The organism is Asanoa sp. NPDC049573 (genome assembly GCF_040676615.1).
Taxonomy (GTDB): domain Bacteria; phylum Actinomycetota; class Actinomycetes; order Mycobacteriales; family Micromonosporaceae; genus Asanoa.
The window spans coordinates 1-57671 of record NZ_JBFAPI010000026.1; the positions used below are offsets into that span (position 1 = coordinate 1).

The following is a 57671-nucleotide window of genomic DNA, read 5'->3' on the forward strand; positions in this document are numbered from 1 at the left end:
GGCCGGATCCGGTGCGGACATCGCGTGGATGCAGGGTTCGGGTGTGTTCACGTTCGCGGGTGCGGGTTTCCCGACGATCGGGTCCGTCGACGGGCTCGGGACACCGACCTGGGCCGGGGTCGGTGACTACACCCACGACGGCAAGGACGACCTGTTCTGGTACTACGCCGGTGACGGCACCCTGCACACCTGCGACGCCACCGGCACCACCTTCGCGAACTGCACGATGCGCCGCGGCCCCGGGGTCGGGAAACCCGACTGGGCCGGCGTCGGCGACTTCGACGGCGACGGCTACCGCGACGACATCGCCTGGCTGCAGGGCTCGGCCCTGTTCACCTTCTCCGGAACCGGCCTGGCCACCATCGGCTCCGTCGACGGCCTGGGCACACCCACCTGGGCCGGGGTCGGTGACTACACCCACGACGGCAAGGACGACCTGTTCTGGTTCTACCCCGACGGCACCCTGCACACCTGCGAATCGACCGGCACCACCTTCACCAACTGCACGATGCGCCGCGGCCCCGGGATCGGCACACCCGACTGGGCCGGCGTCGGCGACTTCGACGGCGACGGCTACCGCGACGACATCGCCTGGCTGCAAGGCTCGGCCGTGTTCACCTTCTCCGGAACCGCCCTGGCCACCATCGGCTCCGTCGACGGCCTCGGCACACCCACCTGGGCCGGGGTCGGCGACTACAACCGGGACGGCAAAGACGACCTGATCTGGTACTACGGCGCCGACGGCACCCTGCACACCTGCGAATCGACCGGCACCACCTTCACCAACTGCGGGCTGCGCCGCGGACCCGGGATCGGCACACCCACCTGGGCCGCCACCGGCACCTTCCACTAACCCACCCCCGGGATCCTGGGCCCGCCTCGAACCTGAGGCGGGCCCACGGTCTGTGCGAGGATCGGGCGATGATCAATTGGGCTCGACCACTCGACGGCATGAACGCACTGGTCATCGGAGGCGGAGGCGGCGGAATCGGGCGAGCGATCTCCCGGGCGTTCGCGTCGGCCGGTGCGGCGGTCGCCGTCGCCGACATCGATCTGGGCCGGGCCCGCGATGCCGCGGGCGAGTTGACCGGGTCCGGCGCCCGCGCCCTCGCGCTCGCCGGCGACGTGCGCTCGCGCTCGGCCGGCGACGAGTTCGTCGGTGCGACGGTCGCCGAGTTCGGCCGGCTCGACACGCTCGTCACCGTCGTGGGCGGGCAGGTCGCGTTCGTGCCGGCCGTGCGGCTGCACGAGATGAGCGACGACGACTGGGATCTCGCGTACGAGATGAATCTCGGTTATGTGGCCCGCGCCGCCCGGGCGGCGATCCGGGCGTTCCTGGCCCAGGGCCGGGGCGGGTCGATCGTCAGCGTCGGGTCGGTCACCGGTGTGATGGCCGCACCGATGCAGGCCGGCTACGGCGCCGCCAAGGCCGGCCTGGTCAGCCTGGCCAAGACCGTGGCCGCCGAGTACGCGAGCGACGGCATCCGGATGAACGTGGTCGCCTGCGGCGCCATCGCCACCGCGGTCGCGAACACCGACCAGCCCGCCGCCGACGTCCCCGAGATTCCGCTGCGTCGCCTGGGCGTGCCGGACGACGCCGCCGCGGCGGCCGTCTACCTGGCCTCCCCCCTGTCCTCCTACGTGACCGGCCAGAGCCTCGGCGTCGACGGCGGCGTCACCGCGCGGGGCCCGTTCCCCGGATGACCCGCGCCGCCGGAGCAGGCCGCTTCTGATCAGTCGACCGCGTCGGGTCGGGCATCACTCCCACGCGGTGTCGGCGGCCAGGACGACCGGGCCGTGTGACGCCAGGTCGGCCAGCACGTCCGGGGCGCGCTCGCCCGACTGGACGCCGCGGGCCAGGACGCCCGTCACCGTCGCCGCCGCGAAGGAGGTGCCGCTCCAGACCGCCGTGCAGAACTCGTACGCGTCGTCCTTGGCACGCACGTACGGGCCGACGACGCGGACGCCCGGCGCCCACAGTTGGATGCCCGACCAGAAGTTGCTGAACGACGCCCGGGGTGGTTCGCGCAGGTCGGGTGACCAGCGGATCGAGGTGTCGACGGCGCCGACCGCCACCAGGCGGTCACGGTGGCGCAGCAGGTCGCGGTGGAACGCCGCCGGCCACGGTGGCACGCTGGTCCACCGGTTGCCGGCGCTGGTGACCACGACCAGGTCCGGTGCGGCGTCGAGCAGATCGAGCAGGGCGTGGCCGATCCCCTCCGGCGGCTCGGTCTCCGCGCCGTAGAACGACAGGTTCACCACCTGCGGGCGCACCGAAGGGTCGAGCGCGGTGAAGGCCGCGAGGCGGGTCGCCACCATCGTGTCGGCGTCGAAGCCCTCGGCGTCCAGGCCGCGCCGCGACATGATCTGGACGTCGCTGGTCTCCTGCAGGATGCGGCCGATCACGAACGTGCCGTGCCCGTCGGACGGGCCCAGCTCGCCGCCCTTGGGCAGAGTGTCGAGGTTCTCGTCGACGAGCGAGACCCGGTCGAGGCAGGCCGAGATCCGCGGGTGGGGTCCGTCGATGCTCACCACTCCGGCGTCGATCACGCCGACGAGGGCGCGGGCGGTAGCGGACGGGATCAGTGGTTCCAGCGTCCTGTCGATCACCTCGGGCAGGGTGGCGGCGCCTGGGTTGCGCGTCATGCGGATGCTCCTCTTCGGTGACGGTGCCGATCGGATGGAACAGCTACCATTTCGGCATACGGATGCGACGTGCGGCGCGCTGATACACGTTCCGATCCGAAGGGTCGTTCCGGGTGACCGATCAGGCAGTCCGGGCCGCACTGGCGGCGGTCGACGTGGCCTATACCGATCCGATACGGGCCCGCCGGCTCGCCGCGCGCGCGGTGGCCGACGCCGGCGCCGACCCCGAGCCGGTCGCGATAGCCGAGCGGGCACTCGGGATGGCGCGCACGGCCACCGGTGATCTCGACGCCGCCGAGGCGCACTTCCGGGCCGCGATCGCCCACGCCGACCGGGCCGGGCTGCGGTTCCGGGCCGGCGAGGCGCGCGGCTCGATCGCCTACGTGCTGGCCCTGACCGGCCGCTCCGCCGAGGCCCTGCGCGAGATCGACCTGGCCGAACCGGCCCTGCACGGGGTGCCGCACGCCCGGCTGCTCATGCAGCGGGCCCTCGTGCTCACCGAGGCCGGCCGGTTCGCGGCCGCCGCCGACGGGTTCGGCGCGGCGCTGGCCGCCCTCGGTCGGGCCGGCGGCGACCCGGTGCTGGAGGGCGACATCCGCAACAACCGCAGCACGGCCCTGATCCGGCTGCGGGACTGGGCGGGCGCGGAAGAGGATCTGGTCAACGCGGAGGCGGCCTACGACGCGGCCGGCCACCTCGGCAAGACCGCGCCGGTCTACCACAACCGCGGGCTCGCGGCGGCGGCCCGCGGCGACGTGCCGGCGGCGCTCGCGGCGTTCGACGAGGCGGCCGAGCGCTACCGGCGGTCCCATCGCGACCCCAATCAGCTCCCGGTCGACCGGGCCGAGATCCTCCTGTCGGTGCTGCTGGTCTCCGAGGCCCGCCGCGCCGCCGCCGAGGCGGTCGCGCACTACGCCGCCCAGCGCAACGCGATCGACCTGGTGCAGGCCCGCGTGGTGCTGGCCCGGGCGGCGCTGCTGTCCGGCGACCGGAGCACGGCGGTGGCCCAGGCGTCGCTGGCGCGCCGCGCGGCCCGGCGGCAGCAGCGCCCGGCCTGGGCGGCCCTGGCCGGCTACCTGGCCTTCCGGGCGGCACCGGCCACCGAATCCACCGCACACGTGATCCGGTCCGGGCGGCGGGTGGCCGCCGCGCTCGTCGCCGCGGGCTGGCTGGTCGAGGCCGTCGACGCCCGCCTGGTGGTCGCACGGGCCGCCCTCGACCGTGGCCGCACCGCGGTGGCCCGGCGTGAGCTGGCCGCCGTGCGCGGGCTCGCCGCGGGCGTGGCCGGCCGGCACCGCACCGCCGAACTGCGGGCCCGGGTCCACCACGCGCAGGCGTTGCTGCACCTGGCCGAGGGCGACGGGGCCGGTGCCGAGCGGTCGCTGCGCGCCGGGCTCCGGGTGCTCGACGACTTCCGGGCCAACCTCGGCGCGACCGAGTTGCGGGTGCACGCCTCCGGACACGGCGGCGAGTTGGCCGACCTCGGCGTCCGGCTCGCCCTCGGCCGCGGCGACGCCCGCGCGGTGCTGGCGTGGACCGAACGCTTCCGGGCCCGCGCCGCCGTGCTGCCGCCGGTGCGCCCCTCCGACGATCAGGCCTTCGCACACGACCTCGCCGAGTTGCGGCAGGCGGTCGCCGGACACGCCGCCGCCGTCGCGGGCGGCGACGACCCGGCGCCGCTGCTTCGTCGCCAGGCGGCCATGGAGGACGCGGTACGCCGCCGGGCCCGCCGCGCCGGCGGCACGACCTGGGTCGGCACCCACGAGCCGGTCCACCCGGGCGCCCTGCGCGCGGCGCTGGGCCCGGCGGCGCTGGTGGAATATCTCGCCCTCGACGGCGTGCTGCACGCGGCGGTGGTCACCGGCGGCCGGGTCACGCTGCACCGCCTGGCGGAGGTCGCCGAGGCCGAGAACCACCTCGCGGCGCTGCGGCACGGCCTGCGCCGCCTCGCGCACGCCAGCCGCACCGCCGCGGCCGCCGCCACGCTGGCCGAGCACAAGGCCAAGCAGCTCGACGCGCTTCTGCTGCACCCGCTGCGGCTCGACGGTCCGCTGGTCATCGTGCCGACCGGCGCGTTGCACGCACTACCCTGGCCGGCGCTTCCGTCGTTGGCCGGCCGCCCGGTCTGCGTCGCTCCGTCCGCCACCCTCTGGCACCGCGCGGCGACCGCCGGAGCGAGCGAAGCGGCTGGGCGGGCGGTGTTCGTCGCGGGACCCGGCCTGCCGCACGCGACCGCCGAGGTGACCGCGCTGGCCCGGGCCACGCCGGGCGCCCGGCGGTTCACGGGGCGGTCGGCCGACGTGGAGTCGGTGCTCGCCGCGCTCGACGGTGCCGGGCTCGCGCACCTGGCCGCACACGGGTCGTTCCGGGCCGACAATCCCCTGTTCTCGGCGCTGCGGCTGGTCGACGGGCCGCTCACGGTCTACGACCTGGAGCGGCTGCGCCGGCCACCGCGGCACGTGGTGCTCTCCGCGTGCGACTCGGGCCTGCAGGCGATCCGGCCCGGCGACGAGTTGCTCGGCCTGGCCGCGGCGCTGCTCGGGATGGGCGCCACGGCACTGGTCGCGGCCGTCGTGCCGGTCCCCGACGAGGCGACCCGGCCGCTGATGCTGCGGATGCACCGCCACCTGCGGGCGGGAGCCGGGCCGGCCGAGGCTCTCGCGCGGGCCCAGCAGGAACTGCTGCCCAGCGACCCGGCCGCGGCCGGCTTCGTCTGTTACGGCGCCGGCTGAGCCAGGTCTGACGGGCGCAGCCGGAAGACCTGCAGGCGCAGGTCGTAATACTTCTCCGTCTCGCCGACCCACTCCATGCCGATCCGCCGGGCGGTCGCCTGCGCGCGGGTGTTCGCGGGCCGGGCGACCGCGAGCACCTCGTCGTAGCCCTCGTCGAACGCCCAGCGCGCGACCGCTCGGCCCGCTTCGGCCGCGTACCCCTTACCCCACTGGTCGGGGTGCAGCTGCCAGCCCATCTCCAGGTCTTCGCCGCGGGGTGGCAGCGGCAGGAGCACGGCCCCGCCGACCAGCCGGTGGTCGTCGGTCTGCTCGATCGCCCAGCGACCGGCCGGCGACGTCAGCCGCGCGTCCTCGCCGATCCACTGCTGGATGACCAGGCGCATCGCGTCGACGTCGGCGACGGTGTCCATCGCCGGACTCAGCCACCGGGCGACGTTGGACGCGCCGTACACGGGCAGCGCCGCCTCGGCGTCGTCGACCCGCCACGGGCGCAGGGTCAGGCGTTCCGTCTTCAACTCAACAGCCACCCGTCCCACTCTAGACAGTAGGCTGGGCAGGGAAGAAACGTTACGTTCCCTAGAGGCGGGCATGGCAGCGACGACACGGAGACACGGCGAGGCGCTCCTGCGCGCCATCCACGCGGCGGTCCGCGCGGAGGTCGCCGCGCACGGTTATGCCGGCACGACCTACGAGGGCGTCGCGAAGCGGGCCGGCACCAGCAAGCCGGTCCTCTACCGGCGCTGGCCGACCAAGGCGGGCATGGTCCTGGACGCGTTTCTCGAGGCCCGCCCGGGCCTGACCGTTCCGGCCGACACCGGCAGCCTGTCCGGCGACCTGAAGGCGTTCCTGCGCACCGCCCAGTCCATGATGGAGAGGGCCGGCCGGCAGACGTTGCTCGGCCTGCTCGCCGAACTCGACCCGTCGGCCGGCGAGGCGGTCCGCGAACTGCTGTTCGCCCGCGGCGCCGACGTGCTCGGCCCGTTGCTCGACCGGGCCCGCCGGCGCGGCGAACTCGGTGACGCCCCGCTGCCGATCGGCATCGCCGGGCCGGCGCTCGATCTCGTTCGGCACGAGGTGCTCATCGTGGGGTCGCTGACCGACGAGAAGCTCGACGCCATCGTCGACGAGATCGCGGTGCCCCTGTTGACCGCCCGCAGCAGGCTTTCTACTGGGTCGTGACGTCGAAGCGGTCGACCAGCATGTAGGTGCCCGACCGCTTGACGCCACGCAGCGTGTGCGACCCCTGCGGCAGGCCGCGTACGCCGTAGACGACCTGCTGCGGCTGGCGTACCGCGCTGGTGGTGTCCACCGTGGACACCAGGGTGCCGTCCAGGTAGATGTCGACCAGGCCCTGGTCGGAGTAGCGCTCCGACACGTAGTCGATGCCGGTGCCGGTGAACGGGTAGCTGAACGAACCGCCGTTGCTGGTCGTGTAGTGCACGTCGTCGTTGTAGTCACCCAGGCCCCGGCCGCTGCTGACCGACCACCCGGAGCTGTAGGTGGCCACGTTGTCGTTGAACCGCTGCGTCACGCCGGCGGCCGGGTAGAGCTGTGCGCGCGGCACGATCTGGACCGGCGTGTCGGGGCTGTTCCAGATCAGCTTCAGATAGGCCTCGCCGCCCTGCTCGGTGTGTTCGAGCCGGATGTCGTGGCGGCCGGCGGTGAGGGTCACGCTGCCCTGGTCGACGGTCGGGCCGTGCGGCGTCGGGTTGTCGATGACGGGTTGCCCGTCGATCCACAGCCGGACCGTGTCGTCGGAGACCGCGGTGAACGTGTACCGCTCGGAGTAGCGGGCCTCGATCGAGCCGGTCCAGCGGCCGGCGAAGTTGTCGGTGCCGATCGACGCAGCCGGGGAACCGCTGTAGCGCCACGCGTAGTTGACCGTGGAGTCGGTGCGGGTGACCGCGGGCGCGCCGGCGAAGGTGGTGTTGTTCCAGAACTCCGCTTTCAGACCCGTGCCGGTGCCGACCGCCGCGGGCGCGGGGGTGCTGATGTCGGCCTCGATGACGGTGGCGATGGCGTTGGTCGTGCCGCCGCTGGGCAGGAAGTCGTAGCCGTCACCGGCGGCCCGCACCGTCACCGGTGACGTGCTGCCGAGCACCCGGGCGCCGGTGACCGTGAACGGTGACCGCTGGCGCAGGTGCAGCGTGCCGGCCCAGGTGTTGACGACCAGGTAGAGCCTGTTGCCCTTGCGCGTGACCCGGCCCCAGGCCGGCTGGTCGACCAACCCGGTGTAGCCCGCGCCGGAGACGGCGGTGCCGTTGGTCGTCATCCAGGTGCCGACGCCGGTGAGGGCGTTGGACTGGCCGGCGGTGACCGCGCCGGTGTCGGTCGGGCCGATGTTGAGCAGCAGGTTGGCCCCGTTGCTGGTCAACTGGGTCAGGTTGCGCACCAGGTCGGTCGGGGACTTGAAGGCGGTGTCCCAGGCCGCGTACCCCCAGGTGTTGTTGATGGTCATGCACGTTTCCTGCAGTTGCGCGGACGGCGGCGCGTCAGCGAGCGACTGCTCCGGGGTGCCGTAGTCGCCGTCGACGGGGCGACGCTTGCCGATCCGGTTGTTGGTGACGATCTGTGGCGAGATGCCGCGGACGAACCGCTCCAGGTCCTCGCCGTTCTGCGCCGACCAGGGGTTGATCGGGTTGGTCTCGGTCCATTCGCCGTCGAACCAGAGCAGGGCCGGGTCGTAGTTGGTGACCAGTTCCTGGAGTTGGGCCTTCATCTTGGTGACGTAGGCCGGGAAGTTCGCGACGAAGTCCGGGTCGTGCCAGTCCCAGATCGAATAGTAGAAGCCGAGCTTGATGCCGTTGGCGGTCGCGGCGTCCTTGAGCTCGCGGAGCAGGTCACGGGAGAAGCCGGACTGGTCGCGCAGGTTCCACCGGTTGACCTTGGTTGGCCACATCGCGAAGCCGTCGTGGTGCTTGGCGGTGATGACGATGTATTTCTGGCCCGCCTGCTTGGCCAGCCGCACGATCGCGTTCGCGTCGAACGAGGCGGGGTTGAAGGTGGCGGCCCTGCCCTCGTAGTCGCTCCACGGGATGTTGCACTCCCGCTTGATCCACTCGGCGCCGCGACAGGTGCCGTATTGACCGCGGTAGGCGGCGTAGGTGCCGAAATGGATGAACATGCCGAACCGGGCCTCGTCGAACCAGCGGGTGCGCGGGCCGCTCAGGGCGTCGTCGACGGCGTAGTTGTCGCCCTGTGTGGCGGCGACGGGCGCCGGCGGGACGACGGCCGTCGCCGCCAACGCCACGAGCAACGACAGGCCGATCCGGAGTGTTGACCGCATGGTGCTCTCCTCCGCGCGCCGCCAAAGATATCCAAGTGTCTCGATGATTCTGGCGAGACATCGGATGTTCTGTCAATGGCTGGCGGCGAACGGCCGCGGTCGACCTCGACCGGCCATCGTTACGGCCGGCTAGACATGGGATCTAATGACGGCCCTCGAGTTGGCGCATCTGGCTTTCCACGTGCGTCCGCAGCGCCGACTCGTATTGCCGGCCCAACGTGCCGAGATCGGCGATCTGCTGCTCCAGCGCGGTGCGGTTGGCGCTGATGTCGGCCAGCGCGGCCTGGTGGCGCTGGCGGGCGTCGCGTTCCAGCGCCTCGGCACTGGCCAGCGCCTCCTCGGTGATCCGCTGTGCCGTCGTGCGGGCGTCGGCCAGCAGGTCGCCCGCCTCGCGCCGGGCGTCGCCGAGGTGCTTGTCGGCGGTCCGCTCGGCCATCGTCAGCACCCGCGACACCTGCTCGTCGGGCTGCGCCTGGCCGCCGCGCGCGTGCGCCTGCTCCAACCGGCCGCGCATCTCCCGGGCGGCCTGCTCGGCCGCGGCCGTCTCCCGCTGGAGCCGCTCGAGTTGGGCCGTCATCGCGTCCAACTCGGCCGAGCGGCGCCCGGCGGACGGCGGAGGCGGCGGGCCACCGCGCCCGACCTGGCCGCGCAGTCGGTGGTTCTCCTCGATCAGCACGACCAGCGCCTGTTCGACATCGTCGAGGAAGGCGTCGACCTCCTCCTCGTCGTATCCCCGCTTGCCGATCGAGGTCTTCGCGAAGATCATGTTGTGGACGTCGGCGGGAGTGAGCGGCATCGAGACTCCTTGGTCAGTCCGGCCTGCGCGACTGAACCCAGGTCCGGGCGCGACACTACCAAGCCCGCCGCTCGGGCATGCTTGGGCCGCGCACCCCACGACGAAACGCGAACCTGATGAAAACCGGACGAAACCCCCTGTTCGACGAACTCAAGGCCGTGCACGGCATGCTTCGGCGCGATCTCGCGACCGTCCGGAAGCTGGCCGACGCGGCGGCCGCCGGTGCACCCGCCGGCGCCGTCCGGGCCGGCCTGACCAGGGTCAGGTCCAACGGGCCGCTGTTCCAGCTGCGGGTCAACTGCCTCGGCTACTGCCAGGTGGTGCACGGCCACCACCACAACGAGGACGAGGGGCTGTTCCCGGCGGTCGTCCGGGCGGCGCCGCACCTGCGTGGCACGGTGGCCAGGTTGACGGCCGACCATCGGCTCGTGGCCGACCTGCTCGACCAGGTCGAGGGCGCCGCGCGCCAACTCGGCGGCGACGACGTCGCGCCGCGGCGCAAGCTCGTCGAGGCGCTGCGGGCCTTGTCGGATCACCTGCTCGAGCATCTGGCGTACGAGGAGCGCGCCCTCGCCCCGGTCCTGGCGAAATGGAAGACCTGGCCGGGCCGGCGCTGAGATTCTGGGTGAATGGACGCGAAGCAAGTCGTGCTGACCTCGGCCGCGCAACTGTTCGGCGAGCGGGACCCGGCGGCGGTCGACCGCTGGATCTCCCCCACCTACGTGCAGCACAGCAGCATGGCCGCGGACGGCCGCGACGGGATGCGCGACCTGGTCCGGAGCCTGCCCGACGGTTTCCGCTACGACCTGCACCGCGTCATCGCCGACGGCGACCTGGTCGCCCTGCACGGCATCTACACCGGCTGGGGACCCGATCCCCTGGTCGCCTTCGACGTCTTCCGCGTCGTCGACGGCAAGCGGGCCGAACACTGGGACGCCCTGACGCCGCTGGTCCGCACGACGGTCTCGGGCCGTTCACAGACCGACGGGCCGACCGAGGTCACCGACCTCGGCGCCACCGAAGCCAACCGTGACCTGGTCGTCGGGTTCGTCGAGACCGTCTTCAAGGACGGCCGGATGGACGCGGTCGGCCACTTCATCAGCACCGAGCGGTATCTGCAGCACAACCCCGCGATCGGCGACGGCCTCGACGGGCTGACGAGCGCGTTCGCGCGGATGGGCGACACCGTCCGCTACGACAAGGTGCACCTGGTGGTCGCCGAGGGCAACTTCGTGCTGACCGCGGCCGAGGGCACCTTCGGCGGCCGGCCGACCGCGTTCTACGACCTCTACCGGGTGGCGGGCGGCAAGCTCGTCGAGCACTGGGACGTCACGCCGGAGATCCGGGACGACCTGCCGCACGCCAACGGCGCCTTCTGACCGTCAGGGCTTGCGCGCCACCGCGCAGTAGCCGTCGAGCGGGTCGCCCTCGGGCTCGTGCCGCCACCGGGTCGTCGGCACCACGCCGGGTTCTTCCAGCTCGAGGCCTTCGAAATAGTGGGCGATCTGCTCAGGCCGGCGCAGGGCGTAGTTCTGCGCACCGGCGCTGGCGCCTTTGGTGATCTCGTCGCTGCTGTCGGTGCCGTCGTTGATCACCACGAAGCTGCCGGAGGGGACCGCCTCGACGAACCGGGCCACGACCGAGCAGGCATCGTCGTACGACGGGATTTTGCCCAGGATGCCGAGCATGAGGACCGCGATCGGCCGGTCGAAGTCGAGCACCCGGCGGTGAGCACCCGGTCGGTGTCGCGCACGTCGGCGTCGATGTAGTCGGTGATGCCTTCCGGGCTGCTGGTCAGCAGCGCGCGGGCGTGCACCAGCACCAGCGGGTCGTTGTCGACGTAGACGATCCGCGACTCCGGCGCGACCGACTGGGCGATCTCGTGGGTGTTGTCGGCCGTGGGTAGCCCGGTGCCGAGGTCGAGGAACTGCCGCACTCCCCGGTCGGCGGCCAGGTGGCGCACCGCGCGCCGCAGGAACGCGCGCTGCGCGCGGGCGTTGTCGACGATCGCCGGGAACACCGCGCGGACCCGGTCGCCCGCCTCCCGGTCGACGGCGAAGTTGTCCTTGCCACCCAGCCAGTAGTTCCAGACCCGCGCGCGCAGCTTAGCGTTTCCGCGACGTCCTATGTACCCGTCAGTTGGCGCCGGTGCGAAAGACCGGCGTGCACATCGGGGCCGACGTGACAGGCCGGGTCGGTGTGGACGGTCGCCGCGGTCAGCCGCGGCACGTGGTGGGTCAGTTGGTGCTCCGCGTCGGCGGCGACCTCGTGCGCCTGGATCAGGCTCAGGTCGGCGGCCACCACGATGTCGGCCTCGGCGTGCAGGCGGTGACCGATCCAGCGCATCCGGATCCGGCTGACGTCGCGCACCCCGGCGACGCGGCGCAGGCAGGCGTCGGCGGCGTCGATCAGCGCCGGGTCGACCGCGTCCATCAGCCGGCGGTAGATCTCGCGGGCGGCGTCCTTGAGAACGAACAGGATCGCGACCGTGATGGCCAGGCCGACCGCCGGGTCGGCCCACTGCCAGCCGACGAAGGCGCCGGCGGCCGCGACCACCACCGCGAGCGAGGTGAACCCGTCTGTGCGGGCGTGCAGGCCGTCGGCCACCAGCGCCGCCGACCCGATCCGCCGGCCGACGGCGATCCGGTAGCGCGCGACCAGTTCGTTGCCGGCGAAACCGACCACGCCGGCGGCGGCGACCCAGGGAATGTGTGTCATCGGCTGCGGGTCCAGGAGGCGGACGACCGCGGTCCAGCCGGCCAGCGCGGCCGAGGCCGCGATCACCAGGATGATGACGATGCCGGCCAGGTCCTCGGCCCGACCGAAGCCATAGGTGTAGGCCCGGGTCGCCGCCCGCCGGCCGACCAGGAACGCCACGCCGAGCGGCACGGCGGTCAGCGCGTCGGCCACGTTGTGCAGCGTGTCGCCGAGCAGCGCGACCGAGCCGGAGAACAGCACGATCACGACCTGGACGGCGGCGGTGACCCCCAGCACGAGCAGCGAGATCCACAGGGCACGCAGACCCTCGCGGGACGACTCCATCGCGGAGTCGACCTTGCCGGCCGAGTCGTGCGAGTGCGGCGTCAGGGCGTGCTTGAGCCGATGCCAGCCGCCGGGCCGGTGCTGGTGCTCGTGCTCGTGTTCGTGCTCGTGCCCGTCTGCGCTCACCTCAGCAGAATACGTGCTCATGTACGCACGCGACAACGCTGCAACAGCCAACGATGGGCAACAGCCGGTCGGTGGACGCCAGGCTCCGGCCGTCCCGCAGAATCTGTGCACATGTACGCAAGCCACGAACTGCCCAGCGACGCCCAGTTCGAGGCCGCGGTGGTGGCGCTGCGGATGCTCGCCGAGCCGACCCGCCTGCGCCTGCTCTGGTTGCTGCACGACGGTGCCGAGCGCGACGTCGGCTCCCTCGCCGCCGAGGTGCGGGCGGCCCGGCCCGCCGTCTCGCAGCACCTCGGCAAGCTGCTGCTCGCGGGCCTGGTCAGCAGCCGACGCGACGGCCGCCGGGTCCTCTACCGGGCCCGCGGCGGGCACGTCAAGCGACTCGTCGCCGAGGTCCTCTCCGCGGCGGATCATCAGCTCACCAACGCGCCGGAACACGACTGACACCGTGCCGGCCGGGCCGGCGCCGCTTAGCCTGGGCGGATGCCATCCCACCCCGGTCGCAGGTGGACGGTTCGCGCGGCGCTCCTCATCACGCTCCTCGGCGCCGTGACCGCCTGCGGCGTCGACCAACCGCCGCCCGCCGCCCGGCCGGCGCAGGCCCCGGCCCTCGCCCCGCTGGTGGCCGGCTATCTGACCGGCTGGAAGACGGTCGACGACCTCGACCACCACGCCGACCTGCTCACCCACCTGGTGTACGCGTTCGGCGGCGTCGCCGGCGGCCGGTGCACCGCCCCCGCCGGCCACGACCGCGCGATCACCCAACTCCGCGAGGTGAAGACTCGCCACCCCGAGCTGAAGGTGCTCTGGTCGTTCGGCGGCTGGAACGGCTCCGCCGGGTTCACCGCCGCCGCCCGCGATCCCGCCGCGTTCGCCGCCTCGTGCCGCGCCCTGCTCGACGATCCACGTTGGACCGGTGTGTTCGACGGCATCGACATCGACTGGGAATACCCGAACGCGTGCGGTCGCACGTGCGACACCAGCGGGCCGGGCGCGCTGGCCCGGCTCACCGGGGCGCTGCGGGCGGCGTTCGGCCCCGACCGCCTGGTGACGGCGGCGGTCACCGGTGACGCCAGCACGGCCGGGAAGGCCGACTATGCCCGCGCGGTCGCACCGCTGGACTGGGCGATGGTGATGACCTACGACTATTTCGGTACCGGTTCGCCGAAGGGCCCGACCGCGCCGCACTCACCGTTGACCGGTTATCCGGGTATTCCCCGCCCGGATGCGACGGCGTCGGCGGCGATCGGGGCGTACACCTCGCTGGGCATCCCGGCCCGCAAGCTGCTGCTCGGCGTCGGCTTCTACGGCCGCGGCTGGACCGGCGTCTCCGGGGCCGAGCCCGGAGCGACCGCGTCGGGGCTGCCCCGGCCGCGCGACTACCGGGTGCTGCGCGAGACCTGCCCACCCACCGGCAGGGTCGGCGGCACGGCCTACGCGGCCTGCGGCGACGAGTGGTGGTCGTATGACACCCCCGAGACGATCAGCACCAAGATGGCGTACGCCCGGCGCACGGGTCTGGGTGGCGCCTTCGCCTGGGAACTCGCGGGCGACTCGGCCGACGGCGAACTGCTCACCGCGATGGCCGCCGGCCTGAAGTGACCGGCCCGGCGCCGGCCGACCCGGCCCGCGGCGCCAGCCCCAGCTCACCGCCGGCGGCACCCGCGCCGCTCAGTGCATCGCCACCCGGGGACGGTCGTGGTCGGGCTCGTCCGATGTCGTTCGGGCGGGAACGATCACCGCGCTGAGGATGGCGGCTGCCGCCGCCGTGATGGCGGCGAAGGTGAAGGCGTCGGTGAACCCGGCGCCGGTCGTGCCGGCGATGCTGGCCGCGGCGATGCTGGAGACCACGGCGACACCGATCGACGCGCCGAATTCGTGGAAGGTGCTCAGGATCCCGGACGCCACACCGGCTTCGTGGGGTTCCGCCCGGGCCAGCGCGGTGGTGGACGCCGCCACGAAGGTGGCGCCGACGCCCGCGCCGGCGACGCTGATGCCCGCCACCAGGGCCGCCGCTCCGGTCCAGAGGGCCGGAACCGCGGTGCCCACACCGGCCACCGCGAGCCCGGCCACCGCCACCGCCCGCTGGCCGAGGTGCCCCACGAGCTGACCGGCCGTGTGTGCCCCGACGATGGTGGCCACCGCCACCGGCAGGAACAACAGTCCGGTGTGGAGCGCACCGTACCCCCGCAGGTGTTGCAGGTAGAACGAGCCCAGGAAGAAGACGCTGATCATCAGCGCGGTGGCGACCAGGATCATGAATGTCCCGGCGACGACCGGGCGGCGGGTGAGGATCCGCGGATCCATCAGCGGCGCCCGGACGCTTCGCTGCAGCACCGCGAACCCGGCGTAGAGCCCGGCCGCCAAGGCGAACGCACCCAGCGTGCCGGCCGAATCCCAACCCCGGTCTCCGGCGTTGATCAGGGCCCAGATCGCCGATCCGGTGCCGGCGGTGACGAGCAGCGCGCCCGGCACGTCCAGGCGCGGCCGGTCGCGCACCGGCACGTCGGCCGGCAGCGACCGGCTCAGCGCCGCGGCCACCAGCAGCCCGATCGGCACGTTCACGTAGAACACCCACTGCCAGCCCGGCCCGGCCGTCAGCAGGCCGCCGAGCAGCACGCCGATCGCGGCGCCACCACCACCGAGACCCGACCACACCCCGAGCGCCTTGTTGAGTTCCGGGCCCTGGAACAACCTGGTCACCATCGACAGCGCCGCCGGCGACAGCATCGCCGCGCCGATGCCCTGGGCCACCCGGCCGGCCAGCAGCATCGACGCCGACCCGGCCAGGCCGGTGACCAGCGACGCGGCGGTGAACACGAGCAGGCCCGTGAGCACCAGTCGCCGCGCGCCGAACAGGTCCGCCGAGCGGCCGCCCAGCAGCATCAGGCCGCCGAACATCAGCGTGTAGGCGCTGACCACCCAGGTCAGCGTGCCGCGACTCAGGTCAAGATCCTCGCCCATCCGGGGCAGCGCGATCGCCACCACGGTGACGTCGAGGACGAGCATGAACTGGGCCGTGCCGAGCAGCGCGAGCGATCGCCAGCGGCGCGGATCGACGGACATGGACCCTCCATAACCTGAACACTGCTGTACGACTTCACTTCGGCTACAGTAACTCGTACAGCGGTGTTCAACAAGAGAGAAGGTGTCCGGTGCGGGCCGACGCGCAGCGCAACATCGACGCCATCACGGCGGCCGCCGTCGACTGCCTGAGCCGCGACCCCGACGCGAGCGTCAACGAGATCGCCAAAGCCGCCGGCGTCGGCCGGGTCACCCTCTACGGGCACTTCCCGTCGCGGGCCGACCTCGTCGACGCCGCCGCGGTCCGCGCCATCGCCGACGGCGCCGCACTCCTCGACGCGGTCGACCTCGACGGCGAGCCCCGCGCGGCATTGACCCGCCTGGTCGAGGCCAGTTGGCAGTTGGTCAACCGGTTCCGGTCCCTGCTCCTCGCGGCGCAGCAGACCCTGCCCCCCGGTCGCATCCGCAGCCTGCATTCCGAACCGGCCGACCGCATGCTGGGCCTGCTCGAACGCGGCCAGGCCGCCGGGGTCTTCCGCACCGACCTGCCCAACCCGTGGCTGATCAGCGTGATACAGAACGTGATGCACGGCGCCGCCGACGAGATCAACGCCGGCCGCCTCGACGCCACCGACGCGGCCGATCTCATCTCCGCGACGATCCTGGCCGCCCTGACCCCGCCGGGCCGGCGCGTCCCCGCGCCCACTAGGGTGCCCGACGACAGCGCCTAGGGTTCCGGTGCTCGGTCGATGCGGGCCGGGCACGCCTGGTCCGAGCGGCGCCACCGTGTCCCACCAGAGCGGACGCGGTCATCTAACGGGACAAAAGCCTTGAGGATCCCCTACCGGTGCGCCCGCACCGGCGTGAGGTGGTCCCGCACGTGCTCGTCCTTGTCCTCCTCTTCGCTCTCGCCCTGCTGGCCGGCGTGCTCGGCGGCGTCGTGGGCACCGGGTCCTCGATGGTGCTGCTGCCGGCCCTCGTCCTCTGTTACGGCCCACGGGCCGCCGTCCCGGTCATGGCCGTGGCCGCGGTCATGGGCAACGTCGGCCGGGTGGTCGCCTGGTGGGGCCGGATCGCCTGGCCACCGGTCGTCGCCTACGCGCTGCCCGGGATACCGGCGGCGATGCTGGGCGCGCACACGCTGCTGACCATCCCGCCCCGGGTCGTGGACGGGTGCCTGGCCGCGTTCTTCGTCGCGACGATTCCGCTGCGCCGGCTCGCGGCCCGACGGCGGTGGCGGCTGCGGCTGTGGCACCTGGCCGCCGCCGGAGCGGGCGTGGGTTTCCTGACCGGCATGGTCCTGTCGACCGGGCCGCTCAGCGTGCCGGTCTTCACCGGCTACGGGCTGACCGGCGGCGCCTTCCTCGGCTCCGAGGCCGCCAGCGCCCTGCTGCTCTATGCCAGCAAGCTGGCCACGTTCGGCGACGCCGGGGTGCTCGGCACCGACGTGCTCACCAAGGGCGTCGTCATCGGCGGCGCCCTCCTGGTCGGGTCCTTCCTCGCGCGGCGGATCCTGCGGAATGTCAGCGGCCGGCGCTACGACCTGCTCATCGACGTCGTCCTCGTCGTCGCGGCGGCCGGCCTGGCGGTCAGTGCCGTGCGCTGAGGGCCACCACCAGGGTGTGTACGGTGCGACCCGAGATTTCTTCGGCTCGCGGTAAATGGTTCGGGGCGCTGGTGCGTAAAGCGGGTGTGGAACGAGACCGGGCGGGCTTCGCCGACTTCTACCAGCGTTCCCGGGACAACTGCCTGCGCGCCGTGCTGGCCGGCACGGGCGAGCGCGCGTTGGCCGAGGACCTGGTCGCGGAGGCGTTCGCGCGGGCCTGGGCGGCCTGGCCCAAGGTGAGCCGGCATCCGGCACCGGCGGCATGGGTGGTGCGCACCGCCCTCAACATGCGGGTGTCGTGGTGGCGGCGGCACCGGCGGGAGGTGGCCCTCGACGGCCACGACCGGGTGCACCACGCCGACGAGGGCCTCGGCGTCGACGGCGCCCTGCTGGCCGCCATCCGCCGGTTGCCGCGGCGGCAGCGCGAGGTGATCGTGCTGCGCGTCTGGCTCGACCTGGACACCCGGACCGTGGCCGAGGTGCTGGGCATCTCCGCGGCCACCGTCGCCGTCCACCTGTCTCGTGCCACCGCCACCCTGCGGGCGCAGTTCGTGCCCGCCGCCCGTCAGGAGGTCGGATCGTGAGCGACGACGAGGTGCTGGACGCGGTGAGACAGACCCTCTCCGGCGTACGGATGGATCGTCCGATCGAGGCGATCGAGCAGCGCGGCCGGGCCCGCCGCCGCAAGCGCACCCTGCTGGGCCTGGCCGCCGGCGGTGGTGCCGCGGCCGTGGCCGCGTTCGCGCTGGCGCTCCCGCTGGCCGCCCAGCATCCGGCCGGCCAAGCGGCGGCGCTCCAGCCGGCGGCGTTCACGCTGGTCAAGCAGTCGGACCGCACGGTGAAGCTGACCCTGCACTACAAGCAGATCCTGGACCCCGCCGCCCTGGCCAAGGCGTTGGATGACGCGGGCGTCCCCGCCGTCGTCAAGGCCAACGTCATCTGCGTGCCGAAGGGCAGGCAGCTCCCCGGGGCCAACCAGGTCTCCTGGACCGAGCGGGTCGACTGGCCGGACGGCTCGCCGAAGGAATACACGCTGGTCATCGCGCCCGACAGGATGCCGGAGAACAGCCGCATCTTCTTCAGCGTCTTCGCCGTGCATCCCGACGGCGGGTTCGCCAAGGCCGCCCACTTCCTCGTCTCGAAGGACGACCCGATGATCTGCCGGCCCATGCCGGGCACCACCGAGTGAACCGGTCCCGGCGTGGCCTGCTGGCCGCGGCCGCCCTCGCCGTGCTCGGCGGCGGCGCTGTCGAGGCCGCCGCCCTGAGCCGCTCCGACCCGAGCGACGGACCATCGCTGGCCGCGGTCGGCCCGAGCGCCTCCCCCACGCCCAGCCCGACGCCGGACCACCTCACGGCCGCCCGCACCCGGATCGCGGCCGACCTGGCCAAGGTCGGCAAAAGCCGGGTCACGCTGGCGGTGCGGGACCGGCGGTCGGCCATCGCGCTGACCCTCGGCGGCACCCGCTTCCCGACGGCGAGCATCGTCAAGGTCGACATCCTGGCCGCGCTGCTGTTGCGGGCCCAGCAGCGGCACGAGGAGGTCACCGGCACCGACCGGCGGGACGCCGAGCGGATGATCACCGTGAGCGACAACGACGCCGCGACCGCCCTGTTCGGCCGGATCGGCGGGACGTCGGGGCTCTCCTCGGCCAACCGGACCTTCGGCCTGAAGCAGACCACGCCCCACTCGTCCTGGGGCACCACCACGACCACCGCAGCCGACCAGGTCCGCCTGCTCACCGCGCTCGCCGCCGAGGACGGCACGTTGACCAAGGCCAACCGGGACTACCTCTTCGACCTGATGGGCCAGGTCGACGAGGGGCAGGACTGGGGCGTTCCGGCCGCCGCGGGCCCGGGGACCACCGGCGTCTACGTCAAGAACGGCTGGGACAACATCTCCGCCGACGCCGGGCGTTGGCAGGTCAACTCGATCGGCCGGCTCGTCGAGCCGGGACACGACTGGCTTGTGGCCGTGCTCTCGCACGGCCACAAGACCCAGCCGGACGGCATCAAGATGATCGAGACCGTGGTCCGGCACGCCCTCGCCGAGCTCCGCGAGATCCCCGGTCAGCCGGCGTAGAGCGGTTCGGCCTGCCGCTCCGGTGCCGGCGCCCGGGCCGGCACGAGGTAGGCCGCGACCACACCGAGGGCCGGCGCCACCGCGGCGACCACCAGCGCGGCGCGGACGCCGTGCAGGAAGTCGGCGTAGCCGCCGTGCGCCGCGAAGACCGCCGCCAGCACGGCGACGCCGAACACCCCGCCGATCTCGCGCAGCGACGTGTTGGTGCCGGCCGCGACGCCGGCGTCCTGCGGCGGCACCGCCGCGACCACGGCGTCCGCCGACGTCGGGAACACCAGCGAGATGCCGACGCCGGCCACGATCAGCGGTGCCACCAGCAATCCGTAGCCGACCCCGGGCCTGACTTCCGCCGCCAGCCAGCCCAGCCCGGCGCCCTGCAGCACCATGCCGACCAGCATCACCGGCCGGTTGCCGAACCGCCCGGCCAGCACGCCGCCGACCGGCGCGACCAGCATCGGCATCGCCATCCAGACGAGCAGCCGCAGCCCGGCCTCGAGCGGCCGGTAGCCCAGGCCGATCTGGAACAGCTGGGTGATGATGAAGAGCGAACCGATCAGCGAGATGAACTGAATGAAGATCACCGCGTTGGCGGCGCTGAAGGCGCGGGAGCGGAAATACCGCAAGGGCAGCATCGGGTACGCCGCCCGCCGCTCCCACCGCACGAACGCCACCATCAGCAGCACGCCCGCGACCAGCGCGCCGAGGACCTCGGCCGAGGTCCAGCCGACCACCGGCGCCCGGACCGGCGCCCAGACGAGCGCCAGCAGGCCGGCGCCGCCGAGCAGCACCCCGGGCAGGTCGAGGTGCGGGCGCGGGCCGTGGCTCTCCCGCAGCCGCACCGCCGACAGTGCGGCCACCGCGAGCGCGACCGGCACGTTGAGCCAGAAGATCCAGTGCCAGGAGATGCCCTGCACCACGGCACCGCCGACCACCGGCCCGGCGGCCACGCCGAGACCGGAGACGCCGCCCCAGATGCCGATCGCGACCGACCGCCGCTCGGCCGGGAACGCGTCGCTGATCAGCGTCAGCGACAGCGGCAGCACGATCGCGGCCCCGGCGCCCTGCACCGCCCGCGCGAGGATCAGCGTGGTCGCGTCGCCCGCCAACGCCGCCGCCGTCGACGCCGCCCCGAACACCAGCACGCCCAGGACGAACGTGCGCCGCCGGCCGAACCGGTCGCCGAGGGCCGCGCCGGTGAGCATGAGGCAGGCGCAGACCAGGTTGTAGGCGTTGACCGTCCACTCCAGATCGGCGAGGTCGGCGCCGAGGCCGGAGCGCAGTGCGGGCAACGCGGTGGCCACCACGACCACGTCGAGCGAGGCGAGGAAGCTGCCCAGGGACGCGAGCACGAGCGTCCAGGCGGCCAGCTTGCGGCCGCCCTCCATTGTGGAGTTCATCGGCGCGGCTCCAGGCCGAACGCCGGGAACAGGCCCGGGTCCAGGAAGGTGACCACGTGCGAGACGCCGCCGTCCGTGACGGTCGGCAGTTGGATGCCGTGCGCGTGGTGTCTGCCATCGGGGCCGCGCAGCCAGGTCGCGATCGCGGGTCGCCCGTTGGCCGCGGTCAGCGCCGCGCGCCAGTCGCCGGGGCGGCCGAGCACGGTCGTCGCGAGGAAGCGGCCGACGGCATCGCGGCCCGCGTACCACTGTGGCTTGGGTGGCATCTCGAACACGATGTCGTGCCGCATCAGGCCGACGAGCGCGCCGGCGTCCGCGGCCTCGAAGGCGCGCATCCAGCGTTCCAGCCGGTCCCGGAGCACGGGCTCGGTCGGTTCGGCGAGGTCGTCCTCGCGCGGACCGGCCGAGGCCAGTTGCCCGTGTGCCCGCTGCAGCGCGCTGTTGACGGCCGGCACGGTCGTGTCGAGCAGGTCGGCCGTCTCGGCCGCGCTCCAGGCCAGCACGTCGCGCAGGATCAGCACGGCCCGCTGCCGCGCCGGGAGATACTGCAGCGCCGCGACCAGGGCCAGCCGCACGCTGCTACGCACCGCCACCATGGTCGCCGGGTCGCCGCCGTCGGGCAGCACCCGGGCGTCGGGCACCGGGCCGAGCCAGGCGACGTCGTCCGCACCGCCGTCGAGGGCAGAGGGCAGCGGCCGGCGACCGGCCCGCTCGATCGCCCGCAGACAGGCATTGGTCGCGATCCGGTAGAGCCAGGTGCGCACCGACGAGCGCCCACCGAAACCGTCGAAGCCGCGCCAGGCCCGCAGGTAGGTCTCCTGTACGACGTCTTCGGCGTCCGGCAGCGAGCCGAGCATGCGGTAGCCGTACGCCAGCAACTCCCGCCGGAACGGGTCGGTGACGCGCGCGAACTCCGCGGCATCTGTGCGCACTGCCACCCCCTGTGCGGTCACGCCGGACCACCCAGCTGGACCACCTGCACGTAGTTTCCGTCAACGTCCTCGACGGTGCCGATCAGCCCCGGCGGGCCCGGCTCGACCGGCCTGACCCAGGTGACCCCGAGACCGGTCAGGTGTGCGGCGACCGCACGCGCGTCGGTCACGTAGAGGTTGATCAGGACGCGCCCGGGTTCGCGTGCCGCGGGCTCGAGGTCGGTGCGCGCATCGAAGATCAGCCGGCTGCCCTCGGCCAATTGCAGCACGCCGCTCTCTGGCGCGTCCGGCGCGAAGGCCGCGCGATACCAGCGGGCCAGCCGCTGCGGGTCGGGACTGCCCAACACCAAGCTGCCCAGCCGGACTGTCATGTTTCCACTCATGCCTGTACTGATCCGCGGCGCGGCCAAAACTCATCGCGCGATACTGGTGCTGGTTGCGGTATCAGCGCTAATCCGGTCAAACCCACCTTGGGGGGCCAAACGATGCGCACGGAACACGACCTCGCATCTGTCGGGACAGTGGTCGCGCGGTACGGCCTGGCGACGGTCTTCATCTGGGTCGGCGGCCTCAAGTTCGTCGAGTACGAGGTGGAGAACTCGAAGCCGCTGATGAGCGCGAGTCCCTTGACGTTGCAGCTCTACAAGCGGATGGGCGCACGCAAGCTGGCCCGCCTGGTCGGCGTCTCGCAGATGGTCCTGGGCGGCCTGATCGCGGCCCGGCCGGTTGCGCCGCGGGCGTCGGCACTGGGAAGCCTCGGCGCGGCCGGGATGATGGTCGGCACCCTGAGCTTCCTGATCACGACGCCGCAGGCGTGGCAGAACGGGATCCCGCAGCTCTCCATCCTCGGCGAGGCGTTGCTCAAGGACAGCGTCCTGCTCGGCGCCGGCCTCGTGACGGCCGCCGAGTCGCTACGATCCGCGAGTGGCGGACACTAGCGGCCTGCGGGTGGCGATAGCCGGTGCCGGCCTCGGTGGGCTGTGCCTGGCCCAAGGGCTCGCGCGGGCCGGTGTCGACGTGCAGGTCTACGAGCGCGACGCCACCGCCGACGCCCGGCGGCAGGGTTACCGGCTGCACGTCGACGCGCGCGCCGGCCTCGCCCTGCGGCGGTGCCTCCCAGCCGACCTGCTGCGGCTGTTCCTGGCGACGGCGAGCCGGCCCAGCCGCGCCTTCACCGTGCTGTCGTCCCGGCTGCGCACCCTGCACGTGACGCACACCGACCCCGACCGCGACCCCTACCGGCCGGCGACGCTGGCCACGTCGGTCGACCGCGGGACGTTCCGGGAGATCCTCAGCGCCGGCCTCGACGACCGGATCCACCGCGGCCGCGAACTCGACGGCTACGAGGCGGACCCGGCCGGAGTGACGCTGCGCTTCGCCGACGGGTCGACCGAACGGGCCGACGTGCTGGTCGGCGCCGACGGCATCAACTCCGCGGTGCGCCGCACCCTGCTGCCCGACGTGACGCCGGCCGACACCGGCGCGCGCATCATCTACGGCCGGACGCCCCTCGACGCGCAGACCCGACCTCTCGTCCCGGCCGCGCTGCGCGACGGGTTCACGGCGATCGTCGGCGGTCGGGTCGGTATGGCCGCCGGGCTCGTCGAGTTCCGCCAGCCACCTCCGGAGGCGGCCGCGACGATCGCCCCGGGCGTGCGGCTGACCGCGGCCGGCGACTATCTGATGTGGGCGGTGTCCGCCCGCCGGGAGCACCTCCCCGACCTGGCCGGCCTGGACGCCGCGGGGCTGCATGCCGTCGCGGCCGACGCGATTCGCCGGTGGCACCCCGACCTGCGGGCGCTGCTCGCCCGGGCCGCGGTCGACGAGACGTTCCTCGTCCGGGTCCGCAGCGCCGAGCGCGTCCAGCCGTGGCGGCCCGGCCGGGTCACCCTGCTGGGCGACGCGATCCACGCGATGAGCCCGGCCCGCGGTTCGGGCGCCAACACGGCACTGCAGGACGCCTCGAACCTGTGCGCCGCGCTCACCTCCGGCGGTGGCGACGCCGTCGCGGCGATCGGGGCGTACGAGGAGAAGATGCGCGACTACGGCTTCGCGGCCGTCGAGGCGTCCCGCCGGGCGGAGCGGCGGGCCAGCCCGTACTGGCTATGGATCCTCGAACGGCTGCCGGTGCGAAATCGCGTTGCCGGTGGCGGCCGGTGAGGCCTAGCCTTGATCACGACGAGCGAGGAGTCCGGCCATGACGGTGCAAGCCACAGCGAACGCGACACGGTGCCTGCCGTGTGGTGGCGTGGTCCTGCCGTCCGCCGCACCAGCCTCGCGCCGACCGGGTCGACGGTCCTAGCCGAGCGCCTCGCGCCGCTGCTGCTGCCGCCCACCCGCCACCGGGTCCGGGCGGCGCTTTCTCTCCTCCCTCCATAAAGGAGTCCGCCATGAGTTTCACCCTGCTGCCCGGCACCCGGGCGCCGGTCCGGGTGTGGACCGATCCCGCGACCATCGAGGCCGAAGCGGCCGGTCAGCTGCGCAACATCGGCTCGCTGCCGTGGGTCGAGGGTGTCGCGGTCATGCCCGACGTGCACTTCGGCAAGGGCGCCACGGTCGGTTCGGTCATCGCCATGCGGCAGGCGCTCGCGCCGGCCGCGGTCGGTGTCGACATCGGCTGCGGCATGTCGGCGGTGCGCACCAGCCTCACCGACGCGGACCTGCCCGACGACCTCGGCCCGCTGCGGCGCGCGATCGAGTCGGCCATCCCGGTCGGCTTCAACGCACACGACGAGCCGGTCAACCCGCGCCGCGTCCACGGGATGCCGACGGCGGGCTGGGACGCGTTCTGGGCCACGTTCACGTCACTGACCCCGGGCGTACGCCAGCTCGAGGCACGCGCGACCCGGCAGCTCGGCACGCTCGGCGGCGGCAACCACTTCATCGAGGTCTGCGTCGAGCAGGGCGGCCCCGACGCCGGGCGGGTCTGGCTGATGCTGCACTCGGGGTCCCGCAACATCGGCAAGGAGCTGGCGGAGCGGCACATCGCGGTGGCCCGCAAGCTCCCGCACAACGCCGACCTGCCCGACCGCGACCTGGCGGTGTTCGTCACCGGCACGCCGGAGATGGACGCCTACCGGCACGACCTAACCTGGGCGCAGGAGTACGCGGCGCGCAACCGCGCCATCATGCTGGCGCTGCTGTGCCGGGTGGTGCGGGAGGCGGTCGGCCGGGTCCGGTTCGACGAGCCGATCTCGTGCCACCACAACTACGTGGCCGAGGAGCGCTACGGCGGTGTCGACCTGCTGGTGACCCGCAAGGGCGCGATCAAGGCGGGGCGCGGCGACCTGGGCATCATCCCGGGCTCGATGGGCACCGGGTCCTACATCGTGCGCGGCCTGGGCAACGACGACGCGTACCGGTCGGCGTCGCACGGGGCGGGGCGGCGGATGTCGCGGGCGAAGGCGAAGAAGACGTTCACGACCCAGGACCTGGCCGAGCAGACGGCGGGCGTCGAGTGCCGCAAGGACGCCGGGGTCGTCGACGAGATCCCCGGCGCCTACAAGGACCTGGGCGCCGTGATCGCGGAGCAGCGCGACCTGGTCGAGGTCGTCGCCCACCTCAAGCAGGTCGTGTGCGTGAAGGGTTGAACAGCGCGGCCGCCGGTCCTCCGCGGAGACCGGCGGCCGCGCGCCGCCCGGGTCAGGCGACCGCCGACCAGCGCTGGGCGCCGGTGCCGTTGCAGGTGTAGAGCTGCACCTTGGTGCCGTTGGCGGTGCCGCTCGCGGTCACGTCGACACACTTGCCCGACGCCGGGACGAGGATCGAGCCGTTGGCCTGGAACGTGAACTTCTGGGCGCCCGTACCGTTGCAGTCCCAGATCTGGATCTTCGTGCCGTTGGCCGTGCCGTTGCCGTTGACGTCGAGGCAACGGTTGCCGTAGACGCGCAACTCGTTGGCGGCCGTGCGGGTCCATTTCTGGTTGGCGCCGTTGTGGCAGTCCCAGATGTGGACCTGGGCGCCGGGGGTGGTGCTGGCGCCGGAGACGTCCATGCACCGGCCCGACTGCGGGTTGACCAGCGAGACCGGCGTGCCGACGGGCGGCCCGGTGGTGGCCGGCGCCTGCAGGCTGGCCGGCACGGAACGCAGCGCGGTGTACCAGACCGCGGCCATCTTGTCGTAGCCAGCCTGGTTGGGGTGCACGCCGTCGGCCAGGTCGGCGGTGGTCAGGGCAGAGTGCTGGTCGACCAGGTGCGTCTTGGCGCCCTTGCCGGCGACGATGCCGGGGATGGCGGCGTTGTAGGCGCGTACCCGCTGCTCCAGGGTCGCGTCGGTCTCCGGGGTGAGCTGGGCGACGAACAGTTCCACGTCGGGCGCGTTGGCCCGGATCTTGTCGATCAGCGCGGAGAGCCGCGCGGGCGCGTTGGCGATGTCGTAATTCTGGTTCATGTCGTTGGTGCCGATGTGCAGCAGGATCGTGCGCGGCGTGTACGCGCCGAGCCAGGCGACGATGTTGGCGTCGATCTGGTCGATCCGCCAGCCGGAGTGGCCCTCGTGGTCGTGGTCGCCGAGGGCGGCCGGCCCGTTGAACCCGGACCCGACGAAGTCGACGGTGTAGCCGCCGCCGACCAGCCGCTGCCACAGGTTGATCCGGTAGCCGCCGGGGACGTTGTAGCCGTCGGTGATCGAGTCACCGAGCGGCATCACCCGCACGCCGCCGTTGGACTCGGCGTGGGCCGGTGTCGCGGCGACGACGCCGATGCCCACCGTGGCGAGCGTGAGCGCGAGCCCGAGTCGGGCCAGTCTCCAGCGCATGGCACGTTCCTCTCGTCAGTGCCGTCCGGGACGGGGGACGGCTCCTGAGATCGAGGTTCGGCGATATCGACTGGTCGACGGGAGCCCTGCGGCCCACTCGGAGCGGCGGGCGTCGATGCCCGTGCGCCGAACGGTCACACGCGGGCGGCTGACCGGGCGGCGTGGCCGGGGCATCGTCGCCCCGGCCACGCCGGGTCAGCAGGGCTCAGCCCTCGTCGGGCTCCAGGGCCAGGCCCATGTGGCCGGCCAGGCCTTCGGCCAGGGCGGCCAGGGTCGGGTGCGTCCAGACGAAGTTGCCGGCCAGCTTGACGCCGAGACCGGCCTCCAGGCGGGCCCGCAGCTCCATCGCCAGCAGCGAGTCGAAGCCCAGCGCCCGCAGTGGCGTCCGCGGGTCCAGGGCGCTGTCGCCCAGCCGCATCACCGCCTGGACGTGGCCGCCCACGTAGGACTCCAGCGCCGCCCGGCGGGCCAGGCCCGCCGGTGCCGCCGCCAACTCCGCGCGGACGTCGGCGACCGTCGGGCCGGACGGGCTCGCCGCCCTCGGAGTCGCGACCGCCGCGAGGACGTCGGCGAAGAACGGCGACGCCGGTGCCGGCACCCAGGTGGCCGGCGCGCCCGGGATCACGCCGGTGCGGACTCGCTCGTGGGCCAGCAAGGTAGACAGCGCGGAGAACCCGTCCGCCGTGCCGATCGTGGTGTAGCCGCGCGCCGCGAAGTCGGTCGCCGCGCCGGTCTGGCCCCACGGGCCCCAGTTGACCGCCAGCGTCGGCAGGCCCTGGGCGCTGCGCCATGACGCGAAGCCGTCGAGCCAGGAGTTCGCGGCCGCGTACACCGTCTGGCCGGCGTTTCCGATCAGCGACGCCATCGACGAGAAGACGACGAACCAGTCCAGCCGGTGTCCGGCGACCGCGGAGTGCAGCGCGCGGGCGCCCACCACCTTCGGCCGCCAGACCGTGTCGAACTGCTCGTCGGCCACCGTCGTCAGCGCCGCGTCGGAGAGCACCATCGCCGCGTGCAGCACGCCGCACAGCGGCCGGCCGAAGGCGGTGGCCGCCTCGACCAGGGCCGTCGCCGTGCCGGGTGACGCGACGTCGCCGCGGAGCACGGTGACCCGGGTGCCGGCGGCGCGCAGCTCCGCGATCGCCGCCGCGGCCTCGGGCGACGGCGCCCGGCGGCCGTTGAGCACGAGGTGACCGGCGCCGCGCGCGGCCAGCCAGGCCGCCGCCGCGAGGCCGACGCCGGTCAGGCCGCCGGTGATGATGTACGAGCCGTCGCCGCGCACCGGGGGCTCTGCCGGGCGCGCCGCCGGCAGCGTCCCGGAACCCGGCACGGTCAGCACCAGCTTGCCCTGGTGTGCCGCCGCGGCCATCGTGCGGAACGCCTCGGTCGCCGAGGTCAGCGGGTAGGACCGCACCGGCAGCGGCGGGAGTGACCCGTCGGCCAGCCCGGCCAGCACCTCCCGGAGCACCGTCGCGAACAGACCCGGCCGGCGGCTCTGCAACTCGATCAGGTCGACCGTGCTGAAGGAGATGTTGTGCCGCATCGGTGCCAGCCCGATGGCCCGGTCGGCGAGGATGTCGCGCACGCCGAGCTCGACGAACCGGCCGAACGGCCGGAGGGTCGACAGGCCCGCCCGGATGGCCGGGCCGGACAGCGAGTTGAGCACCACGTCGACGCCCTCGCCGCCGGTGGCCTCCAGCGTCTCGGCCGCGAAGTCGAGGGAACGGGAGTCCATCACGGCCGCGATGCCCAACTCGCGCAGCCGGGCCCGCTTCTCCGGCGTGCCGGCGGTGGCGAACACGGTCGCGCCGAGCTTGCGGGCGACCGCGATCGCGGCCAGCCCGGTGCCGCCGGTTCCACTGTGGATGAGCACCCGCTCGCCGGAGCGGACGCCGGCGACGTGGCGCAGCGCGTACCAGGCGGTCAGGTAGCCGGTCAGCTGGCCGGCGGCGACCACCGGGTCGAGCCCGCCCGGCATCCGGGCCACCGCGGTGGCCGGCACGGTCAGGAACGAGCCGAACGCGCCGCCGCGCAGGTCGACCGCGAGCACCGATTCGCCGACGGCGAGCGGGACGCCGGCACCGACCGCGCTGACCACGCCGGCGCACTCGAAGCCGATCCGGTAGCGGACGTCGTGGCCGTCCCCGGGCAGCAGGCCGAGCACGGTGAGCACGTCGCGGAAGTTGACCCCGGTGGCGGTCACCTGGATCTCCACCTCGCCCGGGCCGGGGCGCCGGCGGTGGCAGGCGGCCAACTCCAGGGCCGACAGGTCGCCGAGGCGGCCGGCCCGCAGCCGGAAGCCGTCGACGCCGCAGCGGACGTCGACCGTGGAAACCTCGGGCACCGGGGCGTACGCCAGCCGCGCGACCATGCGCTTTCCGGAGCGGAGCCGCACCTCGTCGTCGGTGCCGTTGGCGAGCAACTCGTCGGCGAGCAGGCCGGCATCGTCGGTCTCGACCAGCGTCGCCCGCAGTTCCGGGTGCTCGATCGCCAGCACCCGGACGATGCCGCGCAGCGCCGACTCGTCCAGCGCGCCGCCGGTGACCAGCACCAGCCGCGGCGGTACGGCCTCGGCACACAGCGCCTGGGCCACCGCGACCGCGCGCCGGGTGCGGTCGAGCGCGGCGTCCCCACCGGAGGGCCCGCCGCAGACCAGCGCGACGGCGCCGGGCAGCACCCCGCCGAGCAGGCCGAGCACCGGCTCGGTGAGTGGCGCGTCGACCACGTCGACGACGGCGCCGCGGGCCCGTAGGGCCGACACGACCGGCAGCACGGCGCCGCCGCCCTCGCCGACCAGCAGCACCCGGCCGACGGCCCGGCCGGTCAATGCCGGGGCCGCCTCCCAGCGGGGTTCCAGCAGCCACTCCCCCGCCTCCGTCGCGGGCACCCGCTGGCGCACGCACCGCAGGCCGGCGAGGGTCAGCACGGCCGCGCCGGCGCCGTCGCGGAGCACCACGTCGCCGGTGAACGCGTCGGCACCGGACGAGACCAGTCGGGCCTCGGCGTACGCGGCCGTCGCCAGGTCGCCGGTCACCGCCACCCGCGCGATGCCGACCGGCAGCACCAGGCCGCGGCCGGGCGCGTCGAGCACGGTGGCGACCAGCAGTTGGGCGCACAGGTCGAGCAGCACCGGGTGGATCGCGAGCCCGGCCGGCGCCGGGCCCGGCGTGGCGACGTTCGCCCGTGCGGCGGATCCGTCGGCCGACCGGGTCAGCTCGGACAGGCCGGCGAACGCCGGACCGTGGTGGATGCCCCGGGCCCGCATGGCGGCGTAGAGCGCGCCGGCGTCGCCGGGAACGTCACAGGTCGTCGACGGGGAGTCCATCGTGGACCGCCGACCGGTGCGCAGCGTCGCGGTGGCGTGCCGGACCCAGGCACCGTCCGCACCGCGGGCGAGGATCTCGCACTCGGCCCGGTCCTGCGCCGTCATCGTCACGGTGGTGCTGATCTCGGTGCGCGCCTCGAGCCGGAGCAGCTCGCGGAACACGAGGTCCTCGACGACGACCTCGTCGGCCGGCGTCGCGAACACCGCACACGCGGCGCTGAGCGCGAGCGCGTGGAACGCCGCACCGGGCAGCACCGCCTCGTCGTGCACCCGGTGATGGGCCAGGAACGGCAGCGCGTCCAGGCCGGCGTCGCCGACCCAGGTGTGCCGCACCGGGTCGCCGGCCACCTCGGTGTGCCGGCCCGGCAGGCCGGCGACGAGCGGTTCCGGCTCCCCGTGCGACACGTCGACCCAGTGCCGGCGCCGGTCGTAGGTCATCGTCGGCGGGTCGGCCAGTTCGGCGTCGCCGTAGAGGGCCGACCAGGCGACCGGCACGCCGGCGCAGTGCAGCGCCGCCAGCGCGGTGCGGAAGGTCTGCACCTCCGGTTCGTCGCGGCGAAGGGTGCCGACCACCACGCCCTCGGCCGTGCTGTCGCGCACGGCGCCGGTGACGATCGGGTGCGGCGAGACCTCCAGGAAGACCCGATGCCGATCGGCCGCGGCGGCACCGATGGCGGCCGAGAAGCGGACGGGCTGCCGCAGGTTGCGGCACCAGTAGTCGGCGTCGAACGCGGGCTCCTCGGAGCGCGGGTCGAGCACCGTCGAGTAGAAGCGGACGGCGGGGTCGCGCGGCCGCAGGTCCTTCAGCGCGGCGGCGAGGTCCTGGAGCAGCGGGTCGACCTGTGGCGAGTGCGACGCGACGTCGACCGCGACCAGCCGGGCCGGCACGCCCTCGGCGTCCCAGGCGTCGACCAGCAGGCGGACCCACTCGTCGTCGCCGGCGACCACGGTGCTCTCCGGTGCGGCGACCACCGCGACGGAGACCTCGGCCCCGGCGCCGGCCGCGGCGATGTCGGCCTCGACCTGTGACCGGCTCAGGCCCACGCTCGCCATCGCGCCGGCGCCGGCGATCCGTTCCAGCAGCGCCGACCGGCGGCAGATCACGGCGGCGCCGTCGGCCAGGGTGAGCGCGCCGGACACCACCGCGGCGGCCACCTCGCCCATCGAGTGGCCGAGCACGCCGGCCGGTGTCACGCCGTGCGCCCGCCACAGGTCGGCGAGCGCGACCTGGAGGGCGAACAGCACCGGCTGCACGAAGCCGCAGCCGGACACCTGCTGCCCTGAGCGGATCACGTCGAGCACGGAGAAACCGGCCTCGGACGCGATCAGCGCGTCGGAGCGGGTCAGGCTGGCGGCGAACGCCGGCTCGGTGGCGAGCAGTTCGCGGCCCATGCCGGCCCACTGTGAACCCTGGCCGGAGAAGACCCACACGGCGCCGCGGGCCACGCCACCGGGTACGGCGCCGGCGACGACGGCCGGGTCGAGCCGGCCGGCCGCGTACCCCCGCAGCTTGTCGGAAAGCTCTTCGGTGCTGGTGGCGACCACACCGAGCCGGCCGCGGCCGGCGCCCCGGCGCAACGCGAAGGTGTGCGCGATGTCGCGCAGCGGCACGTCGCGGCCGTCACCGTCGAGCCAGTCGGCGACCCGCACGGCGGCCGCCGGCAGCGCCTCGCCGGAGCCGGCCGGGATCACCACCACCTCGGGCTCGCCGGTGGTGCGGGTGGCCGACGCCGACGACGGCAGGGTCGGCGCCTCCTCCAGCACGATGTGCGCGTTGGTGCCGGAGAAGCCGAACGAGGAGACCGCCGCCCTGCGCACCGCGGCGCCGTCGGGCCAGCGGGTGGTGCCGGTCGGCACGAACAGCCCGGCCGCCGACGGGTCGGTGCCCGGTGTCCAGCCGGTGAAGTGCAGGTTGCCCGGGATCACGCCGTAGTCGAGGGACAGGATCGCCTTGAGCAGGCCGGCGATGCCGGCGGCCGGCTCCAGGTGACCGATGTTCGACTTGATCGATCCGATCGCGACCGCGCGGCCCTGGCCGCCGTAGACCCGGGTGAGGCTGGCCAGCTCGGTCGGGTCGCCGAGCCGGGTGCCGGTGCCGTGCGCCTCGATGTAGCCGACCTGGCTGGCATCGAGGCCGGCGCGGACCAGCGCGGCGCGGTAGACCGCCTCCTGCGCCTCGGCGGACGGCGCGCTGAGGCCGTCGGAGCGGCCGTCCTGGTTGACCGCCGAACCGCGGACCACGGCCAGGATCCGGTCGCCGTCGCGCAGCGCGTCGCCGAGCCGCTTGAGCACGACCGCGCCGGCGCCCTCGGACCGGACGAAGCCGTCGGCCCGCTCGTCGAAGGCCCGGCACCGGCCGGTCGGCGAGAGCATCCCGAAGCGGGTGAACTCGCGGGTGGTCCGCTCGTCGACGACGAGGTTGACCGCGCCGGCGACGGCCAGGTCACACTCGCGGTCGCGCAGCGCCTGCGCGGCCTGGTGCACCGCCACCAGGCCCGACGAGCAGGCGGTGTCGACGCTGACCGCCGGGCCGTGCAGGCCGAGCAGGTAGGAGATCCGCCCGGCGGCCACGCAGTGCCCGTTGGTGAGGATCCCGCCGGCCAGCTCCTCGGGCTGGCCGGCGAGGCGGTGCATGTATTCGTCGTAGCTGAGCCCGAGGAAGACCCCGGTCGGCTCGCCGGCCAGCCGGTCCGGTGGGAGACCGGCGTGCTCGAACGCCTCCCAGACCACCTCGAGCATCAACCGGTGCTGCGGGTCGAGCACGTCGGCCTCGCGCCGGGAGACGCCGAAGAAATCGGCGTCGAACCCGGCGACGTCGCGCAGCCAGCCGCCCTCGCCGGGCGTGCCGGAGCCCGGCAGCGGTCGCCCCGCCGGGAAGGGGCCGACCGCGTCGTGGCCGTCGGCCAGCAGTCGCCACAGGGCGGCCGGCGAGTCGACGTCGCCGGGCAGCCGGCAGCCGAGCCCGACGATCGCGATGTGCTCGTGTTCCACGGTGGGGCAGTCCTCTCGGAAAGGTTGTCGCTCTAGAGGGCGTCGGGGCTGCCGAGCAGGATCGCGCTCTGCACGCCGCCGAGCTGGTAGGTGAAGCTCAGCGCGTGGTCGAAGGCGAGCGGCACGCTCTGGTGGCCGGGCAGCGGGTTGAACGGGAGGAAGTCGAGCGGCTCGACGCAGTTGGCGGTCGGGCAGACCGTGCGGTTCTGCATCATCAGCAGCGTCAGCGCCACGCCGAGGGCGCCGGTCGGTGCGCCGTTGTGTCCGAAGCAGCCTTCCTGCGAGGTCATCAGCAGGTCCTGGGCCGCGTCGCCGAAGAGCGTGCGGATCGCCTCGGCCTCCTGCTCGGCCATGCCGCCGTCGCTGCCGCCGTGCACGTAGCGCACCTGCTCGATCGGCCGGTCGCCGAGCGCCTGCCGGACCGCCGCCACCAGGCCGCCGCCGGTCTGGTCGCTGGCCAGCGGGTGCGGCAGGCCGTCGCGGGTGACGGCCTGGCCCAACACCTGGCCGTAGATCGCGGCGCCGCGCCGCTCGGCGTGCTCCCGGCTCTCCAGGATCAGGCTCACCGAGCCCTCGCCGTAGTTGACACAACCCTGGCGCCGGTCGTACGGCCGCATCAGCCGGTCGAACTCGATCGGCTCGTCGGGCAGTGCGTTGGTCGGGCGCTCGTCGGCCGACTGGTCCTGCACCATGCGTACGAGGTCGAAGACCTTCTTGAGCAGCGGGTAGTAGAAGTTGTCGACGCCGGTGACGGCGATCATGTCGGACGCGCCGCTGTTGATCAGCATCCGGGCGTTGTTGATCTGGACCGACGACGACGAGCAGCCGGCGTTGGCGGTGTAGCAGGGCCCGGTGGTCCGGGCGAACGCCGACTGGGCCAGCGCCACGTCCGACGAGGTGACCGCGATCGAGCTCTCGATGAACAGCGAGGTCGCCTCGATGATGTCGAGGTCGCCGATCTCGGTGTTGAGCACCTTGAGATAGCCGGCGATGTTGGCGTCGACGCCGCCCCGGCCGACCAGGATGCCGGCGCCCTCCAGCGCACCCGCGCGCACGTCGAGCTTCGCGTCGGTGCACGCCTCGAGGAACGACATCAGCCCGAAGCGGTGCGTGTCGGTGAAGTGCGCGGCGAAGATGCCCGGGATCTCCGGGAAGTACTCGGCGAACGTCTCCGCCGAAAGGTCGACGCTGCCGTAGAAGACGCCGTCCTCGCGGGCCGCGATCGCGGTCCGGCCCTGGGAGGCGATCTCCCAGACGTGCTGCGTCGTGATGGCCGGCCGGCCGATGCCTGGCAGACAGAACCCCATGCCGGTGACGACGACGTCACGCGCGTCCGTACCCGACCGCACCATTGTGTTGTTTCCTTCCCGGAGGGTGGCTTGTTCGGGGAAGAGATTACGTCCTAACCGGACGAATCGGACGTAACGCCGCCAACGAGGGCGCGGCACAGCCCCGCACCGCGTGCTGCTAGGGTTGCGGCGTGCAGCGCTGGTATCGGTTTACACCCCCGGCCCGGATCGGGTCGGCGGGCGATTCGCCGCGCTGACCTTCACCCCTGAGCCGGATTCCTGAGCCGGCTCGGCGCGCGTCCGGGGGCGGCTCGCCCATGAGAGGACGCCATGTCAGTCACCGCCGCGGCGCTCGACGATGCCCGCATCGCCCGGATGAGCCCGTTGATCTCCCCTGCCCTGCTCCGGCACGAGTTCCCGGTCTCCCCCGGTGTCGCCGACGTGGTCGCCCGGGGCCGGACGGAGGTCGTCGACATCCTCGACGGCCGCGACGACCGCCTGCTGGTGATCGTCGGCCCCTGCTCGATCCACGACCCGGACGCCGGCCTGGAGTACGCGCAGCGGCTGGCCGCTGTTTCCGCTCGGCTCTCCGACGACCTGCGGATCGTGATGCGCACCTACTTCGAGAAGCCGCGTACGACCGTCGGCTGGAAGGGTCTGATCAACGACCCGGAGCTGTCCGGCGGCTTCGACGTCAACCGCGGCCTGCGGCTGGCCCGGCAACTCCTGCTCGACGTCTCGGCGCTGGGCCTGCCGGTCGGCTGCGAGTTCCTCGACCCGATCACGCCGCAGTTCATCGCCGACATCGTCAGCTGGGGCTCGATCGGCGCCCGCACGGCGGCCAGCCAGACCCACCGGCAGCTGTGCAGCGGCCTGTCGATGCCGATCGGGATCAAGAACTCGACCTCGGGCGACATCGGCGACGCGGTCGACGGCATCCGCGCGGCGGCGGCCAGCCACGTTTTCATGGGCATCAACCTGGACGGCATCGCGGCGCTGGTCACCACGACCGGCAACCCCGACTGCCACCTGATGCTGCGCGGCGGGTCCAACGGCCCGAACTACTCGGCGGCGCACGTGTCGGACGCACTGGGCAAGCTCTCCTCCGCCGGCCTGCCGGGGCGGCTCATGATCGACGCGAGCCACGGCAACAGCGGCAAGGACCACAACCGCCAACCCGGTGTCGTACGCGACATCGCGGCGCGGCTGGCCGCCGGTGAGCAGGGCATCGCCGGCGTGATGATGGAGAGCTTCCTGGTCGCCGGCCGGCAGGACCTGGGCGGGGCCGACATGGTCCGCGGGCAGTCGGTCACCGACGCCTGCATCGACTGGGACACCACGGCGACGCTGCTCGACGAGCTCGCGGCTTCGGTTCGCGCGAGGCGCTGACCGGAGTGGGCGCGCCCCGGTAGATTAGGGGCAAATGTCCGGGGCGCGCTTTTCGTACCAGCCGGCGCTCGACGGGGTTCGGGCCTTCGCCGTCCTCGCCGTGCTGCTCTTCCACGGCGGCGTGGCTTTTCTGCCCGGCGGCTTCCTCGGCGTCGACGCCTTCTTCGTGCTGTCCGGTTTCCTGATCACCTCGCTGCTGCTCGCCGAGCGGGCCGGCACCGGGCGAACGAACCTGGTCGCCTTCTGGGGTCGCCGGGTGCGCCGGCTGCTGCCGGCCCTGCTTGTCGTGCTGGCCACCGTGGCCGCGGTGTCCCACTGGCTGCTGCCGCCGACCGAGTTGCCGGCGCTGCGGCTGGACTCGCTGGCCGGCGTCGCCTACGTGGCCAACTGGCGGATGATGCTGCGCGGTGGCGACTACTTCGCCGCGACCGGGGCGCCCTCGCCGTTGCAGCACACCTGGTCGCTGGGCATCGAGGAGCAGTTCTACCTGGTCTGGCCGCTGATCTTCATCACGGTCGCCGCGGTTGCCGCGGTGAACCGGGCCCGGCTCGTCCTGCTTCTCGTCTGCGGTGTGGGAGCCGTGGCCTCGGCACTGGAGTCGGCGTTGCTGTTCTCGCCCGCCGACGTCGACCGGGTCTACTACGGCACGGACACGCGGGCGGTGACGCTGCTCGTTGGCTGCGCCCTCGCGGTGCTGCTGTCCGGCCGCGGCCGTCCCGATGCCGGGCGGCGGCATCTCGTGCTCGGGACGCTCGCCGTCGGCGGCGTCGCGGTCACCGGGTTCCTCTGGGCGACCGCGGGCGGCGGCTCGGCCTGGCTCTACCGGGGTGGATTGACGCTGGTCGCGCTGGCCACCGCGGCGGTGATCGCGCACGCGGTGGTCAGTCCCCGGTCGCCGACCGCCCGGGCTCTCGGGGTGCTGCCGCTGGTGCTGATCGGGCGGATCTCGTACGGGCTGTATCTCTGGCACTGGCCTCTCTACGGGTGGCTGAGCGCGGACCGGACCGGGCTGACCGGGTTCCCGCTGCTCGGCGTGCGGCTCGCTGCCACGTTTCTGGTCGCCGGCGCTTCCTACCTGCTGATCGAGCGGCCGATCCGGACGGCGCGCTGGACCCGGAGGCGACCGCGGCTGAGCGGTGCGACGGCGGTCACGGCCGCTCTGGCGGTCGCGGCGGTGGCGGTGGCGCTCACCGTGCCGCCGTCGGCGCCGCCGGCGCCGCGGATCGCGCTGGACCTCGGCGGGCCGGCCGCCTCGGCGTCGAAGCCGCCGCCGATCCAGCGGCCGGGTCGCGCGCCGGGCGCGCTGCCCCGGATCGCGTTCATGGGCGACTCGGTCTCCTGGTCGCTCGGCAAGTACCTGCCGAAGCAGGACAAGCTCCAGGTCTTCGCGCGCGGCGTCCCCGGCTGCGGTATCGCCCGGTTGCCGGAGATCAACTACGTCGGCGCGCCACACCCCAACTATCCCGGCTGCGACAAGTGGGACCAGCGGTGGAAGGGCAACATCGCGGCCGACGACCCGGACGTCGCGGTGATCCTGCTCGACCGCTGGGAGCTGATGGACCGCAAGCTCAACGGCCGCTACCAGCACGTGGGCGAGCCGGAGTTCGACGGTTACCTGTCGCGGGAGCTCAACCTCGCGATCGACATCGTCTCCGCGCACGGTGGTCACGTGGTGCTGCTGACGGCGCCGTACACGCGGCGGGCCGAACGCCCGGACGGCGGCCTGTGGCCGGAGGACCAACCCTCGCGGGTGGACGCCTGGAACGCGCTGTTGCGATCGACGGCGACCCACCGCAAGGCCACCGTCCTCGACCTGAACGCGGTGGTCTGCCCGGACGGCCGCTTCACCTGGGACGTGGGTGGGGTCCGCGTCCGCAGCGACGGCCTGCATTTCACGCCGGAGGGCGTGCAAGAGGTCATAGCGCCGTGGGTGCTGCCGCCGCTGGCCCGGATCGCCACGACCGGGGCGTAGCTCGGCCGTGGACGGTCCATCCGGCCAGGTCGATGATCCGCGATGGCGGCGACCGGGCGGCCGTCTCGCTTCGGGTCGTCACCGCTGTCCCGTCCGCTCAGCCCGGGACGATGACCAGGCGGCGGCCGCGCAGGTCGGTACGGCTCCAGGCCTCGGAGATGCGGCTCAGCGGCATCGTCGCGATCGGGATGGTGAGCGCGCCGTCGCGCACCCACTCGACGACCTGCTCGTAAGCGGCGGCCATGGCCGTGGCGGCGTTGCGGCCGCCGCCGTAGATCTCGAGGCCGGAGGTGCGCAGCGCGTCGCCGGTGAGCCGGATGGCCGGTCCGGCGGACTCGCCGATCTGCACCAGCCGGGTGGGCTTGGCCAGGGTGAAGCTTTCCGGGACGAGGGCGCGGGTGAGCAGTTCGGTGGGCCGGCCCCACAGGTAGTCGACGACCACGTCGTAGCCGTCGCCGGCATTCTCGCGGAAGGCGTCTATCAGGTGCTCGTCGCTGACGGCGGTGTTGACGACAGCGTCGGCGCCGAGGGCGGCGACCTCCTCCAGCGCGGCCTGGTCGCGGCCGGTGGCCACGATGCGGCCGGCGCCCAACAGCCGGGCGACCTGGACGGCGAGGCGGCCGCTGACCCCGGTGGCGCCCTGGATCAACACGGTCTCCCCGGCCGTGAAGCCGCCGGCGGTCCGCATGCACATGGCCGTGATGGCCGAGGACAGGCCCGCCGCGGTCGGCGGCGCTATCCCGTCCGGGATCGGGACGGTGTGCGTCGCCGGCACGACCACCTGCTCGGCGAGAGCGCCGTGCGGTGGTTTCAGGCCGCCGAAACCCACCGTCGTGCCGTCTGGCAGGTGGCCGATGCCGTCGAAACAGGGAACCGCCGGCAGCGCCGCTTGAAACGCGGCGGCGGTGTAGTGGGTGCCGGCCACGATCGCCCGGTCCACGTTCTCCACGGCCACCGCCGCCACGGTCACCAGCACGTCACCGTCGCCGGCCCGTGGATCGGGGACGTCGCGATAGTCGGGGATGCCACCGGTCCGGTCGACGACCGCTGCCTTCATGCCAGCCTCCTCTAACGATGTTAGATTTATCTTTAACACCGTTAGAGACAGCACGCAAGGAGTAGTCCGTTGCCGCTCAACCGCGATCAGGTCCTGCACGAGGCGATGCGCCTGGTGGACGAAGACGGGCTGGACGCGCTGACCCTGCGTGTGCTCGCCACCCGGCTGGGCGTGCAGGCGCCGACGTTGTACTGGCACGTCAAGAACAAGGCCGCGCTGCTCGACGGGCTCGCTGACGCGATCGTGAGCGAGGCGATCGCCGCCGTCCGGGCGCCGGCAGCCGGTGGTGACGGCCGGGAGTGGCTGCTGGGCGCCCTTGGCCAGTTGCGGGCGGCGATGCTGCGCCATCGCGACGGCGCCCGGATCGTCGCCGGTGCCCGCCACTCGATGCGCCGCGGCGACTTCTCCGAGCAGGCCATGGCGACCCTTGTCGACCACGGCATCGACCTGCGCCACGCCCGCCTGCTCGTGCTGGCCGGCGAGCGCTACACCGTCGGCTGGGTCCTCGAGGAGCAGAGCCCGGCGCCCGAGGCTCCCGACCTCGACGTCGACGCGTTGCGGGCCCGCTTCCCGGTGGTGACCCGGGCGATCACCGAATACTTCACCGGCGGCCGCACCGCTGACGATCTCTACCGCGACGTCGCCCGCCTCGTCCTGCAGTTGCCCGACGAGACCTGACGGCCGACCTGTGTGCCGGGGAGGCCCCGGGCCGCGGCGTGCTCACCCGGCACGGCGTCGCGACGCGGTACCCGCGGTGACGGTGGGCGGCCCGGGTCCGCTGGTAAACCTATGCGCGGACGCCGGTTGTCTTAACGTGCTGGCGCTGGTCAGCCGCCGGGCGTGAGGACGTGGGTCAGCCACGGTGTCAGGATGGGCAGGACGGAGCCCGGGGCCATCGCCGACATGTGGTCGGCGTCCTTCACCAACTCGACGGTCCAGCCGCGTTCGATCAGTTCCTCCCGGTGCCGGCGCAGCGGCTCGGCGATCGCGACGCGCGCGTCGTTCCACTTCGGACCGTAGGCGATGGTGTCGCCGGCGCCGGCGAACGCGAGGCGTGGGATGTGCACCCGGCCCAGTGCGGCGCGTTCGTCGAAGCCGCGCAGCGACTCGTACAGCGTCACGTATTGCCTGGTCTGGTCGGGGTGTCGGGTGACCTCGGCCGAGTCCCAGTCGCCGGGCTCGGCGGTGGTCGGCGGCTTGCCCTGGTTGGCCACGGCCATCCGGTGTGCGATGCGGGTGACCTCGAGCATGGCGTCGTAGGGGCCGCCGAGCGGTGGGTAGCCGCCCATGGCCAGTGCGGTGAGCCGGTCGGTGCGGACGGCGAGTTGCAGGCCGGCGAGCGCGAGCCAGGAGTAGCCGTAGTAGGCGAACTGCGGCGCCCCGGCCGCGTCGGCGACCGCGAGCAGATCGGCGGCGACGGCGGCCGCGGTGAGGGTGTCGGGCTTGGGGTGGTCGGTCAGGTGGCCCTCGTAGTCGGCGGTGATCGCGCGGAAACCGGCCTCGGCCAGGCAGGTCGCGAGGGTGTGGCCGAGGGCGGGGTCGGCGCCCCAGGCGCGCAACGCGTCGGCCGCCTCCCCCTCGATCACCGTCGTGCTGACCGGCAGCAGGACGGCCGGCCCGTCGCCCCGGACCGACACGTCGATCAGGGTGTCGTCGTGCATGCGTGCGGTGGTCATGAAAACACTATACATTGTAAGGACTATGACGACGGACGCCGACTCCCATGTCCGCCGCCTCTGGCGGCACCGCGGCACGAGCCTGCCGACCCCCCGCCGCGGGCCGCCCCAACAGCTCGACCTCGACGAGATCGTGGCGGTCGGCATCTCGATCGCCGACACGTCCGGCCTGGCCGCGGTTTCGACCCGGGCGGTGGCCGCGCGGTTCGACAAGACGGCGATGGCGCTCTACCCCTACGTGGGCACGAAGGACAATCTGCTCGCGCTGATGCAGGACCAGGCCAGCGCGATGCCGTCGTGGCCGGATGCGGCGACCTCACTGGCCGACGCGTTGCGGGCGTGGGCGTCGGCGTTGTTCGAGGTCTATCTCGCGCATCCGTGGTTGACCGAGCGGCCGTGGTCACAGGCCAGCCAGGGTCCCCACGAGCAGGACTGGCTGGAACGGCTGCTGGGGATCCTGGCCAGCTGGGACGTGCCGGCCGACCGGCGGGCCACGGCTGTGACCATGCTCTACGCGACGGTCCGCGCCACCGCGGCGACGGCGGCCGCGTACGGCCAGCTCGACGATCGAGGGGCCGCCGAGTGGGTCGCGGTGGCCTCGGCGACCCGGGCCCTCGTCCCTGATCTGACCGCGCGCTATCCGCTGTCGACCAGCCTGGCGCCGGTGACGCCGGACTGGCGCGACAGTCCCCGCGCGGCGGTGGCCGCCGCGGTCCACCTGCTCGCGGTCGGGCTGACGCTCGGCGCGTGAGCGTTGGCCCCGGGCCGGCTCGCTGAGCGCGGCCGCTGTCGAGATGGGCAGCCACCTCGCGGTGTTCACGTCCGATCTGCGCCGCGCGGCGGGATCGCCTTCCGCGGCGATCTTGTACGACTGGCGGTGGCGCGAAAGCGACTTCGGCGCACGCGCCGGCACACCCGCGGCCGAAGAGCGGCCGCCTGGATCGCCCTTATCCGGGCGGCGAAAGCCCCGATCGGTCGGGTCGCCCGGGTGGCGGGACTCGCGGCGGACCTGCCGCCACGCGCGCGCCATGCCGATCGGCCACCTCGCGCTGGAACACGTCACCACCGGCCGTTCCGTGCGCGACCTGGCGGCGGACGCCTTCGAGTGGCGGGCCGAAGGACCTCGCGTGAGCCGTCGCCGAATTCGGTGGACAGCCGGGGTCAGCGCTGGAGATGGTGGCCAGATGCGGCAGGACGAGATCTGGGACGCCGACACGGCGCGGCGCTACGACACGCCCGGAGTGGGCATGTTCGCCGACGACGTGCTGGGCCCGACCGTGGCGCGGCTGGCCGAGCTGGCCGGCGACGGCGCGGCACTCGAGTTCGCGATCGGCACCGGCCGGGTGGCCGTGCCGCTCGCGCGGCGGGGGGTGCCGGTCACCGGCATCGAGCTGTCCCGGCCGATGCTGGCGGAGCTGCGCCGGAAGGCAGACGAGGCGACGATCCCGGTCGTGGTCGGCGACATGGCAACCGCCGAGGCGCCGGGCCGCTTCGCGCTCGTCTACGTCGTCTTCAATTCGATCTCCAATCTGCTCACCCAGGCCGAGCAGGTGGCGTGCTTCCGCAACGCCGCGAGGCATGTGGTCCCCCGCGGCCGCTTTGTCGTCGAGCTGGGCGTGCCGGAGCTGCGCAAGCTCCCACCGGGCCAGACCGCCCTGGTCTTCCACGACGAGCCCGGCTACCTGGGGGTCGACACCTACGACGTGCTCAACCAGCAGCTCGTCTCGCACCACGTCACCTACGACGACAGCCGGCAGGGCCGGGTCTCGCGCAGCCCGCAACGCTACATCTGGCCGTCCGAACTCGACCTGATGGCCCAACTGGCCGGCTTCGACCTCGAAACCCGCCACGCCGACTGGCATGGCGCCCCGTTCACCGCCGAGTCACCGTCACACGTCTCGGTCTACCGCCTGGCCAACGCCTGACCCAACCGGACAGCAGCCCCACCGCCGCCGGCGCGCACGGCAACGCCGACCATGTGTCGCCTGCGGCGTCGGTCCGGCGACCGCCTTCCAGGTCGACGAGCGCCGAGCCCGGTGACCACGTCAGGCCGGCCCGCTGGACGCCCGCGGTTGGACGGCGGCGAGGGCGGCGGGAACGGGAGGTCGACCCGGTGAACGCCTGGGGTTTGGCGGCGGCCGGCGCGGCAGGAGCAGGAGGCCGCGGCCAGGGCCGCAGGAACGCCAGCCGACCCGGTCCACGCCACACGTTCGACCGCAGCCACCGCCGCAGGGACGCCAGGCCGACCGGGTCAACGCCACACGTTCGACGGCAGCCACCGCCGCAGGGACGCCAGGCCGACCCGGTCAACGCCACACGTTCGACCGCAGCCACCGCCGCAGGAACGCCAGCCGACCCGGTCAACGCCAACACGTTTTGACGGCGGCCACCGCGCCCGCTGCCGCCGGCGTAACGGTGGCTGCGGTTTATCGGTTGGCCGCTGCCCGCATGGCGACCGGCATTCGGGTGGTTCCCCTATATGCGGCTCGACCACTGCCGAACCCGAGCCGCGCGCACGCCCCGGCCAGCCATGCACCCACGACGCAGGCCTGTGGCGTGGCTCTATCCCACGGCTGCCAGGAAATCCGAGTAGAACAGGCCCAGGCCGACCGCCACGCAGACGCCGGCCACGATCCAGAAACGGACCACGATGTTGACCTCGCTCCAGCCGCCCAGTTCGAAGTGGTGGTGCAACGGCACCATGCGGAAGACACGTCTGCCGGTGGTGCGGAACGAGACGATCTGGATCACCCAGGTCGTCGTGACGAGGACGAAGAGGCCGCCGATCAGGATGGAGAGCAGCGTGGTGCGGGTGGCGACCGCGAGCCCGCCGATCAGGCCGCCGAGCCCGAGCGAGCCCACGTCACCCATGAAGATCCGCGCCGGGGACGCGTTCCACCACAGGAAGCCCACGCAGGCACCGGCCGCCGCGGCGGCGATCAGGGCGATCTCCAGGGGATCGCGGACCTGGTAGCAGTAGTCGTTCACGCGGGCGTACGCGCCGTCGGCGCACCAGTGCCGGTATTGCCAGAAGCCGATCAGCGCGTACGCGCCGAGCACCAGGACCGACGCGCCGGTGGCCAGGCCGTCGAGGCCGTCGGTGAGGTTCACGCCGTTCGACATCGCCGTGATCACGAAGACGAACACGATCACCGAGCCGACCTTGCCGACGTCGAGCCAGCTGATGTCGCGGATGAACGAGATTTGCTCGCTGGCCACGGTCTGGCCGTTGGTGCTGGCCGCGTAGAGCGCGGCGATGCCGAACCCGCCACCGACGATCGCCTGGCCGAGCAGCTTGCCCTTGGCCGACAGCCCGTCGGAGTTGCGCCGCCGCACCTTGAGGAAGTCGTCGAAGAAGCCGACCACGCCGCAGAAGACGAACAACCCGAGCAGGACGAGGGCCGTCATCGTCGGCCCCTCCTGCGCGATCTGCCGCTCGGGCAGGGTGGTCAGGGCGATGTGCCCGGCGACGTAGGCGACGACGGTCGCCACGATGAACGCGACGCCACCCATCGTGGGCGTGCCTTTTTTGGTCAGATGGCTGGCCGGCCCGATGGACCGGATCGGCTGGCCGGCCTTGAGCGCGGTGAACACGCGGATCGCCACCGGCGTGCCGAACAGGGAGATGATGAAGGCGACCGCGGCCGCGACGATGACCGCCCTCACGGGCGGGCCCCAGCGCCGGCGGCGCGATGCGTGCCGGATGGGTCGGCACATCCTGAGCCGACGGCCGCCGACCGGCCCTCGAGCCTGCGGACCAGCGCCTGACGCGTCGACCTGGGTCGACCGTGCCGAGAGTTCTTCGCGAGATCAACGATCACGGGACACGAGCTTGCCATCCGATGGCTCGCGGAGCACCCGCCGACACGAATCCGATGAAGATCTTGCAGTGCCGGGCGCGGCCGAGCCCCCCGACCGGCTGCCCCCGTGGCAGCCGATCGGGTCGCTCCGCGCAGAGCTAGTCGGCCAGCGTCAGGCAGAAGGGCTTGCCCTGGGGGTCGGCGTAGACGCGGAAGGTCTTGCCGCCACCGGGCAGCGGGGTCGCGCCCAGCGCCAGCGTCGCCGGCTCGGCCGTGTCGAAGCTGTCGACCAGCAGGTCGAGGTGGAACTGCTGTGGGTGCGCCGGGTCCGGCCACTGCGGCGCGTTGTAGTCGGCGACCTGCTGGAACATCACCGGCTGGGCGCCGTCGTCGCCGAGCATCGCGATGCCTTCCGCCTCGTAGGTGATGGGCTTGCCCAGCAGCTCCGAGTAGAAGGCGCTCAGCTGCTTGGCGTCGGCGCAGTCGAGCATCACACCCGCCAGGGTGGTGTTGGGATCTTCGGCCTTCAGGCACAGGTCGAACGGGTGGCCGGCCGGGTCGGCGACCGTGTGCCAGGTTTCGTCGCGGCGCAGCAGCGTGCCGCCGAGGCCGATCGCCCGGGACAGGGCCGCCTCCAGATCCGGAACACGCAGGTCGAGATGGGCCTGCTGCGGGCGCTCCTGGCCGGGCCACTGCGGCCGCTGGTGGTCGGCGGCCGCCTGCAGGCCGATCGCCCAACCGTCGGGCGTCTCCAGCGACACCCAGTCGTCGTCGGCGTAGACCTCTTTCCAACCGGCTAGGCCCTGGTAGAAGGCTGACAGGCCGGCGATATCGGCCGCATCCAGCACGACCGTGCGCAGCTTCGCGATCATCATCGTCTCCCTTGTCCGAGCGTCGGGGACATGGTGCACCGGGGGTCCGACAAAAACCGGTCAGCCGCCGGCGATGGCCTCGGCCACCCGGCGGAGGCCGGCCTCCGTCGCCAACGACGCCGCGAACGACGACCGCCGCGCCTCCACCTCCGCACCTGGTCCGAGCAGCGCCGACTGCTCGGCCGCATGGGCCAGCACCAGCTCGGCGGGACCCCGCCGGGCCTGGTCGTAGCCGTCGAGCGGGCCACCGCCGGCCAGCCGCCCGGCCAGGTCGACCGCGTCGAGTATCCCCAGGTTGAGGCCCGGGCCGCCGATCCCGGAGACCACGTGTGCGGCATCGCCGGCCAGCAGCACCCGACCCGCCTGGTAAGAGTCGGCGATCCGACTGTGCCGGGCCACCGCGCGCCGCAGGACGTGCGGCCCGGTCCCGGACGGCGGCTCGACGGCCAGGTCAGCACCGAGCACGCGCGCCAGGCTCGCCCGCAGCTCACCGACCGTCATCGGCACCGAGTCGTCGACCGAGGCGTCCCATTCCAGCGTCGTCACCAGGTGCGGCGCACCCGGGAACCGGGCGAACGAGAACACCCCGCCGGGGGTCCGGTGGAACAGGTAGGGACGGTACGGCCCGCCCGGCGCCCGCAACCGCGCGGTCAACGACGACACCGCACCCTTCGGCAGCACCACGTGCGCGCTCCGCGACACCACCGCGTCGTCGACCGCACCCGGGAAACCGATCCCCGCGGCCTTGCGCACCGCGCTGTGCGCACCGTCGCAGCCGACCAGATAGTCGCACCGCAGCGAGTAGGAACCCGAAGGCCCGTCGACGGTCACCGCGACCCCGGAGGAATCCTGACTCAACCCGGAAAAGGTGTGTCCCCGCCGGACAGCCACGCCCGCCGACGCCAACCGCTCCGCCAGCACGGCTTCGAGCCGCCGTTGCGGCACCGGCAACACGTACACCGGGTTGTCCCGCAACCGTCGCAGGTCGACGGCGAAGCCGCCGTACATGAACCGCGGTGCCGGCCGCGGCCGCCGCCGCCCGGTCAGCGCGCGATAGAGCCCGCGCGAGTGCAGCACCGGCACCGCCCGCCCGACGATCCCGTTGGCCTTCGGCAGGTTGCTCGGTTGCGGCAACGCCTCCAGCACCACCGGCTGGACCCCGTCGCGGACCAGTTCCAGCGCGAGCAGCAACCCGACCGGCCCGGCCCCGACGACAACGACTTCACCAGACATGTGTCAACCGTAGTTGACAACCGCTCAGAACGTCAACCTATGTTGACACAGGCTAGAGAGGGTTGCCACCGGTGAGACGCAGCGTGAACCCCTCGGGACCGAGCGAGAACGTCACGTGGTTGCACGACTGATGGGTGATCCACAACCCCAGACCGCCGCGGACGGCGTCCCGCGCCGGCAGCAACCCCGCGAAGGGATCGGCCGGCCCCGGCCCGCTGTCGGTCACTGCCACCACGATCCGGTCGGCCCCCGACCAGTAGCGCACCCGCACCGGCGGCCGGCCGTGCCGCAGCGCGTTGGTCACCACCTCGCTCACCGCGATCACCAGGTCTTCGACCTCGTCGGCCGGCAAACCGGGGTCGACCAGGCGCACGGTGTGCCGGGCCAGCGCCGCGGTCGGGTCGACCAGGGTGGCCAGCGGCGGCAGCGACTGCAGCGGATCGTCGGCCACCGGCGGCCAGGCCGACAGGAACGCCGCCGGCGCCGCGTAGGTCGCGCTCGGCTCGTGCCGCCCGTCGGCGTGCAGCGTGCGCGGATGCGTGCGGGCCACGTCGGCCAGGACCCAGGAGGGGCAGACCCGGGTGTCGTACGCGCACAGGCTCCACAACGGAAAGTCGTCGTACGCCTGGTTGATCGCCGCCTCGTAGCGCGCCCACCAGTTCCACGTCGCGCCCAGCGACGGCCGCGGTATCTCACCGACGACCCGGATCTGGCCGGCCCCGCCTACGACGTAACGGGCGAACAACTCACGGTAGCCGCGGATCACCGAGGCCGGCCGGGCATAGAGGCTGTCGCCGCCCAGGAACGTCACGGCCGCCGACCGGGGCAGCGCCCGGCGCACCAGGTCGGCCTTCTCCGGGCCGAGCGCGACCACGGTCGGCTCCCCCGCGTCGGCACCGCCGGTCAGGAACGGCAGCACCACCGCGAGCAACTCGTCGTCGGACCCGTAGCAGACCGCCTCGTGGAAATAGCCCACGTGGTCGGCGGGAGCGCCGGTGCGGATCATCGCGCGACCCAGAAACCCGCAAAACCGACAAAGGCCCAGCAGGAATGGCGCCCGGCGCCCGTAGGCCGGACGATCGTGGCCTCCCCAGCCGCGCGCACGACCGCCAGCCTACGCCCAGGACGCGGCACCTAACGGCCATGGGCACGGCGGCATCGCTTGGCCGCCGGTCTCCCTGGAGATCATCTTCCATTCATCAAACCCCTTCAATGTGCTGGGCATGAGACGGCTCAGCCGACGCATCTTCGTCCTCGGTGGACTGGCCACTGTGGGCGCGACGATCGTCCCCCTGTCGAGCGCCCAGGCGGCGCCCCCGTTCCCCTTCAAGCTCGGTGTCGCCAGCGGTGAACCCGCCGCCGACAGCGTGGTCCTGTGGACCCGCCTGGCACCCTCCCCCCTCAACGCCGACGGCCAGGGCGGCATGGCCAACGCCGACGTGCCGGTGGACTGGCAGGTGTCCACAACGGACACCTTCGCGACGCTGGTCGCCTCCGGCACGGTCACCGCCCGTTACGCCGACGCGCACTCCGTGCACGTGGTCGCCGGCGGCCTGTCCCCGGATGCCGACTACTACTACCGGTTCCGCGCCCAGGGCCACCTCTCGCCGGTCGGCCGGACCCGCACCACGCCCGCCTCCGGCACGTTCGGCCGCGACTTCACGATGGCGTTCGCGTCCTGCGCGCACTACGAGAACGGCTACTACACCGCCTACCGGCGGATGGCCGAGGACCGCCCCGACCTGGTGCTGCACCTGGGCGACTACATCTACGAGGGCGGCGTCGGCAGCGGCGTACGCCAGCACGTCGGTGCCGAGACCGTAAGCCTGGCCGACTACCGCCGCCGCTACGCGCTCTACAAGTCGGACCCCGACCTGCAGGCGGCACACCAGATGGCGCCGTGGCTGGTGGTGCCCGACGACCACGAGGTGGAGAACAACTACGCCGGCACGGTCCGCGACAACAACACGCCCGCGCTGACCGCGGCACAGTGGACCGCGCGGCGCACCGCGGCCTACCGGGCGTACTACGAGAACATGCCGTTGCGCCCCACCTCGGCGCCCAGTGGCAACAGCATCCCGCTCTACCGCCGGGTCCGCTGGGGCCAACTGGCCACCTTCCACCTGCTCGACACCCGGCAGTTCCGTGACGACCAGGCCTGCGGCGACGGCAGCAAGGTGTGCGCCGACGCCGACCTGGCCACCCGCAGCATCACCGGCGCGGCGCAGGAGGCCTGGCTGCTCGACGGGCTCGGCCAGAAGCTGGCCACCTGGGACGTGATCGGCCAACAGGTCTTCTTCGCCCGGCAGTTCACCTCCACCGGCGCGGCGAGCATGGACGCCTGGGACGGCTATCGCGCGTCGCGGTCAAGGATCCAGACCGGCTGGCAGCAGCGCGGCGTGCGCAACCCGGTCGTGCTGACCGGCGACGTGCACCGGGCCTGGGCCAACGACCTCAAGGCCGACTACGCCAACCCGAACTCGGCGACGATCGGCACCGAACTGGTCTGCACCTCCATCTCGTCGACCGGCGACGGCACGGGCACCGCCACGATCCCGAACCTGTCCACCAACCCGCACCTGCGGTTCTTCCACGACCGCCGGGGCTACACCCGCACCACCGTCACGCGGACCCAGATGCTCGCCGACTTCCGCGCCGTCGCCAGCGTCACCGAACACGGCTCGCCGGTCAGCACCGTCAAGTCGTTCGCCATCCTCGACGGCCGACCCGGCCTGCAGGCCCTCTAGGAGAAGACCTTGCTATTGCACACCTTTCTCGTCGCGGCCCTGCTCGCCGTGCCTGCGGGGGTCACCGTGTCCGCCGCCAACAGTGTCTCGACCGGCGACCAGGACGGCGGCGCGGTCGCCACCAACCGGATCGGCGACGTGGCCGTGGTCTGGGAGGACGACCGCGCCGAGTCCAACCCCGGTGACAACACCAACTCCGAGATCTTCGTACGGCTGTTCCGCGACGGTGTCTCCGCGTACGAGAAAAAGCTCTCCGCCGGTGGCACCGCCGGTGTGAAGTGGAAGCACGTCAACCCGGACGTCGGCCTCGACGACAAGGGCAACGCGGTGGTCGTCTGGAACGACGACCCGGACGGCAACGGCACCTACAACGTGGTCTACCGGGTGATCTCGCCCGCCGGCACGATCCTCGGCCAGGGTCAGGTCAACGCGAGCGCCGCGGGGCAGCAACTCACCCCGAGGGTCGCGGTCGACCCGGACGGCACGCCGAGCAGCCCGGCCGCGGTCGCGTTCTCGGTCGTCTGGGAAGACGTGCAGGGCACGGTCACGACGATCAGGGCGGCGGGCTACACCAACGTCGCGACCAAGGCCTACGAGGTGGTGGCGAGCCAGGCGACCGGTGCGCACCACCAGCCCGACATCGCGGTGTCCGCGTCCGGTGACCCGCTCATCGTCTGGGACGAGGACAGCGACGGCAACGGCTTCTACCAGATCGGCCTGGTGCGGCTGGCCAGGAACAACGGCGCGGTCACCCTCACGCGCCGGGCGGCGAACGTCAACGGCGGCGGCCAGCAGCGGCATCCCGCGGTGGCGGCCAACTTCACCGGCGACTTCGTGGTCGCCTGGGAGTCCGACCACACGGGTACGCCGGGCATCTGGTCGCGGTCCTTCACCTCGGCCGGCGACCCGCGGCACGCCGATGTGGAGGTGACCAGCGCGCCCGGTGCCGGTGCGCCGGCGGTCGGCATCGACGACCAGGCCAACGCGGTGGTCGGCTGGACGGTGCTGTCGCTCGACTCCGACGTGTGGGCGCGGGGCTTCGACCCGGACGGCACGACAGCGGGGCGGCTGGCGGCGCAGACCTACAGCGGCACCACGACCGGCCGGCAGGAGCAGCTCGGCCTGGCCGTGTCGCCGTGGGGCGAGATCGTCGTCAGCTACACCGACGACAACGACGGCAATCTCTACGACCAGGTCCTGCTGGCTCTCGGCGGGAGCAACTCGACCTGGTGACGGAGCCAGGGTGCCCGGACCCGTGCGGTCCGGGCACCCTGCGTGACGTCAGAAGAGGAGGCCGCCGAGGCCGGTCAGGAGACCGCCGACGATGCCCACCACGCCATTAAGAGCGCCACCCAGCAGGCCAAAGAGCGACATTGCGAAACCCCGTTCGTTCGAATGATGTGTCCGGTAAACAGCGCGCGCCAACAGCCGTTTCGTAACTGACTGCACCGTCACGGTAACAGTGAGCAATCACGCGCGCCCCGATCTTCACATTCGACGCGGACGGTTTCTCACCCGGCCATGAACTCCTTGATCGCCGCGTTGCACTCGTCGGCGTGCGTCCACGGGATGCCGTGCGGCGCGTTCTCCAGCGCGACCAGCTTGAGGCCCTTGACCAGGGGCGGCAGCCGCTTGCCGGTCGACTCGAACGGCAGGATGTTGTCGGCCGTGCCCTGCACCACCAGCATCGGCACGTCGATCCGGCCGACATCGTCGCGGAAGTCGCTGAGCCACGAGTCGACGCAGTCGTAGGTGGCGATCGGCGATGCGGTGATCCCGACGTTCCAGTGCGCGTTCCAGGCCTCCTGCGAGAGCCGGTTGCCCATCGTGTCCTTGACGTTGAAGAACAGGTCGAAGAACTGCTTGATCCACAGCGGCCGGTCCTTGACCACGGTGTCCTTGATGCCCTCGAACAGCGAGCGGTCGACGCCCTCGGGGTTGTCGTCGGTCTTGAGCAGGAAGGGCGCCAGCGGGCTCAGCAGCACCCCTGCGCTGACCCGGGCCGAGCCGTACCGGCCGAGATAGCGGGTGATCTCGCCGGTGCCCATCGAGTGACCGACCAGCACCGCGTCCTTGAGGTCCAGCGTCTCCATCAGGATGTTGAAGTCGGCGGTGAACGTGTCGTAGTCGTAGCCGCCGCCGGGTTGTGACGACTTTCCGAAACCGCGCCGGTCCATGGTGATGAGCCGGTGGCTGCCGCGCAGCGGGCGGGCGATCTTCTCCCAGGACTGCCCGCTCAGCGGGTAGCCGTGGATCAGGACGACCGGCGTGCCCTGGCCGTGGTCCTCGTAGTAGATCTGGATCGGCTCGGTGTTCTCCTGACCCACGGTCACGTACGGCATCTGGACCTCCCCGTTCGGTGTCGGTGCGCTATCCACGCTGCCGACGGGCGTCCGCGCCACGCATCACCCGAATACGTGGTCAGTCGTCGCCGAGGCTGTCCAGCATTGCGAGCGACGGCACGAAGAAGAGGTTGCCGGTGATGGCGCGGGAGAAGTCGAGGATGCGGTCGTAGTTGCCGGCGGGGTCGCCGATGAACATGTTGCGCAGCATCTGCTCGATCACGGTGGGGCTGGCCGCGTACCCGATGAAATAGGTGCCGAACTCCCCCGCCGCCGGGCTGCCGAACGGCATGTTGTCGCGGATGATCTTGACCTCGGTGCCGTCGGCGTCTTTGATCGTGGTGAGGATCCGGTGCGCCGAGGTCGGCGTGACCGCGTCGTCCATCTCCACGTTGGACAGTTTGTCGCGGCCGATCACCTTGTTCTGTTCCTCGACCGGCAACGCGTTCCAGGCCGCCAGGTCGTGCAGGTATTTCTGCACCACCAGATAGCTGCCGCCGGCGAAGTCGGGGTCCTCGGCGCCGATCAGCGCGGCCTTGACCGAGGCGTCGCCGGTCGGGTTCTCGGTGCCGTCGACGAAGCCGAGCAGGTCGCGGAAGTCGAAGAAGCGGAAGCCCTGCGTCTCGTCGACGGCGGTGACCGCGTCGCCGAGCCGGGTCAGGATCTGGGTGGCCAACTCGAAGCAGAGGTCGGGCCGCGCCGCGCGGATGTGGAAGACCACGTCGCCGGGCGTGGAGACCGCCTCGTGCTTCTCGCCGCGGATGCGCGGCAACGGGTGCAGGCGGGCCGGCGGCCGGCTGTCGAAGATCCGGTCCCAGACACCCGCGCCGAAGCCGACCACGCAGGACAGCTGCGCGTCGAGATCGCGGAAGCCCACCGAACGCACCAGACCCGACAGGTCGCCGCAGAGGTCCCTGGTCGTCGCGGCGGCCTCGGCGCCCTCGTGGACGGTGACCACCAGCACCAGCGCGGCCCGGCTGAGCGGTGCGAGCACCTGCTGCGCTTCGATCATGGCGGCCAATTTACCGCGCCGGGCTTCGCTTTCAGTCGACGGCGCGGTCCAACTCGTCCCAGCTCACATTGAGCGTGACCAGGGTGCCGTCACCGGTGCCGCTGACGTGGTCGACCTGCTCGCCGCTGGCGTAGACGTTGTTCTCGAACTGCTCGCCACGGTCGATCAGCAGGTAGCCGGTGGCCATGAAGAGCTCGGCCGGGCCGGCCGGCAGCTCGGGCCGGACCTCGGTGTTGGGCTGTTGCACGGCGCCGACCAGACCGACCGGCACCCCGGTCGCGTCCTGCACCTCCATGCCCGGCGAGACCTGGGCGATGGCGGGTGGGTCCTGGGTGGCGTCGGGCGCGTCGGGTGCGTCGGCGGTCGGCATGCGATCGGTATTCCCCGACCGAGACAGATCAAAACCGGTCGTCGCGCACGGCTGACAGGGCGCCCTCGAGTTGCCCGCGCAGCGCTTCCTCGTCGTCGGGCACCAGCGCCAGGGCGCCGGACAGCACCCCTTCGGCCGCCTCGTGCCGGCCCGCCGCGCGCAGCAGCTCGCCGTGCAGCAGGCCCGCGAACCCGGCCTGGGCGCCGGCACCCAGCTCGCGGAAGCCGGCGACGGCGCGCTCGGCCCGCGGGATGGCCTCGCCGGAGCGGCCGGTGCGGTCGAGGAGCCGGGCCGCGTCGTAGTCGAGCATCGACCGTTCCCAGACGGCGTGCGGCTCGGCCGGCAACGCCGCGGCGGCGACGTCGGCCTCAGCCAGCGCCGCCACCGCCTGGTCGGGCTGGCCCGCCCAGAGCAGCGAGGTCGTGTGGCGGCGGCGGGCGCGCAGGGCGTCGATCGGGCGGCCGGCGGTGGTGTAGGCGGCGGCCGCCTCAGCGAAGCTCGTCGCGGCGGTCGCGTCGCGGTCGAGCTTGTCGAGCGCCTCGGCCAGGCGTTCGGTGACCCGACCCAGCGCCGCCGGGTCGTCGAGGGCGGCGATCGCGGCGGCCAGGGCGGTGAGCTGGGTGAGCATCGACTCGTGCTCGGCCAGCTCCTGGTAGACGGCCACCAGCAGGTCGCGCACGGCCAGCGCCTGCTCGTCGCCGGCCGCCTCGAACGCCGCCAGCGCCTCCTCGGCGACCTCGGCGGCGTCGAGCGGGCGGCCGGCGTTGAGGTAGGCGATCGCCAGCTCGTGCTGGGTGTGCGGCACGGTGTCGCGGTCGCCGGCGGCGGTCAGGGCGGCGATCTCCTCGGCCAGCGGGGTGATCGCCTCGGCCGCGCGTGACGAGTTGGCCAGCAACCCGGCCCGCTGGCGGGCGACCAACTGGCGTAGCTCGGCGGCGCAGGGCAGCGCGAGCGCCTCGTCGAACGCGGCCAGGGCCTCGTCGGCCTGGCCCAGCTGGCGCAGCGTCACGCCGTGCAGCAGGCAGGCGTGGGCGCGTTCGTCCGGCGGGCCGCCGGCCCGCGCCCGCTCGCGGCTCTCGGCGGCCGCGGCGGCGGCCTCCTCGATCTCACCGAGGCGGCCGAGCGCCTGGGCCCGCAGCGCGAGGATCTGGCCGAGCACCGAGGGGTCTTCCGCGGCGGCCGCGTGCTCCTCGGCCAGCCGGCTGGTCGCCACCGACTCGGCGACCCGGCCGGTGGTGGCCTGCGCGTAGGCCAGGCGCAGGTGGGCCCGGGCGAGCTGCCCGGGTGCGCCGTGCGTGACCAGGTAGTCGGTGGACTCCTCGATCAGTGCCCGGCCCTCGTCGGGGCGTCCCTGGCGGAGCAGGCCCATCCCGAGCCGGCCGCGCGCCACCTGGCGGCGCACCTCGTCGCCGGCGGCGGCGTAGAGCGCGGCGGCCTCGAGCCAGGCCGCCTCGGCCGCGGCGTGGTCGTCGTCGTGTGCGGCCCGGGTGCCCAGGCCGTCGAGGCGCCGGGCGCGCTGCAGCTCGGTGAGCTGGTCGCCGGCGTAGCGGTCGTCGAACGCTTCCCACGCGGCGAACGCGTCGGGCTCGCGGCGGGACCGGAAGGCGTTCTCGGCGAGGTCGAGCAGCTCGTCGGGGCCGGCCGTGTCGGGCACCGGTGCCGCCGGCCCTGTCCACACCGGGCTCTGCTCGCTTCCTTGGGCCGTGCCCGAGTCGGTGTGCGTATCCGATGGTGCTGGCGCGGCCCGGCGCGAGCCCGGCGCGGCCAGGCTGAAGCTGGCCCCGATCGGTGTCGTGGCAAGGGTTTCCCTGGTCCGCGCGGTGTGCGTGCCGGTGCCGTTGCGGGCGTCGAAGCGGGCCGCGAGGTCGAGCGCCCGGGTGGCGAGCTCGTCGGCGACGGCGCCGGCCGGGCGGCCGCCGACGGTCAGGCCGCGGGAGTCGAGCCGGCGCAGCACCAGTGCCGCCGATGCCGCGAAGGTCATCGTCGCCCACGGGGTCGGCGACCGGTCGAGCCAGTCGAGGTGCCGCTCGACGATCTCCAGGCCGAGTGCGTCGTTTCCGGTCAGCGCGCAGAACCGGACGTGCTCGGCGATGTCGGCCAGGTCGGCGAGCCGGGTGCGATGGGCCCGGTAGGCCCGCCGGTGCGCGTCGCGGGCCGCCTCGGTGCGGCCGGTGCGCAGGTAGGGCAGCAGCAGGGCGGTGTGGATCGAGTGCGGCTGCTCGGTGCAGGACAGCCGGCCGGCCAGCACCGGCTCGGCCAGCGCGATCGCCTCCTCGTCGCGGCCGCGGCTGGCCAGCCAGTAGGCCTTGCCGGTGGGGTCGCAGCCGATGCAGTCGGACAGGTCGTCGCGCGGCGCCGTCGACCAGCGCTCGAACCACTCCTGCGCGGCGCCGACGTCGCCGACGTGCCGGGCGACCAGGTGCCGCTGCATGTAGACCGCGTGCGGGCTGTGGCCGCCGGCCCGCCAGCGGCGCTCCATGTCGTCGAGGACGTCGGTGGTGCGGGCCAGCGGGATCTCCGGGAATTTGGTCATCGCGTTGACCATGGCCTTGAACGACCACAGCAGGTGGTGGGTCCATCGGCCGTAGCGCACCGGGTCGTGATCGAACTCGGTCAGACACCAGCTGAACGTGACGAACGAGCGGGCCGGCTCGCCGCCGTAGATGTAGCCGGTCGTCGCCAGGATCCGGGCCTCGAACGCCTCGTCGGCCAGCCGTTGCGCGTCGGCGTGCGCGATCGCTTGCTCCAGCAGCGCGATCTGGGCGGCACCGTAGGGCATCTCGCGCGCCTGGTCGAGCATGTCGGTCACGTTCACGCGCGGGCCTCCGGGTCGGTGGGTGGCACCGCCCGGTCGAGCAGGCCGAGGAACGAGCGGTTGAGCAACGCGGCGTCGGCCGGCCGGATCGGGTGGTAGCCGAGCAGCAGGGCCTGGCCGTAGAGTGCCTCGACGGCGAGCTCGACCAGGTCGGCGGTCGGCAGCACGGTGATCCGGCGGACCAGCGGGTTGCGGTGGTTGAGCACGAGCTCCGGTCGGGTGTCGGCGCGCCGGTCGTCGAGCGCCGACAGCACGTCGGACCAGACCGGGTCGGCCTTGTCGCGGGTGGCGCGCAGCTCCTGCCGGAACGCCGTCTCCCGGTCGACCAGGAAGAGCGCCGGCACGGTCGGCGGGTCGAACGCGCGCAGCACCACCTCGCAGCCGAGCCGGTCGAGAGCCCGCTGCGCGGCCAGGCTGAACCCGCGCAGCCCCAGCTCGACGCCCGGGTCGAGGGTCTCGAACCGGGTGGCCAGGTCGGTCGGGTCGAGCCGCTCGGTGCGCAGGCCGCGCTCCACCTGGGCCAGCCGCTCGATGATCTCGGTGTCGTAGGTGTAGCCGGCGTTGATCAGCGCCAGGTCCTGCGCCGCGGCGACGCCGGCGAGTTGGCGGAACTGGTCGGTGGTGGCGCTGTAGCGGATCACACCGTGCCGCTCGCGGAACTCGCCCAGCGTCATCCGGCCGACGTTGGTCTCCATCGGCCACCAGGCCGCGACCAGCTGCAGCATCGCGTCGTCATAGAGGGCCAGCGCCTTGACGCCCAGGTGGTGCACGCGCAGGAACTCGCCGAGCCGGCGCGGGTCGGTGCGGGCCAGCCGGACCAGCCAGCCGCGGAGCTGGTCGCCGAGCGCCTCGCGGGTGCTGTCGAGCAGGCCGTCCTCGTAGAGCGCCTCGCGGCTCGCGGTCGGCCGCAGCTCGCTGGTGTCGACCACGCAGCGGGCGAAGAACGCCCAGTCGGGCAGCAGGCCCTCGGCGCTCTCGGCGAGCAGCATGCGCTTGAGGTAGACCCGGTGGCCGCCGCGCTGCGCCGGGTTGAGCGGCTGCGGCATGACGAAGGCGGCGCCGGTCAGGCCGGCCTCGGGCACCGACAGCGGGATCACGTCGAACGGGGTCAGACCCATGGTGCGTTCGGCGTACGCCGTCCAGGCGCGCACACCGGCCGCGTCCCAGGGCGCGCTCACCACGGGCCCGGTCGTCGGGGTGCCGTCGACGGTGACCTCGATCGGCAGCTGGTCACCGTAGAGCCGGGCCAGCTCGAGCACGGTGGCCGGGGCGAACCAGCCCTGCGCTCCGGGCCGCGGCACCAGGGTCACGGTGGTGCCGACCGGGTGGTCGCCGTCGACCGCTTCGACCAGGTAACGCCCGTCGTCGTAGCCCGTCCAGCGGACCGTGGGCGCGCCGGCCGCGGTGGTCACCACCACGATCTCGCGGGCGACCAGGAAGCAGGAGAGCAGGCCGATGCCGAACTGGCCGAGGAACTCGTGGCGGGCGAAGCCCAGGTCGTCGCGTTTGGAGCTGCGGCCGATGGTGGCCAGCAGCTCGTGCACCTGCGCCTCGGTCAGGCCGACGCCGCTGTCGGTCACCCGCAGCCCGTCGCCCGTCGTCTCGATGGTGACCAGGCCCGGCGCGCCCGGCTCGCGGAGGCGGCGGGCGGTGATCGCGTCGACGGCGTTCTGCAGCAGCTCGCGGACGTAGACCCGCGGGCTGGCGTAGAGGTGGTGGCTGAGCAGGTCGACGAGGCCGGCGAGGTCGACCTGGAACGTGCGGTGAGCGTCCATGGCGGTGCCAAGGTACCGCCTGGCTGTGACACGTGTGGTCCCGCCGGCGCGGCCGTCGGGCGGTGGCCGCCGTCGGGCCACGGCGGCCACCCTCGGCAAGGCCTGCGGTTGTGTCGCGGCAATGACAATTGCCATTGCCGCAACCCCATGGTGTGCGATTGACTTCACTACGTCAGCACCCATACTGGACATCGGACGACGTGGTTTACCGACCACCAAACCGCGTGCAATCCTGGGTGGTTCGCATTCGCTCCGCCGGCGAGAATGAACCGCGCCTTTCCATTCACGTTCATCCGGACCCGACCACCCGCGCAGCCCGACCGAGGGAGCACGATGGCCGACGATTCCGCGCGAATGATCACTGCCACCTTGGCCCGGTCCCCCATCTTCAAGGGCCTGCCGCCCGAGTCACTGGTGGAGCTGACCACGCACACCACGCCGTTCACCGTCCCGGTCGGCTCGATCCTCTGGCAGCAGGGTGACGAGCCCCTCGACCTCGTTGTCGTGCAGAGCGGCCTGTTGTGCGAGTTCCAACCGAGCCGCTCGGGCCGCCGTTCGGTGCTCCATCTCAAAGGCCCACCA

General features: G+C 72.9%; 48 protein-coding genes and 1 pseudogene (1 of these 49 running past the window's edge). 24 read left to right on the forward strand and 25 right to left on the reverse strand.

All coding sequences use genetic code 11. From position 1 onward, the window contains the following. Both AB0J74_RS35100 and AB0J74_RS35105 read left to right on the forward strand, forming a co-directional pair. Window positions 1-853 (forward strand): VCBS repeat-containing protein (locus AB0J74_RS35100; RefSeq protein ID WP_363456281.1); only part of this gene is annotated, 853 nt, incomplete at its 5' end. Window positions 854-951: 98 nt separating this feature from the next. Further along, complete coding sequence (locus AB0J74_RS35105; protein ID WP_363456447.1) at window positions 952-1704, forward strand: SDR family oxidoreductase; 753 nt, start codon at window positions 952-954, stop codon at window positions 1702-1704. 54 nt (window positions 1705-1758) lie between these two features. On the opposite strand, the gene AB0J74_RS35110 is transcribed toward AB0J74_RS35105, so the two are convergent. Continuing rightward, a complete protein-coding gene (locus AB0J74_RS35110) occupies window positions 1759-2646 on the reverse strand; it encodes a S8/S53 family peptidase (RefSeq protein WP_363456283.1) in 888 nt (295 codons plus the stop codon). A gap of 113 nt (window positions 2647-2759) precedes the next feature. Here AB0J74_RS35110 and AB0J74_RS35115 point away from each other — a divergent pair, with 113 nt between their 5' ends. Further along, the gene (locus tag AB0J74_RS35115) at window positions 2760-5378 is read left to right on the forward strand and encodes a CHAT domain-containing protein (protein ID WP_363456286.1); all 2619 of its coding nucleotides are present in this window, start codon (window positions 2760-2762) and stop codon (window positions 5376-5378) included. On the opposite strand, the gene AB0J74_RS35120 is transcribed toward AB0J74_RS35115, so the two are convergent. Continuing rightward, window positions 5363-5905: a GNAT family N-acetyltransferase gene (locus tag AB0J74_RS35120; RefSeq protein WP_363456289.1), complete on the reverse strand. Its 543-nt coding sequence runs from the start codon at window positions 5903-5905 to the stop codon at window positions 5363-5365. The two genes, AB0J74_RS35115 and AB0J74_RS35120, sit on opposite strands and share 16 nt — an antisense overlap. Window positions 5906-5966: 61 nt before the next feature. On the opposite strand from AB0J74_RS35120, the gene AB0J74_RS35125 reads away from it, so the two are divergent. Then, window positions 5967-6557, forward strand: a complete 591-nt coding sequence (locus tag AB0J74_RS35125; protein WP_363456291.1) for a TetR/AcrR family transcriptional regulator — start codon at window positions 5967-5969, stop codon at window positions 6555-6557. Here the strand turns inward: AB0J74_RS35125 and AB0J74_RS35130 are convergent. Further along, window positions 6544-8664 (reverse strand): alpha-L-fucosidase, encoded by a 2121-nt coding sequence (locus tag AB0J74_RS35130; RefSeq protein WP_363456294.1) that lies wholly within the window; start codon window positions 8662-8664, stop codon window positions 6544-6546. The genes AB0J74_RS35125 and AB0J74_RS35130 overlap by 14 nt on opposite strands. Before the next feature lie 142 nt (window positions 8665-8806). Then, window positions 8807-9460 carry a DivIVA domain-containing protein gene (locus AB0J74_RS35135; protein WP_363456297.1) on the reverse strand — a complete coding sequence of 218 codons (654 nt, stop codon included), beginning with the start codon at window positions 9458-9460 and terminating at the stop codon, window positions 8807-8809. Window positions 9461-9576: 116 nt separating this feature from the next. Between AB0J74_RS35135 and AB0J74_RS35140 the strand changes: the two genes are divergently transcribed. Both AB0J74_RS35140 and AB0J74_RS35145 read left to right on the forward strand, forming a co-directional pair. Further along, complete coding sequence (locus AB0J74_RS35140) at window positions 9577-10077, forward strand: hemerythrin domain-containing protein (protein ID WP_363456300.1); 501 nt, start codon at window positions 9577-9579, stop codon at window positions 10075-10077. Window positions 10078-10089: 12 nt separating this feature from the next. After that, window positions 10090-10839: a nuclear transport factor 2 family protein gene (locus AB0J74_RS35145; RefSeq protein ID WP_363456303.1), complete on the forward strand. Its 750-nt coding sequence runs from the start codon at window positions 10090-10092 to the stop codon at window positions 10837-10839. A 3-nt stretch (window positions 10840-10842) separates the two neighbouring features. Here AB0J74_RS35145 and AB0J74_RS35150 read toward each other — a convergent pair. After that, window positions 10843-11588: pseudogene (locus AB0J74_RS35150) on the reverse strand (SAM-dependent methyltransferase). After that, on the reverse strand, window positions 11585-12628 hold the full coding sequence (locus AB0J74_RS35155) for a cation diffusion facilitator family transporter (protein ID WP_363456306.1): 1044 nt from the start codon (window positions 12626-12628) through the stop codon (window positions 11585-11587). The pseudogene AB0J74_RS35150 and the gene AB0J74_RS35155 overlap by 4 nt, the downstream one beginning before the upstream one ends. 111 nt (window positions 12629-12739) lie before the next feature. On the opposite strand from AB0J74_RS35155, the gene AB0J74_RS35160 reads away from it, so the two are divergent. Beyond that, the gene (locus tag AB0J74_RS35160) at window positions 12740-13072 is read left to right on the forward strand and encodes a metalloregulator ArsR/SmtB family transcription factor (protein ID WP_363456309.1); all 333 of its coding nucleotides are present in this window, start codon (window positions 12740-12742) and stop codon (window positions 13070-13072) included. 39 nt (window positions 13073-13111) lie between these two features. Further along, window positions 13112-14230 carry a glycosyl hydrolase family 18 protein gene (locus AB0J74_RS35165; RefSeq protein WP_363456312.1) on the forward strand — a complete coding sequence of 373 codons (1119 nt, stop codon included), beginning with the start codon at window positions 13112-13114 and terminating at the stop codon, window positions 14228-14230. Window positions 14231-14299: 69 nt separating this feature from the next. Here the strand turns inward: AB0J74_RS35165 and AB0J74_RS35170 are convergent, their stop codons facing one another. Then, complete coding sequence (locus AB0J74_RS35170; protein ID WP_363456315.1) at window positions 14300-15694, reverse strand: MFS transporter; 1395 nt, start codon at window positions 15692-15694, stop codon at window positions 14300-14302. A gap of 89 nt (window positions 15695-15783) precedes the next feature. Here AB0J74_RS35170 and AB0J74_RS35175 point away from each other — a divergent pair, with 89 nt between their 5' ends. From AB0J74_RS35175 to AB0J74_RS35195, 5 genes are all read left to right on the forward strand, one after another. After that, window positions 15784-16383 carry a TetR/AcrR family transcriptional regulator gene (locus tag AB0J74_RS35175; RefSeq protein WP_363456317.1) on the forward strand — a complete coding sequence of 200 codons (600 nt, stop codon included), beginning with the start codon at window positions 15784-15786 and terminating at the stop codon, window positions 16381-16383. Between the two features lie 149 nt (window positions 16384-16532). Beyond that, window positions 16533-17258 carry a sulfite exporter TauE/SafE family protein gene (locus tag AB0J74_RS35180; RefSeq protein WP_363456320.1) on the forward strand — a complete coding sequence of 242 codons (726 nt, stop codon included), beginning with the start codon at window positions 16533-16535 and terminating at the stop codon, window positions 17256-17258. Window positions 17259-17344: 86 nt separating this feature from the next. After that, complete coding sequence (locus tag AB0J74_RS35185) at window positions 17345-17842, forward strand: sigma-70 family RNA polymerase sigma factor (protein ID WP_363456323.1); 498 nt, start codon at window positions 17345-17347, stop codon at window positions 17840-17842. Further along, window positions 17839-18447 (forward strand): hypothetical protein, encoded by a 609-nt coding sequence (locus tag AB0J74_RS35190; protein ID WP_363456326.1) that lies wholly within the window; start codon window positions 17839-17841, stop codon window positions 18445-18447. Before AB0J74_RS35185 ends, AB0J74_RS35190 begins: the two co-directional genes overlap by 4 nt. Further along, window positions 18444-19340 (forward strand): serine hydrolase, encoded by an 897-nt coding sequence (locus AB0J74_RS35195; RefSeq protein WP_363456329.1) that lies wholly within the window; start codon window positions 18444-18446, stop codon window positions 19338-19340. The genes AB0J74_RS35190 and AB0J74_RS35195 overlap by 4 nt, the downstream gene beginning before the upstream one ends. Here AB0J74_RS35195 and AB0J74_RS35200 read toward each other — a convergent pair. From AB0J74_RS35200 to AB0J74_RS35210, 3 genes are read right to left on the reverse strand one after another with little or no spacing between them, the layout of a single operon-like run. Next, a complete protein-coding gene (locus AB0J74_RS35200; RefSeq protein ID WP_363456331.1) occupies window positions 19328-20737 on the reverse strand; it encodes an MFS transporter in 1410 nt (469 codons plus the stop codon). The genes AB0J74_RS35195 and AB0J74_RS35200 overlap by 13 nt on opposite strands. Continuing rightward, window positions 20734-21690: a sigma-70 family RNA polymerase sigma factor gene (locus AB0J74_RS35205; protein ID WP_363456334.1), complete on the reverse strand. Its 957-nt coding sequence runs from the start codon at window positions 21688-21690 to the stop codon at window positions 20734-20736. Before AB0J74_RS35205 ends, AB0J74_RS35200 begins: the two co-directional genes overlap by 4 nt. Next, window positions 21687-22040 (reverse strand): VOC family protein, encoded by a 354-nt coding sequence (locus AB0J74_RS35210; RefSeq protein WP_363456337.1) that lies wholly within the window; start codon window positions 22038-22040, stop codon window positions 21687-21689. The genes AB0J74_RS35205 and AB0J74_RS35210 overlap by 4 nt, the downstream gene beginning before the upstream one ends. Before the next feature lie 114 nt (window positions 22041-22154). On the opposite strand from AB0J74_RS35210, the gene AB0J74_RS35215 reads away from it, so the two are divergent. The 3 genes from AB0J74_RS35215 (at window position 22155) to AB0J74_RS35225 (ending at window position 25259) form a co-directional block, all read left to right on the forward strand. Next, on the forward strand, window positions 22155-22607 hold the full coding sequence (locus AB0J74_RS35215; protein ID WP_363456340.1) for a DUF417 family protein: 453 nt from the start codon (window positions 22155-22157) through the stop codon (window positions 22605-22607). Continuing rightward, window positions 22594-23829: an FAD-dependent monooxygenase gene (locus tag AB0J74_RS35220; protein WP_363456343.1), complete on the forward strand. Its 1236-nt coding sequence runs from the start codon at window positions 22594-22596 to the stop codon at window positions 23827-23829. Before AB0J74_RS35215 ends, AB0J74_RS35220 begins: the two co-directional genes overlap by 14 nt. 230 nt (window positions 23830-24059) lie before the next feature. Continuing rightward, a complete protein-coding gene (locus AB0J74_RS35225; RefSeq protein WP_363456346.1) occupies window positions 24060-25259 on the forward strand; it encodes an RtcB family protein in 1200 nt (399 codons plus the stop codon). A 52-nt stretch (window positions 25260-25311) separates the two neighbouring features. Here AB0J74_RS35225 and AB0J74_RS35230 read toward each other — a convergent pair whose 3' ends face one another. From AB0J74_RS35230 to AB0J74_RS35240, 3 genes are all read right to left on the reverse strand, one after another. Then, window positions 25312-26424 (reverse strand): RICIN domain-containing protein, encoded by a 1113-nt coding sequence (locus AB0J74_RS35230; RefSeq protein ID WP_363456349.1) that lies wholly within the window; start codon window positions 26422-26424, stop codon window positions 25312-25314. 205 nt (window positions 26425-26629) lie between these two features. After that, window positions 26630-32740 (reverse strand): type I polyketide synthase, encoded by a 6111-nt coding sequence (locus AB0J74_RS35235; protein WP_363456352.1) that lies wholly within the window; start codon window positions 32738-32740, stop codon window positions 26630-26632. Between the two features lie 32 nt (window positions 32741-32772). Further along, window positions 32773-34092, reverse strand: coding sequence for a beta-ketoacyl synthase N-terminal-like domain-containing protein (locus AB0J74_RS35240; RefSeq protein WP_363456355.1), 1320 nt, complete (start codon window positions 34090-34092; stop codon window positions 32773-32775). A gap of 267 nt (window positions 34093-34359) precedes the next feature. Here AB0J74_RS35240 and AB0J74_RS35245 point away from each other — a divergent pair, with 267 nt between their 5' ends. Both AB0J74_RS35245 and AB0J74_RS35250 read left to right on the forward strand, forming a co-directional pair. Next, the gene (locus AB0J74_RS35245) at window positions 34360-35418 is read left to right on the forward strand and encodes a 3-deoxy-7-phosphoheptulonate synthase (RefSeq protein ID WP_363456359.1); all 1059 of its coding nucleotides are present in this window, start codon (window positions 34360-34362) and stop codon (window positions 35416-35418) included. A 34-nt stretch (window positions 35419-35452) separates the two neighbouring features. After that, window positions 35453-37390 (forward strand): acyltransferase family protein, encoded by a 1938-nt coding sequence (locus AB0J74_RS35250; RefSeq protein WP_363456361.1) that lies wholly within the window; start codon window positions 35453-35455, stop codon window positions 37388-37390. A 97-nt stretch (window positions 37391-37487) separates the two neighbouring features. Here AB0J74_RS35250 and AB0J74_RS35255 read toward each other — a convergent pair whose 3' ends face one another. Continuing rightward, window positions 37488-38447, reverse strand: a complete 960-nt coding sequence (locus tag AB0J74_RS35255) for a zinc-binding dehydrogenase (RefSeq protein WP_363456365.1) — start codon at window positions 38445-38447, stop codon at window positions 37488-37490. A 69-nt stretch (window positions 38448-38516) separates the two neighbouring features. On the opposite strand from AB0J74_RS35255, the gene AB0J74_RS35260 reads away from it, so the two are divergent. Further along, a complete protein-coding gene (locus tag AB0J74_RS35260; protein WP_363456368.1) occupies window positions 38517-39125 on the forward strand; it encodes a TetR/AcrR family transcriptional regulator C-terminal domain-containing protein in 609 nt (202 codons plus the stop codon). Between the two features lie 149 nt (window positions 39126-39274). Here the strand turns inward: AB0J74_RS35260 and AB0J74_RS35265 are convergent, their stop codons facing one another. Beyond that, window positions 39275-40123: an alpha/beta hydrolase gene (locus tag AB0J74_RS35265; protein ID WP_363456371.1), complete on the reverse strand. Its 849-nt coding sequence runs from the start codon at window positions 40121-40123 to the stop codon at window positions 39275-39277. A gap of 25 nt (window positions 40124-40148) precedes the next feature. Here AB0J74_RS35265 and AB0J74_RS35270 point away from each other — a divergent pair, with 25 nt between their 5' ends. Both AB0J74_RS35270 and AB0J74_RS35275 read left to right on the forward strand, forming a co-directional pair. Further along, a complete protein-coding gene (locus AB0J74_RS35270; RefSeq protein ID WP_363456375.1) occupies window positions 40149-40874 on the forward strand; it encodes a TetR/AcrR family transcriptional regulator C-terminal domain-containing protein in 726 nt (241 codons plus the stop codon). Between the two features lie 433 nt (window positions 40875-41307). Then, window positions 41308-42048, forward strand: coding sequence for a class I SAM-dependent methyltransferase (locus AB0J74_RS35275; protein ID WP_363456378.1), 741 nt, complete (start codon window positions 41308-41310; stop codon window positions 42046-42048). Window positions 42049-42685: 637 nt separating this feature from the next. Here AB0J74_RS35275 and mraY read toward each other — a convergent pair. The 4 genes from mraY to AB0J74_RS35295 all read right to left on the reverse strand — a co-directional run bounded on the left by mraY (window position 42686) and on the right by AB0J74_RS35295 (window position 47034). Further along, entirely contained in the window at window positions 42686-43789 is a 1104-nt protein-coding gene (mraY, locus tag AB0J74_RS35280; RefSeq protein WP_363456381.1) for a phospho-N-acetylmuramoyl-pentapeptide-transferase, read from the reverse strand. A 292-nt stretch (window positions 43790-44081) separates the two neighbouring features. Next, window positions 44082-44795, reverse strand: a complete 714-nt coding sequence (locus AB0J74_RS35285) for a VOC family protein (RefSeq protein ID WP_363456384.1) — start codon at window positions 44793-44795, stop codon at window positions 44082-44084. Window positions 44796-44855: 60 nt separating this feature from the next. Continuing rightward, the gene (locus AB0J74_RS35290; RefSeq protein WP_363456386.1) at window positions 44856-46028 is read right to left on the reverse strand and encodes an FAD-dependent monooxygenase; all 1173 of its coding nucleotides are present in this window, start codon (window positions 46026-46028) and stop codon (window positions 44856-44858) included. Window positions 46029-46080: 52 nt separating this feature from the next. Beyond that, entirely contained in the window at window positions 46081-47034 is a 954-nt protein-coding gene (locus AB0J74_RS35295; protein ID WP_363456389.1) for a sensor histidine kinase, read from the reverse strand. 217 nt (window positions 47035-47251) lie between these two features. Here AB0J74_RS35295 and AB0J74_RS35300 point away from each other — a divergent pair, with 217 nt between their 5' ends. Together AB0J74_RS35300 and AB0J74_RS35305 are read left to right on the forward strand one after the other, a co-directional pair. After that, a complete protein-coding gene (locus tag AB0J74_RS35300; protein WP_363456392.1) occupies window positions 47252-48775 on the forward strand; it encodes an alkaline phosphatase D family protein in 1524 nt (507 codons plus the stop codon). A gap of 9 nt (window positions 48776-48784) precedes the next feature. Then, window positions 48785-50008, forward strand: coding sequence for a hypothetical protein (locus AB0J74_RS35305; RefSeq protein WP_363456395.1), 1224 nt, complete (start codon window positions 48785-48787; stop codon window positions 50006-50008). A 48-nt stretch (window positions 50009-50056) separates the two neighbouring features. Here the strand turns inward: AB0J74_RS35305 and AB0J74_RS35310 are convergent, their stop codons facing one another. From AB0J74_RS35310 to AB0J74_RS35335, 6 genes are all read right to left on the reverse strand, one after another. Beyond that, on the reverse strand, window positions 50057-50230 hold the full coding sequence (locus tag AB0J74_RS35310) for a hypothetical protein (protein ID WP_363456398.1): 174 nt from the start codon (window positions 50228-50230) through the stop codon (window positions 50057-50059). 56 nt (window positions 50231-50286) lie between these two features. Beyond that, the gene (locus tag AB0J74_RS35315) at window positions 50287-51117 is read right to left on the reverse strand and encodes an alpha/beta hydrolase (protein WP_363456401.1); all 831 of its coding nucleotides are present in this window, start codon (window positions 51115-51117) and stop codon (window positions 50287-50289) included. Window positions 51118-51196: 79 nt separating this feature from the next. Beyond that, entirely contained in the window at window positions 51197-52129 is a 933-nt protein-coding gene (locus AB0J74_RS35320) for a Dyp-type peroxidase (RefSeq protein WP_363456404.1), read from the reverse strand. Between the two features lie 31 nt (window positions 52130-52160). Beyond that, window positions 52161-52499, reverse strand: a complete 339-nt coding sequence (locus AB0J74_RS35325) for a hypothetical protein (protein WP_363456407.1) — start codon at window positions 52497-52499, stop codon at window positions 52161-52163. Window positions 52500-52527: 28 nt separating this feature from the next. Then, the gene (locus AB0J74_RS35330; protein WP_363456410.1) at window positions 52528-55314 is read right to left on the reverse strand and encodes a hypothetical protein; all 2787 of its coding nucleotides are present in this window, start codon (window positions 55312-55314) and stop codon (window positions 52528-52530) included. Then, window positions 55311-57089 (reverse strand): HSP90 family protein, encoded by a 1779-nt coding sequence (locus AB0J74_RS35335; RefSeq protein WP_363456413.1) that lies wholly within the window; start codon window positions 57087-57089, stop codon window positions 55311-55313. Before AB0J74_RS35335 ends, AB0J74_RS35330 begins: the two co-directional genes overlap by 4 nt. Before the next feature lie 333 nt (window positions 57090-57422). Here AB0J74_RS35335 and AB0J74_RS35340 point away from each other — a divergent pair, with 333 nt between their 5' ends. Further along, window positions 57423-57671: the 5' end (the start) of a Crp/Fnr family transcriptional regulator gene (locus AB0J74_RS35340; RefSeq protein ID WP_363456416.1), read on the forward strand. The gene runs 510 nt beyond the window's last position; 249 of the gene's 759 nt are visible here — the first part of the coding sequence; its start codon is at window positions 57423-57425; the stop codon falls past the right edge of the window.

Excerpts from the sequence above, each read along its gene's own strand:
- AB0J74_RS35105 (WP_363456447.1), top strand. The coding sequence starts at position 952 with ATGAACGCACTGGTCATCGGAGGCGGAGGCGGCGGAATCGGGCGAGCG.
- AB0J74_RS35110 (WP_363456283.1), bottom strand. The coding sequence starts at position 2,646 with ATGACGCGCAACCCAGGCGCCGCCACCCTGCCCGAGGTGATCGACAGG.
- AB0J74_RS35125 (WP_363456291.1), top strand. The coding sequence starts at position 5,967 with ATGGCAGCGACGACACGGAGACACGGCGAGGCGCTCCTGCGCGCCATC.
- AB0J74_RS35130 (WP_363456294.1), bottom strand. The coding sequence starts at position 8,664 with ATGCGGTCAACACTCCGGATCGGCCTGTCGTTGCTCGTGGCGTTGGCG.
- AB0J74_RS35135 (WP_363456297.1), bottom strand. The coding sequence starts at position 9,460 with ATGCCGCTCACTCCCGCCGACGTCCACAACATGATCTTCGCGAAGACC.
- AB0J74_RS35140 (WP_363456300.1), top strand. The coding sequence starts at position 9,577 with ATGAAAACCGGACGAAACCCCCTGTTCGACGAACTCAAGGCCGTGCAC.
- AB0J74_RS35145 (WP_363456303.1), top strand. The coding sequence starts at position 10,090 with ATGGACGCGAAGCAAGTCGTGCTGACCTCGGCCGCGCAACTGTTCGGC.
- AB0J74_RS35160 (WP_363456309.1), top strand. The coding sequence starts at position 12,740 with ATGTACGCAAGCCACGAACTGCCCAGCGACGCCCAGTTCGAGGCCGCG.
- AB0J74_RS35165 (WP_363456312.1), top strand. The coding sequence starts at position 13,112 with ATGCCATCCCACCCCGGTCGCAGGTGGACGGTTCGCGCGGCGCTCCTC.
- AB0J74_RS35170 (WP_363456315.1), bottom strand. The coding sequence starts at position 15,694 with ATGTCCGTCGATCCGCGCCGCTGGCGATCGCTCGCGCTGCTCGGCACG.
- AB0J74_RS35200 (WP_363456331.1), bottom strand. The coding sequence starts at position 20,737 with ATGAACTCCACAATGGAGGGCGGCCGCAAGCTGGCCGCCTGGACGCTC.
- AB0J74_RS35210 (WP_363456337.1), bottom strand. The coding sequence starts at position 22,040 with ATGACAGTCCGGCTGGGCAGCTTGGTGTTGGGCAGTCCCGACCCGCAG.
- AB0J74_RS35215 (WP_363456340.1), top strand. The coding sequence starts at position 22,155 with ATGCGCACGGAACACGACCTCGCATCTGTCGGGACAGTGGTCGCGCGG.
- AB0J74_RS35225 (WP_363456346.1), top strand. The coding sequence starts at position 24,060 with ATGAGTTTCACCCTGCTGCCCGGCACCCGGGCGCCGGTCCGGGTGTGG.
- AB0J74_RS35230 (WP_363456349.1), bottom strand. The coding sequence starts at position 26,424 with ATGCGCTGGAGACTGGCCCGACTCGGGCTCGCGCTCACGCTCGCCACG.
- AB0J74_RS35240 (WP_363456355.1), bottom strand. The coding sequence starts at position 34,092 with ATGGTGCGGTCGGGTACGGACGCGCGTGACGTCGTCGTCACCGGCATG.
- AB0J74_RS35245 (WP_363456359.1), top strand. The coding sequence starts at position 34,360 with ATGTCAGTCACCGCCGCGGCGCTCGACGATGCCCGCATCGCCCGGATG.
- AB0J74_RS35250 (WP_363456361.1), top strand. The coding sequence starts at position 35,453 with ATGTCCGGGGCGCGCTTTTCGTACCAGCCGGCGCTCGACGGGGTTCGG.
- AB0J74_RS35255 (WP_363456365.1), bottom strand. The coding sequence starts at position 38,447 with ATGAAGGCAGCGGTCGTCGACCGGACCGGTGGCATCCCCGACTATCGC.
- AB0J74_RS35265 (WP_363456371.1), bottom strand. The coding sequence starts at position 40,123 with ATGACCACCGCACGCATGCACGACGACACCCTGATCGACGTGTCGGTC.
- AB0J74_RS35270 (WP_363456375.1), top strand. The coding sequence starts at position 40,149 with ATGACGACGGACGCCGACTCCCATGTCCGCCGCCTCTGGCGGCACCGC.
- AB0J74_RS35275 (WP_363456378.1), top strand. The coding sequence starts at position 41,308 with ATGCGGCAGGACGAGATCTGGGACGCCGACACGGCGCGGCGCTACGAC.
- AB0J74_RS35285 (WP_363456384.1), bottom strand. The coding sequence starts at position 44,795 with ATGATCGCGAAGCTGCGCACGGTCGTGCTGGATGCGGCCGATATCGCC.
- AB0J74_RS35290 (WP_363456386.1), bottom strand. The coding sequence starts at position 46,028 with ATGTCTGGTGAAGTCGTTGTCGTCGGGGCCGGGCCGGTCGGGTTGCTG.
- AB0J74_RS35295 (WP_363456389.1), bottom strand. The coding sequence starts at position 47,034 with ATGATCCGCACCGGCGCTCCCGCCGACCACGTGGGCTATTTCCACGAG.
- AB0J74_RS35300 (WP_363456392.1), top strand. The coding sequence starts at position 47,252 with ATGAGACGGCTCAGCCGACGCATCTTCGTCCTCGGTGGACTGGCCACT.
- AB0J74_RS35315 (WP_363456401.1), bottom strand. The coding sequence starts at position 51,117 with ATGCCGTACGTGACCGTGGGTCAGGAGAACACCGAGCCGATCCAGATC.
- AB0J74_RS35320 (WP_363456404.1), bottom strand. The coding sequence starts at position 52,129 with ATGATCGAAGCGCAGCAGGTGCTCGCACCGCTCAGCCGGGCCGCGCTG.
- AB0J74_RS35325 (WP_363456407.1), bottom strand. The coding sequence starts at position 52,499 with ATGCCGACCGCCGACGCACCCGACGCGCCCGACGCCACCCAGGACCCA.
- AB0J74_RS35335 (WP_363456413.1), bottom strand. The coding sequence starts at position 57,089 with ATGGACGCTCACCGCACGTTCCAGGTCGACCTCGCCGGCCTCGTCGAC.